The sequence below is a fragment of the Aliiglaciecola lipolytica E3 genome (assembly GCF_000314975.1).
Lineage (GTDB): Bacteria > Pseudomonadota > Gammaproteobacteria > Enterobacterales > Alteromonadaceae > Aliiglaciecola > Aliiglaciecola lipolytica.
This window is the reverse complement of the sequence record NZ_BAEN01000061.1, coordinates 1-57,671: the sequence shown is the minus strand read 5'-3', so window position 1 is coordinate 57,671 and position 57,671 is coordinate 1. Positions and strand designations below refer to the sequence as shown.

Here is a 57,671-nt window from a genome sequence, read left to right as displayed (position 1 = left end):
CAGCGTTAAACTGCTGTCAGGCTTAGGCGTAAAAGCGCAGCGTCATGATAACCAAGAGTTAGAACTTGACCCTAGCAACATTGACAATATGACGGCTTCTTATGAGCTGGTTAAAACCATGCGTGCGTCAATATTGGTACTAGGCCCATTATTAGCTAAGTACGGCAAAGCAAATGTTTCTTTGCCCGGCGGCTGTGCTATTGGTGCGCGTCCGGTTAACTTGCACTTGGATGGTCTTAAACAGATGGGCGCGATAATCAGTGTTGATGCAGGTTATGTGCGTGCAGAAGTTGAAGGTCGCCTCAAAGGTGCACATATCTTCATGGATATGGTAAGTGTTGGCGCAACTGAAAATCTAATGATGGCGGCGACGCTTGCAGATGGTCAAACGGTATTGGAAAACGCTGCTAGAGAGCCGGAAATTGTCGATTTAGCAAATTGTCTAAATCGTATGGGAGCAAAAATATCAGGCGCTGGTACCGACAGTATCAAAATTGTTGGTGTTAAACGTCTGAAAGGGTGTCATTACCGAGTCTTGCCTGACCGTATAGAAACCGGTACTTTTTTAGTGGCAGCAGCAGTCACTGGTGGGCATATACGCTGCTTAAATGCCGCTCCACATACCCTCGATGCCGTGCTGAGTAAACTCACTCAAGCGGGTGCAGAAATCGAAACAGGTGAAGATTGGATTTCACTTAATATGCACGGTAAGCGGCCTAATAGTGTCAACATTAAGACATCCCCCCACCCAGGCTTTCCAACTGATATGCAAGCCCAATTTATGGCGTTGAATTGTGTAGCAAAAGGCACGGGAGTAGTCACTGAGACTATTTTTGAAAATCGCTTTATGCACGTTCCTGAATTACAACGTATGGGGGCTAAAATAGCGTTAGAAACCAATAATGCGGTGTGTGAAGGGGTTGAGCAACTAACTGGCGCGCAAGTTATGGCGACTGATTTACGCGCTTCTGCAAGTTTAATCATCGCAGGGTTAGTGGCGAAAGGAGAAACTATCGTTGATCGCATTTATCATTTAGATCGGGGTTATGAGCATATCGAGAAAAAGTTAACTAACTTAGGCGCGCATATTAAACGTTTTAGCTAACCTTTGATGGAGCGCACATTATTGTGCGCTTAGCGACTTGCTTCCCCTACGGTCACTTGGATATTAATGATCTTGCCATTTCTCGATACAGCCAAATCTAGTTTTTCACCAGGTCGGCTTTTAGCAATCATATCAAAGGTTTGATCGAGCGTTTCTAGCTCAACTTGATTCACCGATAAGATAATATCGTATTGCTGTAAACCGGCTAATTCGGCGGGCCCACCGGGCTCTACATTTGTGACAACTACACCAGCAAGGTTTGGATCGATACCACCTGCGAAACCTAATTGACCGTGGGTCGCTTTACCGTTTTCAATTATCTCATCCATAACCCGTCTAGCTAAGGTATAAGGAACAGCGAAAAAGATTCCATTTACATCAACTACTCTACGTTGGCTATCCAAGGTTTTGAAATTTGCGTTATTAATACCAATTAATATGCCGTTGCTGTCTACTAGCGCTCCACCAGAATTGCCCTCATGCATAACCGCATCCGTTTGGATGAATTCCCTAAAGTTTTGAGTAATGGTGTGACCGGAACGACTAATAATGCCTTGAGTAATCGTTTGACCAATATTTAATGGGTTACCAATGGCTAAAACAACATCTCCTACACGTATCTGAGGATCGTCAATTTGCGGAATAACCTGTAAATTATCGGCGGTTATCTTTAATACGGCTAAATCTGTTAGCTCATCAAAGCCGGCTAACTCAGCTGCGACTCTGCGACCATCTGGCAATCCAACAATGGTGCTTTCTGCATTTTGAATAACATGCCAACAGGTTAGAATGTAGCCGCTTTGTGTCATTATTACACCTGAACCTAAGCTGGTGCGATTGACTTGTCGACGCCTAACAATATCAATACTACTGCTGTAGATATTGACAACTGCGGGGGCTGAACGACTAATAGCGTCATAGTAGCTTTGTTTCTCAGGCTCGCCTTGATCGCGATTAAATACATCGAAGCTTAGACCACTCCCACGCCTTAGTTCTGGCACTAATGCTAATATAAGCGCCGAGATGATTAATCCCAAAGCGATGGATTTTGATAGAAATTGGAGCCAGACTGGTATTTTCACGTAGTAGATCAAGTTAAACGACTGATTATTAAGAGTAACACTGAATAATCAAGGATGGTAGGTACAAGCAGGGGATAAAAGCATAACAGCCTAGGATTTATTGGCTGTTATGCTTAAATTGATTAAAAAACTAACGAATAACTAAATATAAGGAGGTTTTACCGCGTTGCACATTTAAGGCTATGACACCTTGTACTTCTTCCATTTGTCTACTCAAATCAGCCACTGTGGTTACGCGTGAACGATTTACGCCCACAATCACATCACCTTCTTGTAAACCAATGCTCGCAGCCGCTGAACGACTTTCCAACTCGGAAATCATCACGCCATCGTTACCACGTTCGGTTTTGCCATTAGTCAAAGTGGCACCTTCTAGTGCTGGGTGTATTTCCCGAGCAGCCACAACTGTGCCGGTTGCATCACCTAAAGTAACGTCAATCTTACGAGACTTACCTTTACGCATGACAGTCAATTCAACCTCTGCACCTGCTCCCATGGTGCCGATTTTAGCGCGCAGTTCTTGGAAACTACTGACTTCAAGGCCATTGATATGGGTAATGATATCGCCCGATTCTATCCCGCCTTTCTCTGCAGCCGAATCTGGACTTACTTCACTAACAAAGGCTCCTTTGTTAACGTCTAAATTCATTGCTTCAGCTAAGCCCGCATCGACGTCTTGTCCTAAAATACCCAATAAACCACGGCGTACTTCACCAAACTCAACAATCTGATCAACCAAGCTTTTCATCATGTTACTTGGAATCGCAAAGCCAATTCCGACATTTCCGCCATTAGGGCCGAAAATTGCGGTATTTATGCCTACCAACTCACCGCGTAAATTCACCAATGCACCACCAGAGTTACCGCGATTAATAGCGGCATCCGTTTGAATGAAGTCTTCGTAACCACCAATATTGAGACCAGAACGACCCATCGCACTAACTATGCCTGAAGTAACTGTTTGACTTAGGCCGAATGGGTTGCCGATTGCCACCACGAAATCGCCGACACGCAATTTATCTGAATTAGCCAAAGGCACGGCTTTTATATTTTTTGCTTCTATCTTTAACAGCGCTATGTCGCTCTGCTCATCAGCGCCGAGTTTCTTCGCTTTGAATTCACGACCATCTGTTAACTTAACGATGATTTCATCGGCGTTATCAACCACGTGGTTATTGGTAACCACATAGCCTTCTTTCGCATCAATAATTACGCCAGAACCAAGACCTTTGAAGGGCCTTTCTTGTACCTGCTCATTTTGACCACCAAAGAAATGACGAAACATTTCAGGTACTCGTTGACGTGATACTTGAGTTCCTTCAACCGCGATACTTACGATCGCTGGAGTGGTTTCTTCTAACATGGGTGCCAATGACGGAACTTCATTTTTATCTGAAGAAAAGAAAGGTAATGCTGCATTTGCAGACATACCAATAGACGCCGTTCCAATCATTATGGCAGTCGTAAAAATTAAACGATTAACAGCTTTTTTCATCGTAGTTTTGTCTCCAAAGTATTGCTACTCACAATCAATTTATTAAGTCAGTTAAGTGACCTTACAATAGTGTGCAAAGTTCAGATTTAATTACTTTTCGTCGACGACTTGCTTATTTTTTGCGTCAGTGAACAGTCCTGTTCTTTCGCCCGAAAAATCTCTAGGTTGAAATTCTGGGGTTTCACTTTTACGTTTTTGTTTAGCTTGTTGATGACGAATATAAACCGTTGCTTGTTCACCAAAATAGGTTAATTTTTCGGTATCGTCTGTTTGGCTGGCAATCAGAACATTCTCATATGCGTCTAGCTGCGCCACCAAATCATCGCAACGACTTTGTAAATTCGTTACGATATCGCGAGTTTGACTGATATGATCAGTTGCATTTTGCGCCATTATTTCTTTCACCGTATTTTCGTTTTGCTTAGAGGCTTGCTCCGCGAATTTTCGTTCTACGAAGAACTTTGATATAAAAAAACCAATAATCATGCCCACAACCAATAGCAATAACCCTACTATCCAGTCCATAATGTCTCCAAATTATACAAATGCTTTACTTAATCATACTCGCTTAGCAAACTATGCGGTCAATTATTTTTTGATCAAGATGATTTTTTTAACAATTTTTAATATTAGCGGATGTTTATGATAACGCCTTGGCAAAAATATCAACAGGATCTTAAGGATCCTGAATTTCATTACGATGCCGCCCAAGAAAATGCGGTAAAAGAGCTTCAACGTTTATTTGATGAGCTTACCCAACCTAAAAAAAAGCTTACTTGGCGGGTTAAGCTTGCCAGCACGTTTGGAAAAGGAATGAATAAACCAAGCATACAAGGGGTTTATTTCTGGGGGGGAGTGGGTCGCGGTAAAACCTATTTAGTGGATACTTTTTACGAATGTTTACCGTTTAAAAATAAAATGCGAATCCACTTTCATCGATTTATGCATCGTGTGCACGAAGAGCTTAAGTCACTCGGCGGTGAGAGCGACCCACTAAAAATCGTGGCAAGTATTTTAGCAAAAGAAACCAAAGTGATTTGTTTTGATGAATTTTTTGTTTCTGATATTACTGATGCGATGATTTTAGGTACCTTAATGCAAGAACTGTTTGCTCGCGGTATTTGTTTAGTCGCTACCTCAAATATTATCCCCGATGAATTGTACAAGAACGGCTTACAACGCTCGCGGTTTTTGCCTGCCATTGAACTTATCAACCAAAATTGCCGCATAGTTAACGTTGATTCTGGGGTAGATTATCGTTTACGTACCCTAGAACAGGCAGAAATATTCCACTACCCGTTAGATAAAGAAGCCAATCAAAATTTAGATAAGTATTTTTCTCAGTTGGCTCCTGAAATTGGTGGCAGCAAAAGAGATATTGAAATTGAAGGACGTAAAATCCCGTCAATGAAAGATGCCGACGGTGTGGTGATGTTTGAGTTTAGAGCCTTGTGTGACGGGCCAAGAAGCCAAAATGATTACATGGAATTAAGCCAGTGCTACCACACTGTATTATTAGCAAATGTTGAACAAATGGGACAAGCAATAGACGATGTGGCAAGACGATTTATTGCCATGGTAGATGAGTTTTATGAGCGAAACGTGAAATTGATCATCTCTGCGGCAGTGCCATTAGAAGAATTGTATACCCAAGGTCAGTTAAATTTTGAATTTAAGCGTTGCCTAAGTCGCCTGAAAGAAATGCAGTCTCATGATTATTTAGCGACACAACATTTGCCCTAGACCCCAGACTCTAGGTAGAATCCACCTAGGATAGTTAAAAACTCAAAATGATAAGAGCACAATTAAGATGGGAAGAAAGTTTGAAGTTCGCAAAGTTGCGATGGCGAAAACTGCCGGTCAGAAAACCAAAGTATATTCTAAATACGGAAAAGAAATTTATGTAGTCGCGAAAAATGGTGGCACTGATCCACAAGCGAATCTTTCTTTACGGCGTTTAATCGATAAAGCTAAAAAAGATCAAGTTCCTAGTCACGTTATCGACAAGGCCATTGAAAAGGCCGAGGGCGGTGCGGGCGAAGACTTTACGGTCGCACGTTACGAAGGTTTTGGTCCGGGTAACTGTATGGTTATAGTCGACTGCTTAACCGATAATAATAACCGCACCATTACAGATGTTCGTAATTGCTTTACTAAAACCAACTCAAAGATCGGTAGTCCTGGCACTGTATCGCATATGTTTGATCATCAAGCTGTATTAGCGTTTAAAGGCGACGACGAAGACGCGGTACTAGAAGTGTTAATGGAAGCAGACGTAGACGTAGCTGATATTGAATGCGAAGACGGTGTTGTTACCGTATTTGCCCCAAATACTGAATATTTTAAAGTGAAAACAGCGCTTAACGACGCCTATGGTGAAATGGAGTTTGATGTAGATGAAATTACCTTCATCCCGCAAACTCATGTTGATGTTGCTGGTGACGACGTTGAAGTGTTTGATAAGTTCATGGATATGCTAAACGATTGTGATGATGTCCAAGATGTGTATCACAATGCTGAAGTACAGCGTTGATTATTTTTAATAAATAACGTTTTTGAAGCGATAACAAAAGCCCACATCACAGGTGGGCTTTTTTAATAGTAAATTTTTTTATCAAAAATCTTTATACAAATTAATCCCTGAAGTGGAGCTCTTGTAACAATGAATCACTCATTAAACGGCGTATTTTCGCACGATCACCACTTTCTTCTTCCAGTTTACTCAGGCTTTCTTTTGACCATTCCATCCATTCAGTAAAACGACTTTCTTCCTCCTCAAGAGAGGCCCATTTATCGAAAATGGTAATTAGATATAAATCTGCTTCACCGTCTCTAGCATGAACGTTGTAGACGACCTTATATTCTTTAATCCATTTTTTTGACTTTGCAAACTCCATTGAAGAGCGCCACTCGTCGGCTAGATGTTTAGCGTATGTTAGCCATTGCCCATCTTCGATCTCTACTGAGGTCACTTCCCAATAATCACCATTTTTGAACACTCTTTCGTCCGCCATTAAGGAGGAAGAAGAGAAGGTTAGTAAGCAGATAATAACGCCGTAAATCAGGTTTGTTACTTTTTTCATTATAGATTCCTTTTCCATGCAGTGAGATTCTTTGCGCAAATAAAGCGGGTAGGAGCGTAAAGTTTTTTAGCTAATTAATAGTAGCGTCTGATTAAAATTTAACCAGTTTAATTTTGTCTTTTAGTGAGTGAGAGTGTGTTGTTTGGGAAAGGTGTTTTTCGAGCTTGTAATTTATTAACGCTAAAAGGGGGGAAGTTGAGCCAACAAAAAGAGTAACTAATAATCCCTTTATTCAGAAGTTTGCCAATAATAGACTGGCAGTGACTGTCACAAAAATGTCAAAAAAACGAATGCAATATCTTTGGTTTTTTTATTTACCTACATTTTTTAAGTTCAATTACGTATTTTTGATTCTATTTTTTAATTTAATTAAAACAATCGGTTAGATGTCAATGCAAAGGCCATTTCTACCCCAACGGTGGATCTAAAAATTCTGTCTGGTTCTGTAATAATACTGTCACACAATACCCCTATCATTGCCCGAAGATTTTATTGTTGGTTGTTCGCCAACTTGATTCCACTCTAGGGTTTGATTGTATGAAATTTACAAAAACATTGTCTGCAGTGCTACTTGTTAGTCTGCTGGCAGGTCAAGCTGCATTCGCGCAGCAAGACAAAGAATTGCAACCTGTGGTAGATGCTGCAGCTAAAATCAACGAATCAGCAGCTGATTCCCAATCTAAAATAAACAATATTACTGATCAAATTGGCAGTAAATTGCAGCAGTTTAAAACCATTAATAAAGAAATTGATGGTTTGATGGTTTACAACAAGCAATTAGAAAAACAAATTGCTAATCAGCAGCAGGAAATGTTGGACCTGAATAACGCTATCGATGAAGTGAGTGTTATTGAGCGACAAATTACGCCATTAATGATTCGCATGATTGATGGTTTGGCTCAATTCGTCGAATTAGACGTGCCTTTTCTAGAAGAGGAACGTGCTAATCGTATTATTGACTTGCGTAATATGATGGATCGCGCTGACGTAGCTCCTTCTGAAAAATTCAGACGAGTGATGGAAGCTTACCAGGTAGAAATGGATTATGGCCGCACCCTCGAAGCCTATCCGGGCTTGCACACTATCGATGGTCAAGAAAGAAACGTCGATTTCTTACGTATAGGTAGAACTGCACTGATTTATCAAACTCGCGATGCTGGCATGCAAGGCATCTGGAATAAACAGACTCGTCAGTGGGAACCACTTTCTTCTGATTACCGCACACAAATCACCAAAGGTCTAAGAATGGCCAAGAAACAAATGGCACCAGATTTGTTGATGTTGCCAGTTGCGATCACGGATTAAGAGAGTAGACACCATGAGAAAATTAATTAGAAACACTGCAGTTCTTTTGGTTGCTACTTTTGCTGGAGCAGCCTTTGCCCAGGATAGCAAACCACTTGATTTAGATGCGTTGCTGAAGCAATTAGAGCAAGGGCAATACCAACAAAATCAACAAAATGCACAACGTGAAAAAGAGTTCGTACAAAAACGCGCAGAGCAAGATCAAATGCTTCGCGACGCCACTTCGCAGCGTAATAGTGCTTTAAATACTTCTGAAAAGTTAGAAACTAGCTTCGAAGAAAATGAATTTAAATTAGCAGACCTAAATGAAGCGCTAGATAAACGTTTAGGTTCATTAAAAGAACTTTTTGGTGTTTTACAGCAAGTGGCTGGGGATACTAAAAATAAATTTTATAACTCGACTATTTCTGCGCAAATTCCTGGCCGTTCTGAATTTCTAGATGAAATGGCCCAATCAATGGGTACTAGTTCTAAACTTGCATCGATTGAAGAAATAGAGCGTGTTTGGTTCGAAATTCAACGTGAGATGACTGAGTCTGGCAAAGTAACTAAATTTAATGCTGACGTGGTCGAAGCTGGCGGCGCTAAAGTGAATAAAGAAGTGGTGCGCGTAGGACCTTTCGCTTTAGTTTCTGAAGGTAAGTATCTTCAATATGAAGGTGATACCGATACGGTGGCAGAATTGATTCGTCAACCGGCTGATCGTTACAGCAACAGTGCTGCAGATTTGCAAAACTCTGACGGTGAATTGGTTTCATTTGGTTTAGATCCAACTGGCGGTACTATCCTTGGACTATTGGTGCAAGCTCCTAGTTTAGAAGAGCGCATCCATCAAGGTGACTTGGTTGGTTACATCATCATCGCTGTTGGTGCTGTGGGTATCCTAGTCGCATTCTGGCGCTTCATCGTGTTAACCACAGTTGGCGCGAAAGTGAATGCTCAGCTTAAGTCAAACACTATCTCTGAAGGTAACCCACTAGGCCGTGTACTTAAAGTAAAAGACGAACACCCGAACGCAGATACTGAGTCGTTAGAGTTACATCTAACCGAAGCAATTCTTGCAGAAGTACCGAAACTTGGACGTTTTCTAACTTTGGTGAAAATGATTTCAGTCGTTGCGCCGCTTGGAGGACTACTAGGAACTGTTACCGGTATGATTGTGACCTTCCAACAAATTACTTTGTTTGGTACAGGTGACCCTAAAATTATGGCGGGTGGTATTTCTTCAGCATTGATTACCACGGTATTAGGTCTGGTTGTGGCTATCCCAACTACCTTGTTATACGCACTGTTAAGCACCCAAAGCAAAAATATTGTAGCGATTCTACAAGAACAAGCTGCTGGTGTAATTGCAGAGCGCGCTGAGAGTCAGTCTGGCACTAAGGCATAAGACGATGTTTTTAGAAATCTTTGAATCAATCCGAGACTTCACCGAAACCGGTGGGGTCATCCTACTGATAATCGGTGGCCTGATTTTCGTAATGTGGATTTTGATACTTGAACGGATTTTCTATGTGACTTATGGCCATAAACAATTTAAAAAACAAACCATTTCCACATGGCAGTCACGTTCTGACCGTAGTTCATGGAATGCGCATCAAATCAGACAGGCGATGATTTCTAGAGTGAGCTTGAAATTACGTTTTAGCTTGCCAGTCATCCAAGCGTTAGTCGCGCTTTGTCCTTTGTTGGGCTTGATGGGAACCGTGACCGGAATGATTGTGGTATTTGACGTCATGGCAATGTCTGGCGGTGGAAATGCGCGTTCAATGGCTGCAGGTGTATCACAAGCAACTATACCCACAATGGCTGGGATGGTTGGTGCTTTATCTGGGGTGTTTGCGTCTACATGGCTAACTCGTACGGCAAAAACAGAACGTTTACATCTAGAAGATGCATTGGAGATTCAACGTTAGTGCCTAGCTAGGCACGCGTGAAGAAAGAGTATTTATGAGAAAAATTCAGAATTTAGTTGAAGAAGAAGAAGCAACAATTGACATGACACCTATGTTGGATGTGGTATTTATCATGTTGATATTCTTTATCGTAACCGCTTCTTTTGTTAAAGAATCCGGCATCGACGTTAACCGACCTGAAGCTGCTACCGCGGTGAAAAAGGATCGTGCAAACATCTTAGTTGCGATAAGTGACAAAGGTGAAATTTGGATAAACAAACGCAGAGTTGATGTTCGAGCTGTTCAAGCGAACATTGAACGTTTAAAAGCGGAGAATCCCCAGGGAACTGTTGTTATCCAAGCTGATCGTAAAGCGACCACTGAAACGCTTATTAAAGTCATGGATGCTTCGCGTGCAGCAGGTGTTTATGACGTGTCAATTGCAGCACAAGAGTAAAGTATAATGGCAAGACTCCTTCTAGCAGTTGTATTGGCGTTTTTCATCACGGTGAGCTTGTTCTTTTTGATGCAAGCACTTATCGCCAGTGGTGACCAGACGTTAGAAGATCCTAAGCCCGGTGCAGTGCTTGATTTCGTGCGCTTGAAGCAAGAGGAAACGGTACAACAAAAAGACCGTAAACCTCGCAAGCCACCACCGCCTAAAGAGCCACCGCCGCAGATGGATCAACCACAAATGGATTCACCAACTCCTGACGCAGATGGTGGTGGTATCGCCTTCGAAGCAGATGTAGGTGGTGATGTAGCACTGGGCAGTGGCCTTGCATTAGAGTCAGGTGATGGCGAATATTTACCTATCGTAAAAGTTGCCCCGGTATATCCTCGTCGAGCCTTATCTCGCGGTATCGAAGGTTTTGTCATCGTTGAATTTACTGTGTCGAAGTTAGGTGCGGTTAAAGATATTCGTGTGGTTGAGGCTACGCCACCTGATATTTTCAATCAGGCAGCTATGGAAGCCGCACTTAAATTCAAATACAAACCTAGAGTGGTAAATGGTGAACCAGCAGAAGTTTCTGGGGTGCAAAACCGAATTACATTCCAGATTGATGGTTAATTGAGAGGCGAACATGAAAATAACCAAATTCATTTTAGCCATCTGTTTGGCAAATACATTCAATGTGGTTTCAAGCGTTGTTACTGCTCCGCAAGTCTTTGCGCAAGAAGAGCAAAAGGCGAGCGAAAAGCAAACCCGTAGAACACCTGCGTTAAGAACCCGTGTTTACGATCAATTGGCTAGAGCACAAAAGGTTGCTGACGAAGGCAATACTGCAGAAGCATTAGAAATTTTAGACATTGTTAAATCCAAAGATAGTTCTATGAATAGCTATGAACTGGCTATGATGTACAACTTCTATGGTTTCATTTATTACAATGTGGAAGACTATGATAAGGCTATTGAAGCCTTTGAAACGGTGGTTGAACAACAGCCGATACCTGAGTCATTTGAACAAAGTACCTTGTTTAGCTTGGCACAACTACAAATGATGCGTGGTAACTACGACAAAACTATTCAGTATTTGGAGCGATGGGAGTCTTTGCAAGCAGGTAAGCTGCCAGTAAAAAACTTGGTGTTAAAAGCGCAAGCTATGTACCAAAAGAAAGACTATCAAGCAGCATCTGGTTACATCAACGAAGCTATTTTGCAACAAGAAAACAGCGAAGAAGGTTATAAAGTTGATGAAAACTGGTACGTCCTACAACGTGCAATTTATTATGAATTAAAGCAACCTGTGCAAGTTACGAAAGTGCTGGAAAAGATGGTTAAGTTGTTCGATCGTCCGGAATATTGGGTGCAACTTGCTGGAATGTATGGTGAGCTAGGTGAAGAAAAGAAGCAGTTGGCTATTCTTGAAGCTGCCTATCAAAGTGACTATGTCACTAAAGCATCGGATATCTTTAATCTTGCCCAACTGTATTATTATCACCAAGCACCATATAAAGGCGCTAGGTTGATGGAGCAGGCGATGCAAGATGGCGTGCTGGAAAAGAACCTACGCAATCTGAAGTTTTTAGCGCAAACTTGGACCTTAGCCAAAGAAAACGAAAAAGCCGTTCCGGTCATGCGTTCTGCAGCAGCGTTGTCTGAAGACGGTGAACTAGATGCACAACTTGCACAAATTTTGTTGAATATGGATCGATTTGAAGATGCAATCGAAAGTGCAACGAAAGCGTTAGAAAAAGGTGGTCTAAGAAACGTCGGTACGACCCACTTGGTTTTGGGTATGTCATATTTCAATCAGAAACGATATGTTGATGCACTTAATCAGTTAGCTGAAGCTGAAAAGCACGCCACAAGCCGCGGAATGGCGCAACAGTGGCGCAAGTTTGTACAAAATGAAAAATCCACTTCTGAACAACTAGAGGCCGAGCTTAGCGCTTCTTAATTTCTTTTTACATTTTCAATAAGCAATCCGTAAAGCATGACAAATCGCTTGCGGATTGTGTTCATTTCAAAAATTCCACTAAACTTATACTAACTTACGCTGTCAAAAGCAGTGATCGTTTTTTGCTTTACCGACGTAAAAGTTATCAGTGTGAACCGCATACACCACCGTTTTGTACGAAAGGAATTAGCATGTTGTCGAAAGTTACTAACGCGCATTTAAACGCTACTCGAATATTTATATTGGTCACGGGGCTACTCGTGATAAGCGCCTGTAGTTCTAACAATATTGTGATGGATACAGATCAAAATACTAATTTCACGAAAATCAAAAGCTACTCGGTAATGTCACGCAATACTGACGATACATTAAGCGCTGAAAGACTCATTTCACAAGTATCTCAATTTCTGCAAAGTAACAATAAACTAGTTGGAGACAGTGGATTTACAGATGCGGTCATCGAGTTAGACCACTATATTAATTATCGCGACAATGACAGTAGCTTTTCAATTGGTTTGGGAACTGGTTCGTTTGGCCGTTCAGGCGGCGTCAGTGTCGGTGGCGGGGTCAGTGTGCCAATTGGATCAGACCAAATCCCAATTGCTGTTGTTAGTATGAAAGTTTTGGTCGAAGGCAGATTAGTATGGTCAGCTACCAATAGTCACGACTTTAAAACAGATAACGCCAGCAGTATGGCCAAAGCGCAGCAAGAAGCGACATCCGAACTGTTGCAACGGTTGCCGTTGGAACGAGATAGCAGTTAAATAAATTTTTGAATTTAGTTGGTAAAATTTTACTCGCAACGTATTATCTACGATTAAATTTGTAGAAATAGGGAAATTTTGCCAATGCGCCTCACAATTAAATTATTGCTCCCCCTTATATTCTTATCTGCTTGTTCTGAAGTAACAGATGACGTAAAAGAAGATCAAATGCCTACATACCCTCGACTTAAACAGCTATCAATGGATGCTCCCAAAGCTGCTAAACAAGATTACTCCGCTGTGTATCACCAAAAAGAGTTAAACGATCCGTATAATTGGTTAAAAGATAAAGAGTATCCTGAAGTTAATGATAAACCGGTACTCGATTATCTAAATGCTGAAAATGCGTACTTTGATCAATTCTTAGCGCCCAATAAAGCCTTAGTCGACACGATTTTTGAGGAATTTAAAGGGCGGACTAATGAGCAGGAAGAATCTGTACCTTGGCTTGATAATGGTTTTGAATACCGTTGGTATTATCGTAACGGTGAAGAGTATAAGGTGCATAGTCGCAAAGATCTCGCAACCGGCCAAGAAGTTGTATTTCTTGATGAGACAAAATTAGCGAAAGACTACGAGTATTTTAGTTTGGGTGGATGGGATATCAGCCCTGACAACAGATTATTGGTTTACTCCTACAATACAGATGGCGCTGAACGTTATATTGCGCGGGTTGTTGATTTGCAAAGCGGCGAATACTTGGATGATGAAATTGTCGAAACAAGTGGTGAAGTTGCATTCGGCGCAGACAGTCAAACCCTGGTCTACGCCAAATTAGAGAAAGATAAGTGGCGTACCGCGAGTGTAAATATCCATAAAATTGGTACTAAAGCATCAGAGGACAAGATATTAATTAGTGAGGACGACGATGCTTTTTTCATCGATTTTGATTTCACAAGTGACGACAAATACCTTGTTATATCCAGTGGACAAAGGGAAGTTATCGAATATCACATAGTGCCAAATGAAGACTTAATGGCTAAACCTATCCAGTTAGTGTCAAGATCGTTAGGCTTTTCCAGCATGTTGGATCATGCCAATGGCAAATTTTACATACTAGCCAATGACACCCATAAAAACTTTCGGTTTGCGAGCGTTGATGACGCAAATCCTAGCTATGAAAATTGGCAAACATTGATTGAAGGTTCAGACGATCTTTATTTGCTTGGAGTTCAGACGTTTAACGATTTTGTTGCACTTCAAGCGCGTGAAAAAGGCATTGATAAAATTCGAATTCTTGATTATCAAGGACAATCTCATGATGTGAAATTTCCAGAAAATGTGTATTCGGCTTCGCTTGGTAACAGCTCGGAGTTTTCACAGGATTTCGTGAGAATTGACTATGAATCAATGATCACACCAGAAACCGTATTCGATTATAAAATTTCTGAAAAACAACTAGTGACGAGAAAAGTAGCCCAGCTCCCTTCTGGATACGATAAATCTGAATACATTACAGAGCGTCTAATGGCGCCTTCGCGAGATGGCGTTAGCATACCGATTTCCATTGTGTACAAAAAAGGCTTTAAAAAAGATGGTACACAACCAATGCATTTATACGGCTATGGTGCTTATGGCATAACTATACCGCCGGTTTTCTCTAGCATGCATATCAGCTTGTTAGATCGCGGATTTTCTTTCGCAATCGCCCATGTTCGTGGCAGTGATATGCTCGGCTATCAATGGTACTTAGACGGTAAACTAGAAAAGCGAACCAATGCATTTAACGATTTTGTGGATTCGGCTAAATATTTAATCAACGAAAATTACGTATCTAAAGGCAATATTTCTATTGCAGGTCGCAGTGCTGGTGGAGAGCTCATGGGAGCTGTGGTCAACCAAGCCCCAGAATTATGGCGGTCAGTAACCTTAGGTGTGCCTTTTGTCGATGTGCTTAATACAATGCTAGATGCATCTTTACCATTAACTCCGCCAGAGTGGGCAGAGTGGGGTAATCCAATCGAAGACGCGGCTGCATATGATTTAATTGCCAGCTATTCACCTTATGACAACATTGAGGCAAAAGAATACCCTCCTATGTTAGTAAGTGGCGGAATTAATGACCCTCGTGTTACCTACTGGGAACCGGCGAAATGGACGGCTAAAATGCGTGAATTGAAAACTGACGATAATCTGTTGATCATGCGCATCAACATGGGGGCTGGGCATTTTGCAAACAGTGGTCGATATGGCAGGTTGCGCGACTATGCAGAAGAATTTACGTTTATGCTAAAGAGCCACGGTATAGATAAATAGAAAGTTAAGTTTATGTTCAAAGCCCGAATGAGTTCGGGCTTTTTTATATGAGCAAGAACTTAGTCTGCTAATGATGCCTTACTGAACAAGGGAAAGTGTTCGGAAGTGAGTGTTTATTTACTCCATAGAGCAATAGATGCGCAACTTATGCTTGTCGTTACGATTAATTCAGGCGATACTGGTTGATTAATGGGGGGCAGAAGTAAAATATACAAACACTGCACTATAAATAAGAACCCCGCAAAGGACAATCATCAAATGTCCTGTAATACCTAAAATAAATATTAAAATAATAACAAAAACAATAATAACAAAAACAATAATAATAAAAACAATAGAATAATGCCTTCAATTAAGCATTTAATGCACAACACGCCACTTTTACTGCTGAGTATTCAGGTCAGTAGTTTTGTCATTCCTTGGATGATTGTCCTGTGGCTTAGTCATATGCAAAGCGCAGAACAGGTCGGCCGATTTAGTTTTATCTTGGCTATTTTAGCGCCGTTAACATTATTATTAGCTAGCCCTTCACGAAACTTCCTTTTAACACAATCAAATCGGCTATTCGAAAATGCCGCGACGTTGAGAGTCTACCTTGCTGTTGCCGGATTAGTACTTGCCTTGGGGGTTGGGTTTTGGTTACAGCAGTGGCAATTTGTTATCGTAATTTACCTATTTAAAGTAACAGAGCAACTTTTTGATTTGCCTATCGCCAATGCTATAGAAAACAAGAGAGTTGACAGGTTATTTTCCCTGAGTTGGCTTAAATGGGCTTGTATTTTAGTCTGCGTTGGTTTGGCGTTTATGAGTCAAAATATAAATCTGACGTTGGTTTTGCTGTCCGTTTTGTTTGTTATAAGTAGTTTGAGCAAACATGTTAGCTTAAATTTTAAAACGCCTATTCGGCGGTTAATTTCTCTGCTTCAAAAAAGTCTGCCGTTAAGCTTGAGTGCTTTGGCATTATCGGTTTATTTCAACGTGCCACGTTACATTCTTGGTCAACAATTAGAAAATGTGATGCTGAGTGTTTTCACCATCGCTAGTTTTTTGGTCATGGCAGCTCTGGTGATTTTAAACAGTTTTATGCAATCTCGATTACCGCAATTAAAACAAGCTTTGTTTACTAGCAAGACTCAATTTAAAGCTCAATTGACATATTGCATTGGGTTATTGTTGATTATTTTTCTGCTCTTGCAATTAACTCATATTGAGTTTTTCTCTAATTATTTTTGGTTGGCTCACAATAATATTCAATTGTCTTTGAGTCATGATAACTACGTATATCGACTGGTTATTTTATTTAGTTGGGCACCGTTACTAGTCTCAGTTTCAAACTATTTATACATCGTAAGTGGCAAACATAAGTTGCTGCTATCGGTAACTTGCATAAATATCTTCCTAAGTTATGTTTTTGGCCTTTGGTTATTTGAACAGTGGTCGTTTAATGGACTTATGTGGATGATTTCCGTTAGTTCTTTAGTGCAGTTTTTAGGAGGCCTCGTCAGCCTGAAAAACCCTAAGGAGTTAGGCTAAATGGAACATCTGTTTATGTATTTGTCGATTGGTTTGGTGGTAGTCAAATTGCTTTGGGAAGTGACTTATCATCAAGGCAAATTGAGTCCGCTAGCGATATATCTGTTTTGTTATTTTTACTTCTGTTTCGGTCCATACATTGCGCATATGCTAGGTCTGCCAATCTATAGTGGTATTAAACAGGATTATTTATATCAATCTTCGTTTGCGTTCTTTCTGGCGATTGCAACGTTGAGCCTATTTCCTGCCAATCTAATCGGAAGATTAACCATAAATTATGCCTTGGTCATCAAAGAGCCTGTATTGCTGCGACAAATAGCCATGTTTTTTATGTTAGTCCCAGTTGTACTGGTATTTATACTTGCGTTTTCTCGCATTGGCTTTTCTGGCTTAGACAAAGTTCAGCGAATTCAATCAGTGGGCATTGGTCACTACGTAATACTAACGCTGTGGCCGTTGTTTTTATTCTGCTACATGACGGTTATGCCAAAGTCCGTTATGTCTCGTAAAGTTTTCTGGCAATTCACTAGCGTAGTCCTGCTGTATTTTAGTTACTGCTTTTATATGGGAGAACGAGATTTTGCGCTCATCGTTGTTCCTCTTTATTTTTGGTTTTATAAAGACACAGGCATTGCTTTGTGGAAGTTGTTGCTGGGCGGAACGGCCGGTGGTTTAGGGTTTACCCTGATGTCAGCAGGACGAAGCTCTGAGTTTTCTGGCGGTGGTTTAGGTTCGTTCTTAAATCAGGGCAGCAATTTAATGGTAACGTCAAATATTGCAGCATGGCTGGATCAAGGCGAGTTGGTTTGGTGGGGAGAGTCATACTTCTCCGGTTTCGTAAATATGCTTACCTTAGGTGCAATTCGTTTAACTACACCATTATCTATTTGGTTTAGTCGCCGTTATTCAACCGCAGCCAATGATGGTGCTTATGGTTTCTCAATTGAGGGAGAAGCTTTACTCAACTTTGGCTATGTAGGTATTCCTTTTTTGTTTGGGTTCATAGCACTATTTTTAGCTTGGACTTATCGCGGTTATTTGCAGAATAAACCGTTTGGTATTCTGCTTACTTATTTTAATTTGTTTTATTTTATCTATGCGATTCGTGGGGAGTCTTTAATTTTATTTAAGGCTTTTATTTATTGCGTCATCATTTTTTTCCTACTGCTGTTTATTTCCCAGCGTGGCCGAATGTATTATCGAGTGTAGTATGCAAGTAGATGTTGTAATAGAACAGCGGTTTTATCAATGTGAGCAGGGCAAGTATTGGACTGATAACGCGTTTCCCAATGCGTTTTGGCAACGTTATCTTGGGGTATTTAATTCAGTAAATGTGATTGCTCGTGTACAGCCAGTAGAACAACCTAAACCACAGTGGCAGCGAGTAGATGGTGAGCGAATTACCTTCACAAATCTCCCAATTTATATCGGTCCAGTAGGATTTCTTAAATGCATTCCAAAACTAATTCAAATCCTAAAGACGCGTAAACAAATAAATCGCCGCGTGATTTATAGAGTTCCGGGAATACTGTCATTGTTCTATCATTGGTTCGCCATGCCAAAAGGGAAGACTTACGGGGCGGAAGTGGTCGGAGATCCCATGGATGTGTTTGCCAAAGATGCCAGTAAGAGTCCGTTACGGCCTGTTTTCAAATGGTTGTTTGTTAATATGTTACGGAAACAATGCAGAGATGCTGTGGCAATATCCTATGTCACTGAATTCAGTTTACAGCAACGCTACCCTCCTGGCACTGAAGCCTTTCATACGCATTATTCCTCAATTCAACTGACTGATTCTGATTATCTAGAACGCACAGAATATGTCGTTTCTCAGCCGTTTAAAATCGTCTGTATTGGCAACTTATCACAACCTTATAAAGGCTGTGATTTTATGCTGCATACGCTAGCTAAGCTCAGCGCTTCTGGGCATGAGTTGCAACTGTGCTGGATTGGTGGTGGTGCCCTATTAACAGATATGCAAAAAATGGCTGAAAAACTGGGTATCAGCGAGCAGGTCAGTTTTGCCGGTAATCTAGCTCAACGAGAGCAGATAAATCAAATACTCGATACCTCTGATTTATTTGTATTGTCTTCGCGCCAAGAAGGATTACCAAGAGTACTAATTGAGTCAATGGCACGCTCATTAAATTGTGTCGCTACAGATGTGGGCGGGGTAAAAGAATTGCTTCCCCAAGAGTACATTGTCGAACGCGATAATGTTGCTCAGTTGCAAGAAACCATCGAGAGAATGCTAAGTTTGACTGAATCCAAACGCTTGGAAATAGCACAGATAAATTATCAAAAAGCACAACAATATCATAATGATGTATTGGCTAACCGACGCGAGAACATGTATCGCGCACTATTGGAAAGTGAAGTTTAATGGTTGTTTTACATTTACTCAAAACGGCGGTGGGAGCGAGCTGGGCACTGCGACAAACTACTGAGCTTGTAAAGCTAGGTGTGACGGTTCATTTGGCTTTGCCTGCTGGTCCTATGGTTGAAAAGTACCAAAAAGCTGGCGTGGTAGTGCACTTATTCGATCCGTCGATAAGTATTAAGAAACCATGGCAAAATTTGGCAAAAGCCAAGCACTTAAAAGCACTGGTTGCGCAAATTAAGCCTGATATTGTGCATAGTCACTTTGTTGCTACCACGTTATTGATGCGCTTTGCACTTAGAAAACACAATGTTAAAAAGATATTTCATGTGCCAGGTCCATTACATCTCGAACATTGGTTATTTAGAACGGTGGATTTAAAAAGTGCTAATCGGAACGATTTCTGGTTAGCCTCATGTATGTGGACGAAACAAACTTACCTGCGCCACAATATCGAGAAAAACAGAGTTGGACTTGCATATTACGGGGTGAATGAGAGTGACTTTTGTTTTGAACGTGAACAGAAAATTAGTTTAAAACAGCAACTTGGAATTTCTGAAGATACATTTTTGTTGGGAATGGTGGCTTTTTTCTATGCACCAAAATCGTATTTAGGTCAAAAACGGGGTCTTAAAGGCCATGAGGATCTCATTGATGCATTAGCATTGGTAAAACAAACTCACCCTAAGATAGCGTGTGTATTTGTTGGCGGCCCTTGGGGCAATACGCAACATTATTTTGATCAAGTTAAACGCTATGCAGAAGACAATGCACCTGAGTTATGTTTTTTCCTGGGTACTCGTAACGATGTACCGCAACTATATCCGCAATTTGATTTGGCAGTTCATCCGTCGCATTCAGAAAATGTCGGTGGTGCGGTTGAATCTATGTATGCAGGAGTCTCCACCCTTACTTCTAACGTGGGGGGATTTCCTGATTTAGTTGAAGATGGAATCACTGGCTATATGGCAAATGCAAAGGATCCTGTTTCGTTGGCAAATAAAATTATCGAAGCGATGGGGTCAGAACAAGAGCGTCAAAAACGGATTGAAAAAGCCAGAGTCCGCGTAGCACAAGTTATGAATGTTCAACACAATGCCAAGCAAGTTTACGACTTTTACCAGCATATACTCGCTTTTCCAAACCAAGAGAATAGTTAATGTTAAAGAGATTAATTGATTTGTTGATTGCAGTTACCGCCTTTTTAATCGGATGGCCAATATTGCTGAACCTTGCCCTGATAGTGAGATTGCAGTTGGGAAGTCCAATTTTGTTCTCGCAACTTAGGCCGGGCAAAGATGGCAGAATTTTTCGAATGTATAAATTTCGCAGCATGACCAGCGCTGTAGATTCCGGCGGTAACTTATTACCGGATGAGCAACGTCTTACCCGATTTGGACATTTTTTGAGAAGTACTAGTTTAGATGAATTGCCTGGCTTATTTAATGTGCTCAAAGGAGACATGAGCATTGTTGGTCCTCGTCCGCTGTTACCAGAATATTTACCTTTGTATAACGTGCGACAAGCTCGCCGGCATGAAGTTAGACCGGGTATTACTGGCTGGGCTCAGGTTAACGGCCGGAATACCTTAAGTTGGGAAGACAAATTTGAATTGGACGTTTGGTATGTGGAGCATCAGTCATTCTGGCTCGACGTTAAGATTATATTTATGACGGCGTTTAAAGTGATAAAGCGCAAAGATATTAATCAACAGGGGGAGGCGACTATGAGTAAGTTTGCCGGTTCAGATTGTTTAGGAAATAAAGACTGATGCAATTGTTAATTATTGGTGCAGGAGGACACGGAAAGGTCGCAGCTGAGATAGCGGAGCTTTCTGGTAAATATCAAAAAATTCAATTTATTGATGATATTTATCCTGCTATCCAGCAGGTTGGACCTTGGCATGTTGTCGGCACAATTGAATCATTAAGCCAGTTTTTAGCAGATGATGTCGAAGTATTCGTCGCAATTGGTGGTAATGCAACGCGCCGTAAAGTAAGTCACCAAGTAACTACTGAATATGCAGCTCGAATTGCGACTTTGATTCATCCAACGGCAGTCATAAGCGAGCACGCTAGCGTTGGCGAAGGATGTTTGGTTGCGGCTGGGGCGATCATTAATGTGATGTCACAGATAGGTAATGGTTGCATTGTAAATACCGCAGCAAGTATCGATCACGACTGCGAGATTGGCGAGTTCGCGCATATCTCTGTGGGAGCGCGACTTGCTGGTACCGTGCAGGTTGGCGAGCTCAGCTTTATTTGTATTAACGCCACTATTTCCAACAACCTCAAAATTGGAGTCAATACGACCGTTGGGGCTGGCGCGGTTGTAATTAGAAACGTAGAAGATAATAAAATGGTAGTGGGAATTCCCGCTCAACCAAAATAATAAAAAGAGGAAGTACCAATGTTAAATGGACCGTTTTCACCTTGGCCAAGTTATGATGATGCAGAGCAACAAGCTGTTCTTAGCGTTCTGAAATCCAATAAAGTGAATTATTGGACTGGACAAGAAGGTCGTCAATTTGAAACCGAATTTGCACAGTATTGTGATTGTGAATATGCCGTAGCGGTCGCTAATGGCACAGTTGCACTTGATTTGGCTTGGGTGGCGTTGGATTTGCCCAAAGGTTCTGAAGTAATAGTTACATCTCGTACGTTTTTAGCGTCCGTTTCAAGTATTGTATTGGCGGGTTTAGTGCCTGTATTTGCAGACATCGATCTCGACTCCCAAAACATCACAGCAGAGACCATTGCCTCTCTTATCACTGAGAAAACCAGCGCTATTTTATGTGTCCATTTGGCGGGCTGGCCTTGCGACATGGATACGATTAATGCATTAGCGAAAACCCATAATATTCAGGTAGTTGAAGATTGTGCACAAGCCCATGGAGCTAAATACAAAGGTGTTTCAGTCGGTGGGCTCGGCGCTATTGGTGCATGGTCATTTTGTCAGGATAAGATTATGACGACCGCTGGCGAAGGTGGCATGGTAACCACCAATAGTAAGCACCTTTACGAAAAAATCTGGTCCTATAAAGATCACGGCAAATCATGGGATGCGGTATATAACCAAGCCCACCCGCCAGGATTTCGTTGGTTACATGAATCATTTGGAACCAACTGGCGCTTAACCGAAATACAGTCAACTGTAGGGCGTTTGCAACTGGCCAAAATGCCACAGTGGCATGCGCTTCGGAAAAAATATTCTGAGCAAATATTTGCGACATGTAGGCAATTTGCGGCGTTGCGGGTACCAAACATTCCAGATGAAATAGAGCATGCATACTACAAGTGTTATATATTTGTTCGACCAGAAAAACTATCTCCCAGTTGGGATAGAGATAGAATTATGGCCGCTATTAATGAGTTGGAAGTGCCGTGTTTTTCAGGCTCCTGCTCTGAAGTATATAACGAGAAAGCTTTTGATGATTCGGGGTTTAGACCTGCATCACCACTGCAAAATGCAGTCGAGTTAGGTGAAAGTTCATTGATGTTTTTGGTGCACCCCACTTTATCGCAGGCTGAATTGGATAAAACCTGTGGGGCAATAGTTGAAGTTATGACAGAAGCGAGCCTGTAATGGGAGTGGAGAAGTTATTTGATTTAAATTCCAGAACGAAATTGGCTCTCGAACTTAGCTGGGATACGCTTTCTATTGTCATCGGTTTACTGTTTGCTTATTGGTTACGAATAGGCATCAGTAGCTGGAGTTTTAGCACGCTAGAATGGGCCGTATTTGCTGCTAATGTCGTTTTCACGATATGCGGTTTTTTTGGTGTAGGTCACTACAATCAGATTATTCGCTATATAGATTTTCGTGCCATTTATTTAACTATTTTTGTGTTGTTAGCATCCACCTGTTATTTGTTTGCTGCCAAATTTAGTCTCGATATATTCATGCCAACCACCGTACCCTTGATTTATTTGATGGTGTCTATGGGCTTGATTATATCGCCTCGATTACTCATTCAGGCGTCAGTGCAAGCACAACAATATAAATTGCGTGAAAAATGTATCATTTTCGGTGCAGCTGAAGCAGGGCGTTCGTTAGCATTAACCTTACGCGCTGGAAACGATTTGCAACCTATCGCATTTGTGGATGATAAAAAGCTTTATCAAGGCAAACAATTATTAGGTTTACCTGTGGGTTCTCGCAAAGATATTCCAGAGTTGGTAGAAAAGTATGGCGTAAGCAAGATGCTTTTGGCTGTGAATAACTCATCTAAAAATAGACGGAAGGAGTTAATCGAAGAGTTAGAGCCGTTTGCCATTGAATTACTCAGTATTCCAAATATTCAAGATATTGTGTCTGGAAAACGCCAAATTGATGAGCTTCATGAAATTAAAATTGAAGATTTGCTTGGTCGAGATCCAGTTCCTCCTATTTCCAAATTGTTGGAAATAAATATTAAACAAAAAGTAGTGTTAGTTACTGGCGCGGGTGGCTCAATAGGCAGTGAACTTTGCAGGCAGATCGCGCTCTCTGGACCTACCAAAATGGTGTTGTTCGAACTATCAGAATATAACCTTTACCAAATTGAAAATGAGCTAAAACGTCAATTCAAAGACATTATTTTTGTTCCCGTGTTGGCTAGCATTCAAGATAACGTTGCGCTTAGAAACGTGTTTAAGGTTCATAAAATCCAGACAATTTATCATGCTGCGGCATACAAACATGTTCCTATGGTTGAGAGTAATCCGCTTGCCGGCATTCGCAACAACGTCTTTGGTACGGCAAATGTAGCGCTGGTAGGAATTGAATATGATGTTGAAAAATTCGTATTGGTTTCTACTGATAAGGCTGTTCGGCCTACCAATATTATGGGCGCAACTAAGCGATTTGCGGAGTTATTTGTACAGGGCATGGCGGAACTGCATTCTGATACCCAGTTTGCGATAGTACGATTTGGCAACGTGTTGGGTTCTTCTGGTTCTGTGGTTCCCTTATTTTCACAACAAATACGTAACGGCGGTCCGATTACGGTCACACATCCAGACATTATTCGCTTTTTTATGACCATTCCAGAAGCTGCCCAATTAGTGATTCAAGCAGGCGCAATGGGCGAGCGTGGAGAAGTGTTTGTTTTAGACATGGGGGAGCCTGTTAAAATCGTCGATCTTGCAACCAAAATGGCGCATTTAATGGGGCAGAGTATCCGCTCAGAAAAAGAACCTGATGGCACCATTGAAATTAATTTTTCTGGTCTTAGACCAGGTGAAAAATTATATGAAGAGTTATTGATTGATGATGCAGACACGGAAACACAACATTCTCGTATTATGGGGGCAGATGAACGAAAACTGCCATTCGAAGATATTGTAATGTTATTGGATAGGCTTAATTTTGCGTTGTTAAATCAAGATGATAGAGAAGCAATTGATATTTTGATTGAGGCGCCACTGGCTTATACACCTGCGTCGCATATGTAAGTTGAGATTCGCGTGTTCAATATCAAGTTAACCTGCAAATTGTCGATAATAAACCATGCTTGAAATAAGGTACCTATATTTATGTCTGTAATCAGGATGACCTTGGTCATAATGATCTACTATCTGGTCTCCGCAATATCTTATGTGACTGCAACCGAAACCTTTGATCTTGGCGAAACAGCATTCGATCCAAGTCAAATAATGTTCGACAAATCGGTATCACCACTACAAATAAATTTAGCTGCGGGCTATAGCGATAATTATAATGCTTTGCTAGAAAGTGATATTCAGGCAAGTTCTATTGTTGCCGCTGTGAATGGCAGTATCGTCAGCAAACAACAAAACTATTGGTTTGAAGCAAATTACCTTGCTGCTACAAACATGTTTCAGTTGTCTGATACTGAGATCCCCCAAGATGACCAATACAATGCATTTGATCTGAACGTCAATAATCGCTTTTTTCTTAGCTCACATTGGTCAATTGATCTCAACGCTCGGGTGAAACAAGCGGACGAGAGAATAGGGACTGGAATTTCTAAGTTCAGAGCGAATATTGCACAAAAAGATTCGGTCAATATCACCCAAGGCGCAATGAAACTCACTTTTGGAGCGGAACCAAGATACCGGTCAATTCAGTTGAACTTAGTCAAATCTAAGCGCAACTACGACGATGTGCACAGTTATTCCAATTTGTTTGATCAGAATACCGACCTTGCGAGCTTGTACTCAAATTTTACTATCAGCGACCAAACCCAGTTAATCGGCCTATTGGAATATAGAAAAACGGACAATCCTCAGTTACCTTCAGCGGATAGTACGAATTATCGAGCCCTGGCTGGAGCCGCTTGGAAGTTTTCAGGGAAAACAAAGGTTATGGCGCTGGTAGGTGCTTACCAACGAAAAGGTAAGTCGAACGCAGATACATCAGGTCTCAATTGGGAACTAAAAGCGGAGTTTTATCCTCGACAAGATGTGTTATTCAATTTGAGTTCGCAGCGTAACGCGACTGTGGCAGATAATAATGAACAGTCAATCGACACTTTGGTAAGCCAACATGAATTAGAATTGCTGTATTTTTACAGTGAGCAGTGGCGATTTGGTGCCAAGTCGCAATTACGTACTTTGGATTACGAACAAGAAACTTTGAGCAGTGGAAGTGACGAGTTAAATACGCAATTACTTTGTCAATTGATTCTCAGTGAGCAGAATCAAATCCATTTTACGATTGGCTTTCAATCTCTAGAAGACCAAAGCCGCAACGTTGATTACACCCAAAATACTGTAAAAGTCGCATGGCAATACGAATATTAATTTTAAGTTTGCTAATGCTAATGCTAATGCTAATTGCAGATAGCAAGGCTAGTTTTGCGCAATCCTCAGTCCCAATAGAATATGCTATCGGTACAGGGGATGTCATCGTGATTGACGTTTACAATGAAAAAGACTTATTTGTGCGAACCATGGTGAATGCGAAAGGTATCGTAAAGATCCCCATGATTGGAGGAATTCAAGTTTTAGGTAGAACCCCGACTGAATTAGAGCAAACAATTGAAGCGGCGCTGTTTGACGGCTATTTAGTCAACCCAGATGTGAGTGTCATGGTAGAAAAGTATCGTCCTTTTTACATCAAAGGTGCGGTAAATTCCCCCGGTGCTTATGAATTTAGATTAAACCTAACGCTAGAACAAGCTATAGCGATAGGAGGGGGATTGCGCGATCGCGCCTCAAAATCGGATTGGATTATATTGCGCGGTACAACACAAACAAAAATGAATGCCAGCAAAGACACATTAGTCTATCCAGGTGATGTTATTCAAATTGATGAAAGTATTTTTTAATTCATGAGTAATCTAAACGAGTTCGATAAACAGCAAGAAGTCAGCTTCGATTTAGCCGATTTGTTTTCGTTCTTGTGGCAGAAAAAACTTCAGATCCTACTGACGTCAGCGATTATTATTACACTCGGTTTTTACTATCTACAAAAAATACCGAAGACTTATATCGCTACTAGTACTTTACTACTTGATGATCAAAGTGGTGGTGGGATAGGGGTTCCCGGGCTTGAAGCTTTTACGGGCCGAAATCAAAGTAAACTAGATACGCATATTGAGTTTATTCGTTCGAAGCAATTTATTCGGTCTGTGGTCACCAGCTTAGATTTACATTTGGAATCGGAGTTTTACCCCATTACTGGACAATCCGCTGGCAAGCCCAATTTAGAACATGCGGTTGAGGTTGTACTTGAAGATTTGAGCTTAAATCATATCAATGAAACCGATATGATTAAGGTTAGTTTAGTTTCCAAAACCCCCGAATTGGCGACTAAATTTGTGAATCAAGTTGGCCCGATGTTTTTTGAATTCCAAGCTGAAAAAAGTCGACTAAGAGCAGAAGAAGCGTCAAGGTGGCTGAATACCCAATTGCAACAAATCCAAGGCACATTGACCGAGTCTGAAAGCGAATTGCAACAGTTTTTAGAGAAACATCAATTGGTTGATTTAGTCAGTCAAATTAGCTTGGTGCAAAGTGAAATTTCGACCTTGATGCGCGAACAATTGGTAAACGATAAAATTGTTTACGAACTGCAATCAGTGGTCGTTCAGGCAAATAGAGTAATCGAACAACCAACCAGCTTATTGGGCATCCCGCAAATCGCAAATAACAATGTAATCGTAGAGTTAAGAAGACGAATTTTACAGCAAGAACAGCTTTTGTCTGAGGTGTCCAAACGTTACAAATACAAACATTATCGACATATAACCGTAAGTAGCCAACTCAAAGAGTTAAAAGCAGAATTAGCGCAAACTTTGCAGCAGTCAGTAGAGAGTTTGAAACGAGAATATCAATTAGTATTGGGCAGGCAAGCTAAATTAACTGCAAGTTTAGCTGAAGCGCAAGATAGGCACAGTCAGTTGGGCCGCCTCGAAATTGAACTGACCAAGCTAACCCGAAAAATGGAATCTAATCAAAAACTGTATGAAGCGTTTTTAGGGCGGTTACAAGAAACAGAGTTACTAAAAGATGTCTCGCAACAAAGTAACTATGCAGTGATTGATTATGCGACTGTACCTAAACGCCCGTTCAAACCTAACGTACCGCTTTCGCTCATCGTGATTACACTGCTGTCTGGTATGCTAAGCACAGGTTTTTGGCTAATAGCGCATTTATTAAGTGACAAGCGTAGTCGATTCAAACAACTACTTAACACGATTCAAGTGCCTGTCCTAGCCGAGCTTCCTCGACCTACTAAACGTTTTCTCAAAAATAAATCAACCAACTTATTTGATGAGCGTAACCAGCATTTTGCGTTTTCAGAAGCCATTCGCAGTTTACGTACGTTTTTATTGGTGAATAAAATTGACGATTCAGAAAATCGTATTATCGCGGTGACACGGATTACAAAATCGCAAAAGAAATCACCCTTAGTCTTACAGCTAGCAGATTCTTTTAGCCGTTTGGAAAAAACCTTATTAATAGATTGTGATCTCCGTCAGCCTTCGCTTGCTCAATTATTTGATTTACCACCAAATAAACCGGGCTTGACCAGTCTACTCACGCGTAAGGCAAAACTAAGCGAATGTATTTACCGACCCGCCAATACACCATTATTAGTGATGACTGGTGGCCCAGAACCGCAAGACCCACTTGTTTATTTGTCTAAAGCCAGATTCGCAGATTTTATCGAAAAACTATCAATTATTAATGAACGTCTCATTGTTGATCTACCCGCAATCAATGATTTTAGTGACGCTTTGGTGGTTGCAAAACTGGCTGACGCTGTTGTTATTGAGGTTGATATTGATAATATTTCAAGTGAAGACCTAGTTTTAAGTATTCAACGGCTTCGAGAGTCTGGCTGCCCCTTGAAAGGCGTGGTGTTAACTAATGTGAAAAGTAAACGAAAGTATAAATAACTTACCGTTTTTAATGCATCTATCGTCAATTAAGATATCAAACTGCGATGATCTTATACTTTAGGCTAATATACGCCGAATTTTAATAAGTTATACTTCTAACTACCTAATAAATATCGAAAGAAATTATGAAGTTGTTAAGAATAATAATTATATTTGGCCTATTCCAATCCTCTGCATTTGCGTCTTTAATACAGTGGGATGCATTTCATTCTGGGGATCAACTTGCGGTAAAAGATCAGGATACAGGCACTATCTGGTTAGATTTGTCTGTGACAGCAGGTTTTAGTTATTCTCAAGCTGGCGATCTATTTACTGACTGGGGATATGCCTCCAATCAACAAGTTGAAGAACTATTATCCAAGGCGTTTCCTAACTTCACTAGCAATACTATCTCAAGTTACCAATTAAATTGTTTAAGCGGAAATGGCTGCTTTAATCAAGCAAATCAATGGTTAGAGTTATTCGGAGCAACTGAGCATCTTCAAAATGCGAATGTTAAATACGGTTTTGGTTTATATGCCGATGAAGACGATGTTGTTCGAATGGGTGGAAGCCGCATCAATGGCATACTTGGCAGTGCCAATATTTACGGTGATGAGTTTAGTGTCGATTACTCCAGCTATCTAGATTCTCCTGCCTATTTCTACAGTACGTTTTTGACTTTCCAACCGCAATTATTGTCGAAATCCAACGTCGCTTTATCTGAAACAGGGACATTAGGCTTATTTGCATTGGCAATCGGACTTTTCGGAATAAAACGTAAAAAGCGTTAATACCCTCTCTATGTACGCGTGCTTTGCGTCTAAGTAAAGCACGTACAAATATTTCTGCTACGACGCAACACTTGTTTCATCTGCTATGTTTTCGTTAAACTGTGCAAAAATATCTTGGAAGCAACATTGCATTCACTCAAATCTCTACATACGTTTGGTTTAGCCGCACAATCCAAACACCTCATATCTCTTGAAGACGACTATAGTCAAATAAAAAATATTGATGGCCCTTTATGGATATTGGGTGAAGGAAGCAATTGCATTTTCTTAGAAGACTTTGAAGGCACAGTGCTGAAATTGCAATCCAAAGGAAAAACGCTAAAGGAACATAGTCGTCATTTTGAGTTAACCGTTAATGCTGGTGAAAACTGGCATGAGTTAGTCTGCTATTGTTTGCAAAATAATATCGATGGATTAGAAAATCTCGCCCTGATACCAGGTTCAGTCGGCGCTGCGCCGATTCAAAATATTGGAGCTTATGGAGTTGAGCTAAATCAGTTTGTGAATCGAGTGTATTTTATCGAAATTGCTACGGGTAAACTGAGTTCGCTGAGTAATCAAGAATGTCAATTTGGTTATCGCGATAGCGTTTTTAAACGCCAATTAGCCGGCAAAGTGATTATTACTCAAGTCGTGCTCCATATTCCTAAACAGTGGCAAGCGTGTAATCACTATGGTGAACTTTCGGTATTAAAAGAGCCTGATGCAAAGCAAATTTTTGATAAAGTTGTCGCAATTCGCAAATCAAAATTACCCGACCCTGACGAAATAGGCAATGCGGGAAGTTTTTTCAAAAATCCGCTGGTCACCAATAAACATTTTGCCAGTTTGCAATGCGATTGGCCCGATATGCCTTGTTATTCTGTAGATCACAATAGTGTGAAAGTTCCCGCCGCATGGCTTATTGATCATCTTGGTTTTAAAGGTAAACAAGTTGGCGGCATACAATGTCATCCGAATCAGCCATTGGTACTCACTAACAATGGTCAAGGTACCGGTATAGAACTACTTGATCTTGCGCGTGAAATTCAAACCAATGTAGAAGATACTTTTTCTATTCATTTAGAAAATGAAGTGCGTTTAGTTGGCAAAAAGGGCTTGGTAGCATTGTGACATTTAATTTATCCCGTACTCTTATTTTACAACGTTTAGCGGATGGACAATTTCATTCTGGTGAGGTCTTGGGTCAAGAGTTAGGCTTAAGTCGTGCTGCGATTTCAAAACATATCAAAGGATTATGTGAATTGGGATTGGATATTTTTAGCGTGACGGGCAAAGGTTATCGCCTCGCTAAGCCTTTGACATTGCTAGAGCATAGTAAAATTTCGCAAATGTTACCGCAGATGCCGCAGACACAGATCAATGTGCAGAATGTGATCGACTCAACGAATCAATTCATCAAAGATATGAAGCTTGCTCCTTCAAACGGCTATGTTTGTTTGGCTGAAGCGCAAACTGCTGGTAGGGGGCGTAGAGGAAGAACCTGGGTATCTCCCTACGGTGCAAGCATTTATATGTCTATGTATTGGTCCTTCCCTGGTGGCTATCAAGCGATTAATGGCTTAAGTTTGGTCATTGGTATTGCTGTCGTTAATGCCTTGCAAAAATTGTCGGTAAAAGGGGCCATGTTGAAGTGGCCAAACGATGTTTATATACAGGGCAAAAAGTTAGCAGGTATTTTGGTTGAAGCTGAGGGGCAAATGGGGGCTGCATGCAATTGTATTTTGGGAGTAGGGTTAAATATTGATCTGCCAGATAATGGGATTACTATTGATCAGCCTTGGACAGATTTGAAGCAAGCTACTGGATTACAGATAAATCGTAATTTACTCGCCGCAACGCTAATTGATGAATTGATCAAAACATTGAATACCTTTGAAGTTGAGGGTCTTAAGCCATTTGTTAATCAATGGACAGAATTAGACTACTTTTATGATAAACCAGTAGAATTACTGATTGGTAAAAATGTATTACTTGGGAAAGTTAAAGGTATCAACCATGATGGCGCGTTGTTGCTAGAAAGAGAGGGTATTATTGAATCTTTTCATGGGGGAGAAATTAGTGTTCGGCCCGCATGACGTTTTATTGCTCGACATTGGAAACACGCGCATAAAATATGCTCAAGTCTCTGTGGGAGACGTAAACATCAGGACGCAAATTTGCGCGACGATCGATGGGTTGCAGCCACTTATTAGGAATGCTAAATGTGTGGTAGCTGCTAGTGTACAAAACGATGAAGCTATTCAATTAATTAAGCAGCAATGCGAAGTAAATGGTATTCAATTTAAGCATGTAGTGACACAAAGTGAAGCATTTGGCATTCATTGCGCTTACTCACAATTTAAAAATTTAGGCGTGGACCGCTGGTTAGCCGTTTTAGGTGCGAGAATGTGGACACAGTCGCCTGTTGCTATCCTTGATTTAGGGACCGCAGCGACCTGCGATATAATCGTGGACAATCAGCATTTAGGCGGTTGGATAGCGCCAGGCTTTCAATTAATGCGCTCTGCAGTGATAAGTAACACATCTAAAGTATTTGCCAATCAAATGACACCTTTAAACATTGGGTTGGGAAAAGATACCCCCGAATGTGTAAATTTGGGGGGACTGGCAATGCTACAGGGATTTTTTTACAGCGCTAAAAACTTAATCTCCAGTTACGCGAGCGAATACGAAATTTTTCTGTGTGGTGGTGATTCTGTAATGTTAAGCGAGTTGCTTGCAGATAATGTGACAATGAAACCTGATTTGGTTTTAGAAGGTTTAAGTCGATTTATTCCTCATTAATATAAAACGCGTAAAAATCATAACGAAAACTGGGAGAAATCACCGCTTCAGTTGGTTTTTTAAGCAACTAAACAGCTAAATCAAATAAATCCGCATTTTTTCGGTGTTTTTTGGATTTATACTCTTGCACCCTTGGGATCATTACTCTAGAATGCGCACCCACTTGATGCAGTGCCGGCTTAGCTCAGTTGGTAGAGCAACTGACTTGTAATCAGTAGGTCGCCAGTTCGACTCCGGCAGTCGGCACCATCAATCTGGAGGGGTACCCAAGCGGTCAACGGGAGCAGACTGTAAATCTGCCGGCTCAGCCTTCGCAGGTTCGAATCCTGCCCCCTCCACCATTTTTACTGTGCGTCTGCAGGTTTATCAGACGTATGGTGTGACGTTGTTGTCATGCCACCACTTTCAACGAGGTGGATAGAGAATAGGTTCGCGAGCATCGTATAATGGCTATTACCTCAGCCTTCCAAGCTGATGATGTGGGTTCGATTCCCACTGCTCGCTCCAATTTAGTGCTGATATGGCTCAGTTGGTAGAGCGCACCCTTGGTAAGGGTGAGGTCGGCAGTTCGAATCTGCCTATCAGCACCAGTTCTCCCTCAACTCATTGAAAAGGTTTTTTTTAATTACTTTGCTAGGAAAAATTTAAGATGGCAAAAGAAAAGTTTGAACGTACGAAACCCCACGTAAACGTCGGTACAATTGGCCACGTTGACCATGGTAAAACGACGCTAACAGCGGCAATCACTACAGTTCTAGCAAAGACCTATGGTGGTGCAGCATCGGCGTTTGATCAAATTGATAACGCTCCAGAAGAGCGTGAGCGTGGTATCACTATCTCAACTTCACACGTTGAGTATGACACGCCTAAGCGTCACTACGCACACGTAGATTGCCCAGGACACGCGGATTATGTTAAAAACATGATCACCGGTGCTGCGCAAATGGACGGTGGTATCCTAGTTGTTGCGGCAACAGACGGTCCTATGCCTCAAACACGTGAGCACATCTTGTTGGGTCGCCAAGTTGGTATTCCTTACATGATCGTATTCATGAACAAATGTGACATGGTTGACGACGAAGAGTTGTTGGAATTGGTAGAAATGGAAGTACGTGAACTTCTAACTGAATACGAATTCCCAGGTGACGACTTGCCAGTAATTCAAGGTTCAGCGCTAAAAGCGTTGGAAGGTGATGAAGCATGGGAAGCCAAAATCATTGAGCTTGCAGAAGCACTTGATAGCTACATCCCAGAGCCAGAGCGTGCAATTGATAAGCCGTTCATTTTGCCAATTGAAGATGTATTCTCAATCTCAGGTCGTGGAACAGTAGTAACCGGTCGTGTAGAGCAAGGTATCATCAAAGTAGGTGAAGAAGTTGAGATCGTAGGTATCAAAGATACAACGAAAACAACTTGTACTGGTGTAGAGATGTTCCGTAAGTTGCTTGACGAAGGTCGTGCAGGTGAGAACGTTGGTGTACTACTACGTGGTACTAAGCGTGATGACGTAGAGCGTGGTCAAGTATTGGCTAAGCCTGGTTCAATCACTCCTCACACTCAGTTTGAAGCAGAAGTGTATGTATTGTCTAAAGATGAAGGTGGCCGTCATACTCCATTCTTCAAAGGCTATCGTCCACAGTTTTACTTCCGTACAACCGACATCACTGGTGCAGTAGAATTACCAGAAGGTGTAGAAATGGTAATGCCAGGCGACAACTTGAAATTCAAAGTTGAGCTAATCAACCCAATCGCGATGGACGAAGGTTTACGCTTCGCAATCCGTGAAGGTGGCCGTACTGTTGGTGCAGGTGTTGTAGCGAAAATCATCGCTTAATTGCGAAGTCAGTTACACAAGATTAAGAAAGCCGCTCATTGAGCGGCTTTTTTGTTTTCCGACGTCTGTAGCACGGGATTTATCTCGTGGAAAAAGCCAATACAGCTTTACAGGGACTAAAGTCCCTGCTACAGGGTTTAGGTATTAATTCCGTGGGGTTAAATCACAGGTATGTAGCACGGGATTTATCCCGTGGAAAAGTCAATACAGCTTACAGGGACTAAAGTCCCTGCTACAAGGAAGTAAGCATTAATTCCGTGGGGTTAAATTACAGGTATGTAGCATGGGATTTATCTCGTGGAAAAGGTCAATACAGCTTACAGGGACTGAAGTCCCTGCTACAAGGAAGTAAGCATTAATTCTGTGTGGTTAAAATACAGGTATGTAGCACGGGATTTACCCCGTAGGTCAATACAGCTTACAGGGACTGAAGTCCCTGCTACAGCGGAGTAGGCATTAATTCCGAGGGGTTAAATTACAGGTATGTAGCACGGGATTTATCCCGTGGAAAAGGTCAATACAGCTTACAGGGACTGAAGTCCCTGCTACAGGGGAGTAGGTATTAATACCGTGTGGCAAGTTAAACAAATCAGTTGGAAGCTCTTAACAGTATTTTTTTTGCCACACTTCATTCGCCATCACATCGTCTGCAGATTCAATGTGGTCGAGCCATGTTTTACCGATTAAGTGGTCGAATTCGTGTTGAAAAATTCGCGCGACAAAACCATCAAATAAACGTTTAATTATATCGCCGTTCTCTGCCATATACTCAATTTCGATCCATTCGAAGCGTTTTACCCTGCCTCGTAAACCAGGAACAGACAGGCATCCTTCCCAATCCTTCACCTGTGTATCGCTGCTAGCAATTACTTTAGGATTTATCAATACCAAAGGCTCCATCAAAGGTGCGTCTGGATATCGCGCATTTGGGCGAGATGCGATAATCATAATTGCTCGGGGATCAAATACTTGCGGAGCAGCAATTCCAATCCCACTGGCGTCTAACATAGTTTGTTTTAATGCCTTTAAAAAGTGTGCTAATTCTTCTGTCAGCAAGTCAGTAGGGGAAACACTAATCGCCGGCGTTTTTAAAATTGATTCACCAACCTGAGCTATTTTCACTTCGGCTTTACCTTTCCCCAAACAGAATTTGTTTCTTCATTTGCAGGCGCTGGTTGTGGTTTTTTTACTGGCTTTTGCGCAGGTTTGCGCGGTTTAGGGGCTTTAGTAACAGGCATGATAGTCGTTTTTGCACTATCTGGGCGATATTTGACCACCATACCTTTTAAAAGGTTTCGAACAACTTGGTCACCGCATTCTTTATAATTTCTATGTTCAGGCTTACGGAAGAAAGCGTTAAGCTCGCCCTTGCTTAAACGAAAATTAGCTAGCTTTAGAATAGCTAACATATCGTCGTCACGATAACTCATTGCTATACGAATCTTACGCAATATATCGTTGTTAGTTAGGCGCTCGCTACCTTTTAAAACCACAGGCTCAGCACCTTCCTGCTTACCGCGCTTTTGAATAATAAGCGCGTCTAAAAACAAGCTTAGTATTTTATCACGACACAACATAAAGCCAGGCTCATCTTCTTTTTTCATGAGCATTGATAGGTAATCTTTTTCCATGTCGTAATCGACTAAGCCGAAAATAGCAATAGTCGCAGTATCATCTAACCTAAGTGCATAGCGAAGACGTCGTAAAATGTCGTTGTGATTCATATGTAAGGCCAAAAAGTAAATATTTAGCGTATTCTACCTGAAACCGAAAAATAAACATCCTATCCCACCTGTTCCTTCTCGTTTGTATAATGCTTACTTTGAAATACAGTAACCACCAAGCCAATGTTGAGCTTGGTAGCGACGCTGCCATTTTTGTTTACCCAGTAGAACGAGTTTTCCCATCTCTGTTAGTGATAATTTGTCGTCTAGATTGTCTATGAGTGCGGGTTGATCATTACTCATTTGTTGCAAATACCAGTAAAACCCTGAGTCACCATGAAACGGCGCTTTTTCGCACTTACAATATTGTTGAAATAGCAATGTTTTTTCATTGATGCCAGATGCAACCAACGTCAAAATTAATGTTTCGGTTTGTGTGCAGCCCGAGGTCGAAGCGGGTAATTCGTGTAAACTACGTATTATCGCCTCACGTAAATGGGGTAACGCGCTGGTATCTTGGTTCGTCATCTGCTGCCAGCTATCGAGATTAGGCAATCTATATGCTTGCCAAGCTTTTTGAGCTAATTGCAGCTGCATAGTTTCAACGGGTTTTCGAGAGTCATACAAGCTTGTGATTTCAGATACACAATGGTGAGTAATATGCTTGTTAGGATTAATCAAAAAGGACTTACTTGCTACTTTGGGGTTATCTGCTAACCAGTCGAATAACTGTAAAATTTGTAACTGATCATACAAATCGTGCTCGAACCAGAAAACGATTTGCGCATATTCTCTCGCCTGATTCAATTTATAATCTCTTTCTACAAAATCCGCTTTAATCTGTTCTAATTCTCCCCATCCCAACGAACTAATAAAAGCTGCTCTAATGTCGGATAAAGCCGAAAGCGAATAGTTAGCAGGCACCGGCCCCATATGCAGAATATCGCGCCAAGGGAGAAAGTCTCCTTGTATTCCAGCTTCCCGAAGTAGGCTAATTGCACAATCACCATTGGTAATATGGAGGGTTGTCATTTTATCTTCCTTTAATCGCACTTTATCTAAAAATAATGACGATATGCCGTATCAATGTGTGGAGAGGCGATGAAAATTAAATTGATTAATTTTTGATATATCCAGTATAGTTATTTAACTATTTGAAATACAAGGCTTTGATAATGATTAAAAATAGCCAGACTGAGTTTCGCTTTTTAGCAGAGCCGACAGACGTTAATTTTGGTGGCAAGGTCCATGGAGGCATGGTGATGAAGTGGATAGACCAAGCATCTTATGCCTGCGCAGCTCAGTGGAGTAAACACTATTGTGTTACTGTATCGGCAAATGCTATTCGCTTTATTCGTCCGATACTTGTTGGCCAAATGGTGACGATAAATGCGCGGATCGTGCATACGGGTAGAACTAGTATGCACATTTACGTTGTGGTCCGAGCTTCCGATCCGAAAGAAGATGAAATAGTGGATACCAACCGTTGTTTTATCACCTTTATGGCAATAGATGAATCTGGAACGCCTGTTGAAGTGCCAAAATACGAGCCGCAAAACACCGAAGATGAATTATTAGAAAAAGTAGCTATCAGCGGTAAAGATTTCGCTAAAAAGCTTGATAAGCATTATGAGCAAATGTTGGGATGGAAATAAAGCCTCAACTAAAAAGGCCCAATTCATTTTAAATGTAATTGGGCCATTCAATTTCTAAAAATACGATTTCGCGGTTTAAGTCGTTAACTAATCGCCATAGTTTGCGCGGTTAATTTTTTATTTTTACGACGTACACTCCAAATTAACGCAATAAGTGCAGTAGCAAAAACAGGCGGTGCAGACACTTTGATTAAGTTATCAAACGTTAGCCCACTAAAAATTGCTGTCTGACTTTCAGTATATACACCAACTCTACCACCTAGAAACGTGCTATCCAGCAAATTGTAGCTAATATCGACGGCTGTCATTCCTGCATTTTGAGTTTGGAATACGCTATCACTTGGCAACGCTCCAGACTGGTTTTGTGCAGTGTCTAGACCCATACCATTCAAGCTGAAGGATATTTCGTCTCCTAATCTACCAACACTGAAGTTATAGGTTTGTTCGTCTTGCCAGAATACGTTACTCCAATGCGCCAATGTGCTGCTGCTTCCGTTAACTTCACGAATTAAAAATAGGCCATTTCTACCAGTTATATCCGATACAGCTTGCGCAGTTGAATTGTCACCTTGGGAAAATCCAAGACGATAATGGTTCGATGAATCTTGCCAACCAAAAACAATTCCTAAAATGTCGTTATCGTTGCATGTGTTTTCAGCTTCGCAACTAAGGTTGTTGGCGAAAGTAGGCGTCATTGAGCCACTAAACACGAAGTCGCCAATACTAACAAAATCGCTAATCAACGAACCTGAAGAATTACCGTTTTTTCGGGGAGCGTTTGACTCTAGTCCAACCCACACATCATTTTTGCTTAAACGTGATGTTGAAGGTGACTCATCAGCTTGCCACTGAGATGTATCAACTAGCGTTGGCGTAGCACTAACTCCAAATGATACAAATAGACTAGCTATTATTGTTTGACGAATCTGCACAATCATATCTCCTCGATTTTTAAGAACGCTATAATAGATTGTTTTTCAAGCTAAAACAAAGAAATCCACCCAGTTAGAGTATAATAATTCTCTTATTGGTATGGGGTTTTATACGTGATTCGCATAATAATATTTACTAATTGTATTAATATCGACCAAAACTAATGACATTTTAGTCATTTTATATAATTATCACTGCTAACCCTCTAAATTAGACACTTTTCACTTTATGACACTTAAATATCTGAATTTATTATTCTATTTTTCTTATTTTGTGCTTTTGGCTTCTTTTCCATTAGGTATAAATGCGCAAGAGAAAACTGATGTTGAACTTTGGGAAATGGTTCAAAAACTCTATTCTAAAACGGAGAATGAGCTCGAAGCCCCTGTTACACTGTTTTCTGTAAACGAAATATTGGGGAAAAGGTGTCCAGCTTCGATCAATTCAGATTCACAATATGAGGAACTGATGGAAGAAGCTGAATATTGGGACAACAATTATGGATTGGAATTGAGAGGAGGGCTTACATCAGGGGATATTGAATCCAGTGATTTTGATCAAGAGGGAACAACCTACCTTGAATTGTCTTGGGATGTTTTGCGAAATGGATACAAAGAGTTTGAATTCAAAGCTAAAGATTTGCGACGTAAGGCTGCACTTAAGGAGATAGCTGCAGATTTAGATCGAAAACAACGAGATTACCAGTGCCGTAGTTACCATATTGATAATATGTTTGTTGGTCTTGAAAGTTATTTAGGTAACAACAAACTAGAGCTCTTAGAGGCCGTTTATCCGATTGAACGAAAGGCTTACTTAACTGGTGCTAGTTATTTTGATGACCTATTAATTTCAGAAGAAGAGCTAGTTAACATAAGACAAAAACTTGAATATCTTTATACCTTACATGGTAGTTCAGAGTATGCTTTTACGATTAAGAACCCACCCATCATAGACGTTCATATAGCTAAAATTCTTAGTAATATTGAAAAGGATAGTCAATACAACGAATTACTTAATCTTGAAAAAGAAGCCCTATCAGATACTAATCCATACGAGTACGGATCTAGGCTACGTGTTTTTCTTAGAAAAGAGTTTGATATTTTATCGTCTAACCGTGACGATCTAGTTGCTGGAGTGCGCTTTTCCATACCATTAGTTGCTGCTGATGAGCCTAGTAATTTTCACCGTTTGCAACGGTTGGAACAAGAAGGTTCATTCAGGGCATGGGAGAGAATTACAAGGGTTCGAGGTGCTTATGAAAGCTTTAGAGAACAAAAAGAGCGTACGTTAACTCAACAATATCGATATCTTCGCAGTAAAGAAAGAATGCGTCGAGTATTCGCTCGAAAAATGTCTGGTGACGAACTGAATATTTCCGCCGTTATCGCAAGATTAAATACCTATTTAAATGCAGCTATTGAGCTAGTAGAAGCTAAAAAATCCTTGTATCAACGGGTTAATCAAGTGTTTTTGATATCTGGAGAGGCCTACAGTCCTGAATTAGTCAAAGTGTCCGATATTTCAAAACCAAATTATCGGTCGAGAGAATTTCAACGAAGCCTTTACGTTTGGTCATCCAGTATAAATGAACTTTCTCCTGAACAACTATTTTTGATTGCCAAAACAAAAGGAATTAATAATTTAATTTTATCGATTGGAAAACAAGGGGATTTGGTTAAGCAAAAAGAAATTATTGATTTAAGTCAAACGAATAATATTAGCATTGACTTTATTGTCGGTGATAACTCATGGGTGAATGAAGATAAATGGCAAGACGCAGCCCAGCGTGTAGCAATTGCATCTGGTATATCAAATCGAATTCATCTTGATATCGAGCCTCAAGCTTTAGATGACTATCACAACAAAAAAAAACAATATCAAAACGACTATATACAAATGTTGAAAGCTATTCGCAAGGCTTCGCCTGATCAATTCATAAGTGTCGCCGTCCCATTTCATTGGGAGCCTGAAACCTATCAGCAATTAGTGCCATTGGTGCAACTCGTTTACGTAATGAATTATGGCTCAACTAAAATCGATACCTTGGCGAGACGTACAAATAAGATTGTCTCGATTATTCCTCACGAAAAAGTCTCGGTAGTATTGAGCATGAAAGATTTCAGTAACGAATTTGAGGTTGAACAGGCATTTGAGCAACTCCATCAGCTTACTGGCGTGAATCGTTTCGGAATTCATAAACTAGGAGACTTGTTAACTTTGGGGGCGAATAAATGAAAATTCACAACAGACAGAGTTATCTGACCTCACAGTCAGAAGGTAAGCCCCGAAATAGAAAAGCGCCTAAGTTGACTCAACTGATTTACTTTCTGGTTTTAGCGATACTGTTTTTCTATATCGTTTACTTTTTTGTATCCCGTACTTTATATATTACTGAGGTTGGGTTCGTAGAAATTCAGAAAACGAATATTAGTTCTGAACGTGGCGGTAAAATCATTTCGATTCCATTAAAAGAAGGTGAAAAATTTAAAAAGGGCGCGTTATTAGCAACAATATCTGCAGCTAAGACGTGTCATACAATCGTCGACAAACGCGTTGACAACGTTGCTTTTGACATTGATGAACAAAAGATTGTGCTAGATGGGTTGCTCGGAGAATTAGCGTTACTTAAACAAATACAGTCTGAGAATGAAAAGCGTGAAAATAACGCGGTAAGACGAGCCTTAGAGATTAATGCTAGCCTGAATTCTAGTCGATTTGATAATTTACAAGATCAACTAGAACTAAAAAATAAGATTGCGCTGCAAAGAGCCAAATTAGCTAATTTGGAGAGTAGAATGACAACTTTAGGCAATCAGGTCGACACTACTATGTTAGATCCGGGTTGTTCTCAAGAGTCAATTTTAGCACCAGCAGATGGGCATGTTTTTGCATTGAGAAGACAATCTAATGAAGTAGTGACAAGAGCAGAAGAGATACTGCTGATGGTCGCGGATGATGCCGATGTCTTCATAGAAGTTTATTTAGAAGCCGAGCTTTATAAAAATATCGCTGATCAAAACACAATGGAAGTAACGTTTCCTGATGGCCAAGAGTCCATTGCTCAAATCTTAGAAGTGAATTCTTCTGCTTATACAACGCCTGATCGCGAATGGAATGACTATCAACCCGTCGTTCCGAACCTACAGGTCAAACTCGCCCCAAAAGATGAGTCAGATATAGCGCTTTGGAAGAAATTTGATAGATACCAAGTTGAAGTAAGAGGTGAAAAGTGAGAACGCCATTCTATTTTAGTCGCAACAATGCTGCTTCTCCTTTAGCTGCCGTTGGAACATTTAATCTCGCAGAAATCAGTACATATGACTTGGCCAGCATCAGCTGCTTTTTAGTTGATGGCAAATCTGCATCTGAAGCGATAGATAATATCGGGGCCATTCGCCAACACGATAATCCTTTAATTTACCTAAAACCAATAGTATTAATTGGCAACATGAACACTCTGATTAAAACAGTTGAAGAGAATGTCGATCATAGTGCATCAGTTGAACAATTTAGCCCCGAATATTTAGATAACTTATCGGCAAGTTTCGAAACCATTAATCAATGGATAGATGCTATTCCTGATGTCGCAACCGTATCAGATAGTAGTTCTCGATTTAAAACGTTACGATTGATGGCGAGCCGAGATTTAAAGATTACCCCGTATTATACAGTGGAGCATCACAACGGTTTTAATTATCCAAAGCTTAAACCGCTGTTTGCTAAAAAAGATAATAGCATTGAAAGGACGTTAGAATTTTTAGAACAGCAGCAATTAATTACGGCTAAATTAAAAAGAAGGGCGCATTTTTGTCCCCATTGTGACTGTGCGTTTTTAAATTTTAAAGAGACCTGCCCAGATTGCCAGTCGGACAATATTGAGACGGATGAGTTGATTCATCACTTTAAGTGTGGGCATACAGATTCAGCAGCAAAGTTTAAACACTTTAATAAAATGCAGTGTCCAAAGTGTGACAATGATCTGAAACATATTGGGGTTGATTACGACAAACCATCTACTTTCCATGAATGTAACGAGTGTAGTCATACCTTTCAGGATCCGCGAGTATTAGCAGATTGCTATAATTGTCATAGAACAATGGAGCCAGACAATCTTGACTTACGAGATATCAATGAGTACGAAGTTAGTGCGTTAGGTAAAAATGCAGCAATTTTTGGGTTAGATGCTTTGTTTACTAGTATATTAAGCACTGATTTGAATTTATACGCTCAAGATGAATTTAAAAACTTTTTGGCCGTTGAGCGCTCAAGAATCAAACGCTATAAGCTGTCCCAAAGCTCAATAGCATTGATACACCTAGGAAACTTAGAATCTTTATTTGAAACCTTAGGTAAAAAAGCCGAACAGGTATTTAAAGAACTAAGTGTGGTGTTTAAATCTGTATTTCGAGAGTCAGATGTTATTAGTGCACGTAATGAAAGTGTGTTTTGTGTATTAATGACTGAAACATCAGAAACGAATGCAAATTTAGCTATTTCACGTTTAAGTGCATCGGTAGATGATTTATTTAAGACAAACTCAAATATTGATTTGCTGATAAGTTCTGCAATTTACAACGTGGTCGAATTTGACAGTTTGGAAGATCAACTAGATCTTTTTCTAGCGGAAAAAAGTAGCCTCTAATGGAAGGTTTATTAGAGTTTGTCAGCAATTTAACACCAGCTCAAATGTTGGCGTATTTCTGGCCGTTCTTTTTGTTGGATATGATTCGCTACGTTTTCCTGGAGATAATTTTAATATCGTCTTATTTTTTTAAAAAATACTTAAATAAAGCAAAAATTAGAAAAGCGCGACACACACTATTTCGTTCCAAACCTTTAGTGTCGGTCATCGTACCTGGGAAAAATGAAGGTAAGCATCTGGCTAAGTTGGTGTCAGCATTAGAAAATCAAACTTACCAAAATTTTGAATTAATTGTTGTGGATGACGGTTCGGATGACAACACACCGTATATTTGTCGGCAATTACAAGCAAAAGGTAAAATTGATGTTTTCATTCGCAACGAAATTCGAGGTGGAAAAGCGTCTGCTGCAAATACGGCGTTAAAGTTCTCAAAAGGTAAGTATATTGTACATGTAGATGCAGACTCTCACCTTGCTTCTGATTCTATCGAAACCATCTTATTGCCATTCTTCATTAATTCCGAAATAGGTGCCGTTGGGGGAGATGTCCGCGTCGCCAACGCTGAAGATTCTTTTGCCTCTAGGTTGCAAAGTATTGAGTATTTAAAAACCATCACCAGTGGTAGAACCGCGGCAACAGAAATGCATATTTTACGCATTATTTCTGGAGCTCATGGTGCGTTTAGATGTGACGTATTGCAACAAATTGAAGGTTGGGATGTAGGACCTGGGCTCGACGGGGATATCACACTAAAAATAAGAAAGTTAAACTATCGCGTCGTACATGAACCCAAAGCCATCTGCTATACCAATGTTCCTGTTTCTTTTAAAAAACTTGCTAAACAGCGGTACCGTTGGGATAAATCCATGGTCCGGTTTCGAATGCGTAAGCATATAGATATTCTAAAGCCCAATGCAAATTTTCGACTGTCGACTTTTTTTTCGGTGGCGGAAAATATTCTGTTTAACTTGTTCTTCGATATAAAGTGGATTGTTTATTTTATCTTTATGTTGTTAACGAGTACTGAAAACCTTGGTTACATCCTAATTATTAACTATTTTCTTTATTTTCTCGCCAATTGCATTCAATACTTCGTGGCAATGGCAATTGTTGGCGAAGAACAACAAAGGCGAGATGGTTTGCTGGCGTTATTTCTACCGTTGATGCCATTTTATACAGGTGTTTATTTGCGGATTATTCGAACCTATTCGTACCTAATGGAATTACTACATAAAACGTCTTTTGATGATGCATGGAATCCGTGGAAAGTATCAAAAATTGCAAAACGTGAGAATTTGTAATGACTGGATTAACGTACTTTTTCTGGCATCTGAATTTCTAACCTTTAAATCAAGAAAACGTCTTTTCGCAACAGCAAAAAGACGCTCCTTATTTTATCTGTTTTGCTAAAAAGCGTATGTAGCAGAAAACTGCAAGCGGCTCATATCACCATCAGCCCCACTTTCTAACTCGCGCTTAGCATAGGCGTATTCTGCGCCAAACGTGAGTTCTTTGCTGGGAGAATATAAAATATTCGTTCGTGCGCTATAAGTTTGTTTCGTCGCAGATAATCCGGTTAATGCGGTATCATTGTCCGCACTGAATATTGAGTATGTAAAGTTGCTTCTCCATTGTGGGTTCCAAAAGTGTCTGTATGCGATGCTAAAACCACTGGAGTTTATTGTTTCGAGCGTATTGTCTGCGGTTAATACTGCTGCATCTGCGGTGTTAAGAGCGATATAGCGGCCTAAACCTCGTCCAATGTTAGCCATGATTCTTAAATCGTCCTGCCCTAGGTTAATTTTGGCTGTTAGGCTTAATCCAGCGCTGGTTGCTGAGGTGTCGATATCAGCTCCATTTTGTTTGTTTACATAGCTTAATTTGCGTACTAACCCTGCAACTGCAAAGTGCCCCCAATCTCCCTTAAATGTGTATCTAGCGGCTAAATCAGGAATGTAGTTATCGTCTGTGACTATGCGGCTGCCACCTCCAAAAGGTGTTACTGTGGTTTCTGGATTCTCAACTGAGATTTCAAAGTTGCCAGTTGTGTATTTGAGCATTGTTTGCCTAACGAATATGCTGCCATCTGTGGCGCCGATAAAATCGAGGGTTTCGGGCAATGACTTAACATCTAAAAACGTGGTCCATGTTTGCCCAATCAACCAGTTATTATATTTAATAAATGCATGTCTAATTCTGGGTTCATACGAGTTACTAACACGCTCGTTACCGTTAGGTGTGGTTTGGAAGTCAAATTCTAATACACCACTGATTTTACCGCCATTTTCAAGATCAGTGTTGGTGGTAAAGCGAAATCGAGATTGTTTTATATGCGCGTCAAACTGGGCTGATTCTTTTTCACCACCAACAGGCGTTAGGCTGGGTAAATAGAAATCTCTACCGATACTGCCAGAGGCTAATGTACCATCACTGTAACTACTAAGCATGGCATCGGCTTTTACATATCCGCTAAACTGGAGGTTAGTCTTATCAACAAGATTGGCATTTGCTAGAGAGCCATTTAAAGCACCTAGGGCTAAGATAATGGCTGCTGTCTTTTTCGTTTTCATGGTTTTTCCTAAGGCAGTTTTTACACTTCCAACTGTGCACTAAGAAAAACGTTTTACATATTAGCGGATGGTCTGTCAGACTTAAGTCGTATAAGAAAAGCGCCTTTATTTACAGATTAGACGCGTTAAAAAACATCTAATGCGACCAAAGTTTGTCATGGTAAGACCAAAGTCGCATACCACAGATTAAATTTCACGTTACAGTATGGGCAATAGCCAAATATTGCGTTGGAGAGCACGATGACAGACACACTTTACCCAGTACCTGATTCAGCAAAGGTAGATTCTCACTTAAATCCTAAGTTGCATGATCAAATGTATCAGCAATCGCTTGAATCAGCCGAACAGTTTTGGCAGGAGCAAGCGAAAACACTCGACTGGTTTACATTTCCGAGCAAAATCAAAAATACCTCTTTTGCCAAAGATAATGTTTCTATTAAATGGTATGAAGATGGCGAACTTAACGTTAGTTACAACTGCATCGACCGCCACTTACCTGAAAAAGCAAATGATGTCGCCATTGTTTGGGAAGGTGACTCGCCTGAAATAGACAGTAAAGTCACCTATCAAGAATTGCATGATCAAGTTTGTCGTCTTGCTAATGGGATGAAAAAGTTAGGCATTCAAAAAGGCGACCGAGTCGCGATATATATGCCCATGGTACCTGAAGCGGCGGTTGCCATGTTGGCCTGTACGCGGATTGGCGCAATTCATTCTATTATTTTCGGTGGCTTTTCTCCCAACGCTATTGCCGACCGCATCAATGATTCTGATGCAAAATTAGTCATAACCGCAGATGAAGGCAGACGTGGTGGAAATTGCGTTCCATTGAAAGTGAATGTAGACGACGCATTAAAAGATAATCGTTGCCCAACCATTGAAAACGTTATTGTACTTAAGAATACCGGTAATCCAGTAAAGTTTGGTGATAAAGACGTATGGTGGGATGAATTAGCTTCACAATGTGAACCTCATTGCGAGCCAACGGTGATGAATGCCGAAGATCCGTTATTTATTTTGTATACATCCGGTTCCACCGGCACGCCAAAAGGTGTTGTGCATACCACTGGTGGCTATTTAGTCTATGCCGCCATGACTCACAAATATGTGTTTGACTATCAAGATGGTGAAATTTATTGGTGTGCAGCCGATGTAGGTTGGATCACTGGACATACATATATCGTTTATGGGCCACTTGCTAATGGTGCGACTACACTCATGTTTGAGGGGGTTCCAACGTACCCTGATGTGCGTCGAATCTGCCAAATCGTCGATAAACACAAGGTCAATATTCTTTATACCGCGCCCACTGCTATCCGAGCACTTATGGCGCAAGGGCAATTTGCGGCCGAAGGCACACACGGAGATTCGTTGCGAATTCTAGGCTCAGTTGGCGAACCTATCAATCCGGAGGCATGGCATTGGTATTATGAAACTATTGGTCGTAGCAAATGCCAGATTGTTGATACATGGTGGCAAACCGAAACGGGTGGTGTAATGATGACACCGCTTCCTAGTATTACCGCGTTAAAACCTGGAGCTGCTTCTATTCCGTTTTTTGGTATTCAACCAACACTTGTCGATGGAGAAGGTAGCGAATTAAGTGGTGCCGCCGAAGGCAACTTAATTATCAAAGACAGCTGGCCTGCTCAGGCCCGAACCGTATATGGCGATCACGAACGTTTTGTACAAACCTATTTTAGTACCTACGATAACGCTTATTTCACCGGAGACGGCTGTCGTCGCGATGAAGATGGATATTATTGGATTACAGGCAGAGTAGATGATGTGCTAAATGTTTCAGGGCATCGTTTGGGGACTGCTGAAATTGAAAGTGCATTAGTGTCTCATCCTGCGATTGCTGAAGCGGCTGTAGTGGGCTACCCACACGATATCAAGGGACAAGGAATTTACGTTTATGTCACGCCTGTTAAGGGCACTGAAGTTACTGATGAATTAACTGCAGAAGTAAGAAAATGGGTACGCACTGAATTAAGCCCAATTGCGGTGCCAGATTTAATGCAATGGACTAACGGGTTGCCCAAAACTCGTTCAGGCAAAATTATGCGCCGTATTCTTCGCAAAATTGCGGCAAATGAGCATGAACAATTAGGTGACACTTCAACCCTCGCGGATCCTAGTGTTGTTGAAAGTTTAATTGAACTCAGATTAAATCGTTAAGTTGATATTAAAATAAAGGGCAATTTTGCCCTTTATTTGATTTAGCACAATGTAATTTGTTGATTTATAGGTATTGTGCTGATTCAATTAAAACAACTTTGAGACACACTGATAACGTTATGTTTACTTTATTGATAGCTGATGATCACCCACTTTATCGCGATGCTTTGCGTTTTGCATTGAACCTCTCTGACCATCAATTAACTATTTTAGAAGCCAGTGATCTAAATCAAACCTTAGATTTAGTACAAAACAACGATATCGATTTATTACTATTAGATTTACATATGCCAGGCAGTAACGATTTATTTGGCTTGATCCACATACGTAAACTCTATCCAGATCTGCCTGTTGCTGTGATCTCTGGTTTAGAAGATAAAAATATTGTATCTAAAGTGATAAACACAGGTGCAATGGGTTTTATACCCAAAACAACAGGTTCAGAAAGTATAGCCAAAGCAGTAGAAACCATTCTCGACGGTGACACTTGGGTGCCAGAATCCCTCGCCAATGATATTGACGAAGCAGATAATGAATTTGCAGCACTGGCTGAAAAGGTGTCCAGTTTGACTACTGCTCAATATAAAGTGTTGTGTTTTATGCGTGACGGGCTATTGAATAAACAAATTGGTTTTGAATTAGATATTGCTGAAGCGACAGTGAAGGCACACGTTACTGCGGTATTCAAAAAACTTGGGATCAACAACCGAACCCAAGCCGTATTGATCGCATCACAACTGCAATTAACCCCGCCAGCGCCAGAATTATGTCATAAATAAGCGTGATATATTTCAGCGCGATAAGTGCGTACGATTAGACAAATAGTAATAGTCGCGAAATTTAAATTAATTCCTACTACAATGGCTTGTCTTTACGATTCTGAGTGCTTCAATGTCTGCAAAACCAACAAATAAACGCGTTTACACCGTTGATTTAATGCGCTTTTCAGCGATTGTTTTAATGGTTATTTTTCATTTCATTTATGATCTTAAGTTTTTTGGTTGGGTACCGTCGGAGATCCCGGATGGGGCAGGGTGGCGCGAATTTCGGTATGTGATCTTAACCTTGTTCTTTTTGTGTGTTGGGTTTTCACTCGCCGCTGTACATGGTGGCAAATTCAAGAAAAAGCACTTTGTGAAACGCTTGATACAATTGATCCTCGCTTCTGCGGCTGTAACACTTTCGTCATTAATAATGGCCCCACAGAACTGGATATTTTTTGGGGTGTTACATTTTATCGCTGTGGCGAGTTTGTTATGCGTAGGGTTTTCGGGATTTCCTAAAACCGCTTTAATTGTCGGGATAGCCATCATCGTCGTATACAATTTAGGGTGGGTTTCAGGAGTTTGGCCGTTTCAGCCAATCCGCCATCTATTACCCGGTTATACCAATGATTATGTGGGCCTGTTCCCGTGGACTGGTGTTGTGCTGATAGGTATCTGGTTAGCTTATCAAGCGTGGTTTTTAAATGATCCAGCAAAATCTTTTCCACGCAGTAAAATCGTGTTGTTTGCCAGTAAACACAGTTTAATTATTTATCTGATTCATCAGCCCATTTTGTTTGCTATTTTTGGGGCAATTAGCTGGTCTTTGAGTGTCTAAAACTATTCAGCAGTGCTCGTAATTTTGCTGGCTTGACAGGTTTGCCTAAGTAGCCAATACCTTGCTTTTTGCACAAATCAACGATTTCATCCTGCTGATTGGCTGTCACCAACACCGCTGGAATATGACTTCCATACTTGGCACGCAATTGTGCTATTACTTCAATGCCATTCGCTTTGTTAGTCAAATGATAGTCTACCAATAATACATCAGGAATTAATTCACCTAGGTTATTTTGGGCTTGTTCAAGATCCAATGCGGTAATTGTGTTTACCTGCCATTTAGTTAAAACAGTCTTCATAGCGTCTAGGTTTTCATATTTATCATCGATGCAAAGTACCTGCATACCTTGCAATCCCGTGATATTGGATTGTGTGCTATCCACGAGCGTGATGTGCGAATTGCCTTGTGGTATTTCAAAACTAAAACAACTGCCTTTATTTGTTTTGGAACGCACGTCAACGTTAATCCCTAGTTTTGCTGACATGCGATTTACCACACCTAAGCCTAAACCTACGCCATGTTGCGGGCTACCATCAACGCGATAGAAATCATTAAATATTTTATTTTTTTCAAGCTCTGATATGCCTATTCCTGTATCCCATACTTGAATCAAAATACGGTCTTTACGCTTTCTGGCAGCTAACAATATTTTACCTTCTTTTGTGTATTTCACTGCATTTGATAGCAAGTTTTGCACAATTCGATACAAATGTGTTTTGTCAGTATTAACCCAATAAGCTGGGATTCTACTGTGCAATTGCAAGCCTTTTTGTTGCGCTTTCATAGCAAATTCATCAACCAATGAACTTAAAAGGTTAGGCAAGAGTACATCTTCAATGGTGAGTTTCATCTCACCCTGGTCGAGTCTGGCAATATCCAATAGTGTGGCAATCAGTGTCTCACTTGAATTCACGCTATCGCTCAACTTATTTAAGATTTCCGTGGCTTCGTTGTTCATCTCAATTTCATTTAACGCCGACAAATACAGTTTTGCTGCATTTAACGGTTGTAAGACGTCATGACTGGCTAACGCGAGAAAGCGAGTTTTACTGGCATTCGCTTCTTCCGCTGCTTTGCGTGCTTGCACTAAATCTTTTTCTAACTGTGCTCTGCGTTCAATTTCGCCGCGCAACTCCGCATTGATTGCTTGTACTTCTTCTCCTCTTTTTTCTATGCGTCGTTCCAAGTTTATTTTCGATTCTTGTAATGCCTTTTGAATTTCAATATGCGTGGTAATGTCATTGAAGCTAGTAACAAAACCGCCCCCTGGTAGTGGGTTGCCGACCATTTCGATCATCTTGCCATCGCTACGTTGACGAATAAATTTGTGTGGATTTCCTGCTTTTAAATGGTCAACTCGCTTTTGTACTAACGCTTCAATTTCGCCCACACCGCACTCTCCACGCTGAGCGTTATAGCGCACTAATTCTTCAATGGGCGTCCCCACACTTACAAGTCCTGCCGGGTAATTAAACAGTTCAAGGTAGCGTTTATTCCATGCGACTAGATTTAGATTTTTATCTATCACGCTAATACCTTGGTCTAAACTCTCGATGGAGGTAAATAGGGCGGTCGTGTTAAATTGAATTGCTTGAGTGGTATCGTCAAAAAAGTTAACTACCTCTTCAAAACCGAGCTTTTTACCACCCAAAGCACTGTCTACTAAAGCTTTAGCACTGGATGCGCCTAATGCTCCACCTAATGCTCGTTCACAGTATTGCAAAAATTCGTTGTCAGGTGACTGATGATCTTGAAGTTTCACGTTCGCGCGGTTTTCAAAATCCTGCATCAACACGTCGACTCGAGATTGACCTAAAAATGTGGACAATAACGTGGAAAGATCACCAATCGTAGCTTTGCGTTGTTTTTTGGAATCTTGTAAATGTTCTTCACGCGGCGACACAAATGCCTGTGATTGAATTCGGTCAACTAAACGATCTTGAGCGAAATAAGAAAACAATACATAGCAGCTGGTATTTGCAGCTAAACTAATCATTGCGGCGATGCTGATTACTTCAGATTGCAATTGGGCTGGATTGACTTCATTTAACATCGGGAACATAAGCCACATTACCCAGCTTAAAAAGCCTGCTAGCAATCCCGCATAAACCCCATGTGCGTGTCCTTTTTTCCAATACAATCCGCCTACAATGGCCGGTAACAGCTGAATAACTAACGAAAATGCCACCAAGCCAATAGAAAGTAACGATCGGCTGCCAGTCATCTGTTGATGATAAAAATAGGCTAGCGCAAGCAGTATTGCGATGACACTTCGTCGCACGATCAATATGGTTTTTGCGTAATCAACAGATTCAGCTTTAGGTGATTGCCGAGACAGCAATTTTGGCATAATGACATCATTGGTCACCATCGTGCTTAAGGTCAAAGTTGCAATAATAATCATCGCCATCGCAGCAGATAAACCACCTACAAAAACCAAGATTTTCACCGCTAAAGAATCTGACAAAATGGCTAAGCTCAATACATAGGTGTCTGGTTCTTGCGCACCAATGAGTGTTTGTCCCGCAGCAGCGATTAAGGGTATTACTGCTGCAGTTAAGACTAAATAAAGTGGGAATAGCACTCTAGCTGTTTTTAAATGACTCAATTTTAAGTTATCGACAACGGCAACATGGAATTGTCGTGGTAAGCAAATGATGGCTGCGGCTGCCATTAATGTTTGTGCAAAAAAAGGCAAAGTCTGGAATTGTGATGAAGAGTTGAATTTGGATAAAGCAACACTAAATTCTTGCGGGTTTTCAACCACTGCCCAAACGTACCCAAGCGCCGCAATCACAATTAATGCAATGAGTTTGATGCTGGATTCAAACGCAATAGCAAGCATCAACCCGCGTCGATACTCAGTTACATCTGAATGTTGCGTGCCAAAATAGATAGCAAAAAACGCAATAAAAACTGAAGCAATTAATACGATAACTTCGCTATGTTGTTGCTCCGTTACCAATTGGAAAGCTGAGCCAATTGCTTTTAATTGCAGTGCCATGTAGGGAATGGTGGCTAATAAGGCAATAAAGGTAACTAATAAAGCAACGGTTTGGCGTTTGCCGTAGCGAGATGAGATAAAGTCGGCAATGGTGGTAATATTTTGTCGTTTGCTAACCAACACTAATTTATAAATGAAGCGATAACCAAAGATATAAACCAGAATTGGACCAAGTAAAATCGCTAGATATTGCCATTGGTTACGAGATGCTTCGCCCACCATGCCAAAAAATGTCCAAGCTGAACAATAGATAGCCAACGCGAGCGAGTATATGATTGGGTGCGAAGTAATTGCGCGTGCGACCGGCGTATTTCTGTCACCCCAGCGTGCTATCCAAAACAACCCGGTCAAATAGACCAAGGCCAACAAAACCCAACCCAATGTCATCCGCAGTGTTACCTAAATGCTTTCATCTTATTTAATCAAGTTGGCACAATTTAGCATACTTTTTTAAATTAAAATGAAGGACTACGACCATAGTCTCATTTCACTACTTGCCATACACAGATAGATTAGAAAACGTTCGGAATGACGGTCATTCCATTTTGACTTTGTACAAGCTTTGGTGGGCATCAGTTTTATGCGCATGTGTCATTCCAGAGTGGTTTGCAAGATTATAAGCATAAGGAAACGAGCATGGCGTTTAAAACAGAAGAAGACAAAAAAGCCTATTGGCGAGATAACCTCTCGTTAATGTTAAAACTGCTAATCGTGTGGTTTGTTGTGTCATTTGGATGCGGCATTTTATTTGTAGACGTACTTAACGAGGTACGTTTCTTTGGGTTCAAACTTGGGTTTTGGTTTGCACAGCAAGGAGCGATTTACGTATTTGTGGCGTTGATTTTTGTCTACGTTCGTCAAATGAATATTTTAGATAAACGCTATGGCGTAGACGAAGAGTAGGAGAGTAAAAATGGACGTACAAATTTTAACATTTATCATTGTTGGTGCATCGTTTTTACTTTATATCGGTATTGCCATCTGGGCCAGAGCGGGTTCGACAAACGAGTTTTATGTGGCCGGCGGTGGTGTACACCCCATTGCTAATGGCATGGCCACAGCGGCAGATTGGATGTCGGCTGCATCGTTTATATCGATGGCCGGACTTATCTCATTTATGGGTTATGACGGTGCAGTCTATTTACTCGGTTGGACTGGTGGTTATGTGCTTTTGGCCCTGTGTTTAGCGCCTTATTTACGTAAGTTTGGTAAGTTTACAGTGCCAGATTTTATCGGTGATCGATATTACTCACAGACAGCCAGAACGGTGGCAGTTCTTTGTGCCATTTTTGTCTGCTTTACCTATGTTGCAGGGCAAATGCGCGGAGTCGGTGTGGTATTTAGTCGCTTCCTAGAGGTGGATATTGTCTCTGGTGTGGTAATCGGCATGGCTATCGTTTTTTTCTATACCGTGTTGGGCGGTATGAAAGGCATTACTTATACGCAAGTAGCCCAATATTGCGTACTAATTTTTGCATACTTAGTTCCCACTATATTTATCTCCATCATAGTAACCGGGCATTTCTTACCACAAACTGGTTTTGGAGCTACCTTAGCCGATGGCTCTGGCGTATACATGCTCGATAAGTTAGACGGTCTCTCCTTAGAGTTAGGTTTTAATGAATACACATCGGGTACCAAAAGTATGATTGATGTGTTCTGTATTACCGCTGCGTTAATGGTCGGTACTGCCGGATTACCGCACGTGATTGTACGCTTTTTCACCGTCCCTAAAGTGCGTGATGCTCGTTATAGTGCTGGTTGGGCATTAGCATTCATTGCCATCCTATATACCACGGCACCTTCGTTGGCTTCGTTTGGTCGAGTTAACATGATCGAAACCATTAATGGCACGGATCAAATGGGCACCAATTATAGTGACGCACCAAGCTGGATCACAAATTGGGAAAAAACTGGCTTAATTACTTGGGACGATAAAAACAACGATGGCAAAATGTTTTACTCAGGTGATGAGCGCAACGAAATGAATGTTGACCGAGATATTATGGTCATGGCGAATCCCGAAATCGCCAATTTGCCAGCTTGGGTAATTGCGTTAGTCGCGGCAGGTGGTGTTGCGGCTGCATTGTCAACATCTGCAGGGTTACTGTTAGTTATCTCTACGTCCGTTTCACATGATTTATTGAAACGAAATTTAATGCCAAATATTACCGACAGGAAAGAATTGTTTTACGCAAGACTTGCCGCCGGAGTGGCAATTTGTATAGCGGGGTACTTTGGCATTAACCCTCCCGGATTCGTGGCGCAAGTGGTCGCATTTGCGTTCGGTTTGGCCGCTTCATCCTTTTTCCCTGCCATCATTATGGGAATATTTATGAAGCGAATGAATGACAAAGGCGCGATTGCAGGGATGTTAGCCGGGATTACTTTCACTACCGTGTATATCATTTACTTTAAGTTTGTGAATCCTGCTGCCAATATACCGGAAAACTGGTTATTCGATATCTCCCCAGAGGGTATCGGTACGATTGGCATGCTAGTGAACTTTGCCGTGGCCTTGGTAGTGATGAAATTTACCGGTGAGTCACCTGAAGAGATTCAGCAACTTGTCGAAGATATTCGATATCCAAAAGGAGCTGGCGAAGCGTCTGCTCACTAAGTTAAACGGGTATTCCACAATATTAATTCAGCCCGACGTAAATCGGGCTTTTTTGTTTTAATGGAAATGTTTGTCTTAATCAAAAGATAGGAAAGTGGCGTGACTAACATACCTCAACAATCGCTGGATTTTCTTAAAACTTCTGCGCCGTTTGATCAACTCAGCACAGACAAGCTATTCGCTTTGGCAAAACACATTACGGTTGCATATTTAACCCAAGAAAATGCCAAAGAAATACTCGACGATAGAGTAAATAGCTTGTTTTTGATTAGCAGTGGTCAATTCAGTGTTAAGGATTCCAATGAAGCACAACGCAACTTAAGCGAAGGGGATTTTTTTGGCATTGGTAACTTGCTGAACAAATTGCATCTTCCAATCGACATAAATGTTGATAGTGCCGGATTGGTTTATTGTATTCCGGCAAGCCAATTTGAAGTTTTATGTAATGAATATCCACAGGTCACTAAGTTTTTCGAGAACTACCATGCGGATCAATTGCACAACGACGCAGTGTCAGACTCCAAGTCAATGTGGTTATATAAACCTATCCGTGAAGTTATTTCAGACAAGGTGGTGAGTAGTTTATCGGACACGTCAATCTTACATGCTACACAAAAGATGTCGGATGCGGGTGTTTCGTCATTGCTGATTACTGAAGCTAATAAGCTAGTGGGTATTCTGACCGATAGAGACATCAGAAATAGGGTGGTTTCACAAGAAGTAAGTGTTCACTTGCCTGTGGCTGAAGTTATGACAAAAGAGCCATGCAAAATCACCGAAAACAGAACCTTGTTTGATGCTTTGTGCATGATGACTGAAAACAATATTCACCACTTGCCTGTGGTAGACCGCATCACTCAAACTCCCTTAGGCATGTTGACTTCCAGCGATATGATTCGTCATCAACGAGGAAACGTTTTATTTCTAATTGATGAATTAGCGAAAGCAAAGAGCCTTTATGAATTGACTCGGTTAAGTTGGCAACTTCCTCATTATTTTGCGAAGCATGCCAAACGTCTTGGCGATTTTGATGTGGCTGGAAAAGTATTATCGCAAGCGACCGATATCATGACACGTAAATTGCTGACATTTTATCAACAGCTGCACGGTAATCCGCCTTTTGATTTTTGTTGGCTAGTATATGGCTCGCAAGCTCGCGAAGATCAAAATATGGGTTCGGATCAAGACAATGGTTTGTTATTGGCTCAACGTCCTAACCAACAACAAGATGAATACTTCGCGAGTATGTCCAAATACGTTTGCGAAGGCCTGGGAAAGTGCGGCATAAAACTATGTGATGGTAATATTATGGCATCAAATAAGGATTTACGAGTAAGTCTTGATGATGCGATTAAAGAATCCGAAAAGTGGGTAAGCCAACCTACTTTAGATGCCATACTACATTTCAATATCTTCTTAGATGTGCGTGCTGTGGCGGGTAATAAAACGTTATTTTCTAAACTTCAATCGGCGCGAAAACCATTATTAAAGCAGCCAATATTTTTAGCCGCATTGGCAAGACATGCAGCTGAAAGCACAGTGCCACTATCGGTATTTCAAAAATTTGTATTTAAAAAAGGTCATCAGCCTGAAGACTGTATTGATTTAAAAGTGAATGCGATAGCGATTATTAATAATCTGGTACGTATTTACGCCCTTGAAAAAGGGCTAGAGATGCCATCAACTTTGGGACGGTTGGAAAATTTAAAAGCAGATTCTCAACTCACACCAAGTGATTGTGACGACTTGCGTGATATTTGGTTATTTTTAAATCGTCTGAGATGGCGTCATCAGTTGCAAAATAATGTAACAAACAACAATGTTTCGGTAAGTGATTTATCCTCAATTCAGCGCCACCAATTAAAAGCAGCGTTTAAAACCATAAAACGAAGCCAGCAAGGCGTGTCGGTGAAATTTGCTGGTGGATTGAGTTGAAAGACGTAAAAGGATTATTTGCACATGTGGTTTAGGCTTAAGCAATTACTGTTTCCGAACGCTTTGATTCCTGAGCATTTTAAGCATAAGCATTGGCCGCAGATTCGGTTTTTGGCGATAGATTTAGAGCTTACATCGTTAGATGTAACAGACGCCAATATACTTTCAATAGGTTGGGTAGAAGGACAAGCAAACACCATTGCTCTAGAAAGCTGTTATTACAACGTTATTACCACCAATGCATCTTTAAACCAGAGCCCAATCATTCATGGACTAGTGGATGATCAAGTTGCTCAGGGTGAGCCGGTTCAAAATGCCTTACAGGCGCTGAAGTCTTTTGCTGAAACCCACGTATGGGTGTTTCATAATACCGATTTAGACATGTCAGTTTTAAATAAAGTGTTCACCAAGTTAGATATTTCATTACCAAAGGTTGTTACTTTGGACACTCTTCGTATTGCCCTTTATCAAATTCGTAAATCTGATAACGTACCTGCGCCAAACGCGGCCACGCTGACGTCTTGTCGACAGCGGCACAATCTGCCATTAGCGCCTGCACACAACGCGTTAGATGACGCGGTGGCAACAATGGAGTTAGCGTTTGCACAGTTGAATCAGTTGGATGCCAAGGGACAAGAACCTTTATCCGCGCTAACCTCGACTGGCGCACTTCGCGTATATGAGGCTTCCACAGAATAAATTGTAGTCTGGGCTTTAGCTCAGAAACCATGCTCGGCGTTTGTGCTGGAATAAATTCCAGCCTACAAGGCTAAATGTAGTCTGGGCTTTAGTCCAGAAACCATGCTTGGCGTTTGC

At 40.9% G+C, this 57,671-nt stretch carries 49 protein-coding genes and 4 tRNA genes (1 of these 53 running past the window's edge); 43 read left to right on the top strand and 10 right to left on the bottom strand.

Annotated elements, in window-relative coordinates; genetic code table 11:
- A protein-coding gene (gene murA / locus GLIP_RS15575; RefSeq protein ID WP_008845625.1) for a UDP-N-acetylglucosamine 1-carboxyvinyltransferase crosses the window boundary here: on the top strand, nt 1–1,105 show its 3' portion. 155 nt of this gene lie to the left of the window's left edge; 1,105 of the gene's 1,260 nt are visible here — the last part of the coding sequence; the start codon falls outside the window, past its left edge; it ends in the stop codon at nt 1,103–1,105.
- 29 nt (nt 1,106–1,134) lie between these two features.
- Here murA and GLIP_RS15570 read toward each other — a convergent pair whose 3' ends face one another.
- The 3 genes from GLIP_RS15570 to GLIP_RS15560 form a co-directional block, all read right to left on the bottom strand.
- The gene (locus GLIP_RS15570) at nt 1,135–2,181 is read right to left on the bottom strand and encodes a trypsin-like peptidase domain-containing protein (RefSeq protein WP_040523208.1); all 1,047 of its coding nucleotides are present in this window, start codon (nt 2,179–2,181) and stop codon (nt 1,135–1,137) included.
- A gap of 136 nt (nt 2,182–2,317) precedes the next feature.
- The gene (locus GLIP_RS15565; RefSeq protein ID WP_008845623.1) at nt 2,318–3,682 is read right to left on the bottom strand and encodes a DegQ family serine endoprotease; all 1,365 of its coding nucleotides are present in this window, start codon (nt 3,680–3,682) and stop codon (nt 2,318–2,320) included.
- Nucleotides 3,683–3,772: 90 nt separating this feature from the next.
- Nucleotides 3,773–4,207, bottom strand: coding sequence for a ZapG family protein (locus GLIP_RS15560; RefSeq protein WP_008845622.1), 435 nt, complete (start codon nt 4,205–4,207; stop codon nt 3,773–3,775).
- Nucleotides 4,208–4,318: 111 nt separating this feature from the next.
- On the opposite strand from GLIP_RS15560, the gene zapE reads away from it, so the two are divergent.
- Both zapE and GLIP_RS15550 read left to right on the top strand, forming a co-directional pair.
- Complete coding sequence (gene zapE / locus GLIP_RS15555) at nt 4,319–5,425, top strand: cell division protein ZapE (protein ID WP_040523197.1); 1,107 nt, start codon at nt 4,319–4,321, stop codon at nt 5,423–5,425.
- 67 nt (nt 5,426–5,492) lie between these two features.
- Nucleotides 5,493–6,215: a YebC/PmpR family DNA-binding transcriptional regulator gene (locus tag GLIP_RS15550; protein WP_008845620.1), complete on the top strand. Its 723-nt coding sequence runs from the start codon at nt 5,493–5,495 to the stop codon at nt 6,213–6,215.
- Nucleotides 6,216–6,315: 100 nt separating this feature from the next.
- On the opposite strand, the gene GLIP_RS15545 is transcribed toward GLIP_RS15550, so the two are convergent.
- Nucleotides 6,316–6,765: a hypothetical protein gene (locus tag GLIP_RS15545; protein ID WP_008845619.1), complete on the bottom strand. Its 450-nt coding sequence runs from the start codon at nt 6,763–6,765 to the stop codon at nt 6,316–6,318.
- A 537-nt stretch (nt 6,766–7,302) separates the two neighbouring features.
- Between GLIP_RS15545 and GLIP_RS15540 the strand changes: the two genes are divergently transcribed.
- The 28 genes from GLIP_RS15540 (at nt 7,303) to tuf (ending at nt 34,046) form a co-directional block, all read left to right on the top strand.
- Nucleotides 7,303–8,070, top strand: a complete 768-nt coding sequence (locus tag GLIP_RS15540) for a DUF3450 domain-containing protein (RefSeq protein WP_008845618.1) — start codon at nt 7,303–7,305, stop codon at nt 8,068–8,070.
- Nucleotides 8,071–8,083: 13 nt separating this feature from the next.
- Nucleotides 8,084–9,460 (top strand): MotA/TolQ/ExbB proton channel family protein, encoded by a 1,377-nt coding sequence (locus GLIP_RS15535; RefSeq protein WP_008845617.1) that lies wholly within the window; start codon nt 8,084–8,086, stop codon nt 9,458–9,460.
- A 4-nt stretch (nt 9,461–9,464) separates the two neighbouring features.
- Nucleotides 9,465–9,986, top strand: coding sequence for a MotA/TolQ/ExbB proton channel family protein (locus tag GLIP_RS15530; RefSeq protein ID WP_008845616.1), 522 nt, complete (start codon nt 9,465–9,467; stop codon nt 9,984–9,986).
- A gap of 34 nt (nt 9,987–10,020) precedes the next feature.
- Nucleotides 10,021–10,422 (top strand): ExbD/TolR family protein, encoded by a 402-nt coding sequence (locus tag GLIP_RS15525; protein WP_008845615.1) that lies wholly within the window; start codon nt 10,021–10,023, stop codon nt 10,420–10,422.
- Nucleotides 10,423–10,428: 6 nt separating this feature from the next.
- Nucleotides 10,429–11,037: an energy transducer TonB gene (locus tag GLIP_RS15520; protein WP_008845614.1), complete on the top strand. Its 609-nt coding sequence runs from the start codon at nt 10,429–10,431 to the stop codon at nt 11,035–11,037.
- A 13-nt stretch (nt 11,038–11,050) separates the two neighbouring features.
- On the top strand, nt 11,051–12,367 hold the full coding sequence (locus GLIP_RS15515) for a tetratricopeptide repeat protein (RefSeq protein ID WP_008845613.1): 1,317 nt from the start codon (nt 11,051–11,053) through the stop codon (nt 12,365–12,367).
- A 191-nt stretch (nt 12,368–12,558) separates the two neighbouring features.
- On the top strand, nt 12,559–13,131 hold the full coding sequence (locus GLIP_RS15510) for a DUF4136 domain-containing protein (protein WP_008845612.1): 573 nt from the start codon (nt 12,559–12,561) through the stop codon (nt 13,129–13,131).
- 84 nt (nt 13,132–13,215) lie between these two features.
- On the top strand, nt 13,216–15,387 hold the full coding sequence (locus GLIP_RS15505; RefSeq protein ID WP_008845611.1) for a S9 family peptidase: 2,172 nt from the start codon (nt 13,216–13,218) through the stop codon (nt 15,385–15,387).
- A 342-nt stretch (nt 15,388–15,729) separates the two neighbouring features.
- Nucleotides 15,730–16,920 carry a polysaccharide biosynthesis protein gene (locus GLIP_RS15500; RefSeq protein ID WP_040523193.1) on the top strand — a complete coding sequence of 397 codons (1,191 nt, stop codon included), beginning with the start codon at nt 15,730–15,732 and terminating at the stop codon, nt 16,918–16,920.
- A complete protein-coding gene (locus GLIP_RS15495) occupies nt 16,921–18,129 on the top strand; it encodes an O-antigen polymerase (protein WP_008845609.1) in 1,209 nt (402 codons plus the stop codon).
- A gap of 1 nt (nt 18,130) precedes the next feature.
- Nucleotides 18,131–19,303, top strand: a complete 1,173-nt coding sequence (locus tag GLIP_RS15490) for a glycosyltransferase (RefSeq protein ID WP_008845608.1) — start codon at nt 18,131–18,133, stop codon at nt 19,301–19,303.
- Nucleotides 19,303–20,460 carry a glycosyltransferase family 4 protein gene (locus GLIP_RS15485; RefSeq protein WP_008845607.1) on the top strand — a complete coding sequence of 386 codons (1,158 nt, stop codon included), beginning with the start codon at nt 19,303–19,305 and terminating at the stop codon, nt 20,458–20,460. Before GLIP_RS15490 ends, GLIP_RS15485 begins: the two co-directional genes overlap by 1 nt.
- Entirely contained in the window at nt 20,460–21,071 is a 612-nt protein-coding gene (locus tag GLIP_RS15480; protein ID WP_008845606.1) for a sugar transferase, read from the top strand. Before GLIP_RS15485 ends, GLIP_RS15480 begins: the two co-directional genes overlap by 1 nt.
- On the top strand, nt 21,071–21,691 hold the full coding sequence (locus tag GLIP_RS15475) for an acetyltransferase (RefSeq protein ID WP_008845605.1): 621 nt from the start codon (nt 21,071–21,073) through the stop codon (nt 21,689–21,691). The genes GLIP_RS15480 and GLIP_RS15475 overlap by 1 nt, the downstream gene beginning before the upstream one ends.
- Before the next feature lie 18 nt (nt 21,692–21,709).
- Nucleotides 21,710–22,885 carry a DegT/DnrJ/EryC1/StrS family aminotransferase gene (locus GLIP_RS15470; RefSeq protein ID WP_008845604.1) on the top strand — a complete coding sequence of 392 codons (1,176 nt, stop codon included), beginning with the start codon at nt 21,710–21,712 and terminating at the stop codon, nt 22,883–22,885.
- Entirely contained in the window at nt 22,885–24,735 is a 1,851-nt protein-coding gene (locus GLIP_RS15465) for a polysaccharide biosynthesis protein (protein WP_008845603.1), read from the top strand. Before GLIP_RS15470 ends, GLIP_RS15465 begins: the two co-directional genes overlap by 1 nt.
- A gap of 81 nt (nt 24,736–24,816) precedes the next feature.
- Nucleotides 24,817–26,046 (top strand): hypothetical protein, encoded by a 1,230-nt coding sequence (locus tag GLIP_RS15460; protein ID WP_153886353.1) that lies wholly within the window; start codon nt 24,817–24,819, stop codon nt 26,044–26,046.
- Complete coding sequence (locus GLIP_RS15455) at nt 26,028–26,573, top strand: polysaccharide biosynthesis/export family protein (protein ID WP_040523189.1); 546 nt, start codon at nt 26,028–26,030, stop codon at nt 26,571–26,573. The genes GLIP_RS15460 and GLIP_RS15455 overlap by 19 nt, the downstream gene beginning before the upstream one ends.
- A gap of 3 nt (nt 26,574–26,576) precedes the next feature.
- Entirely contained in the window at nt 26,577–28,649 is a 2,073-nt protein-coding gene (locus tag GLIP_RS15450; RefSeq protein ID WP_008845600.1) for a GumC family protein, read from the top strand.
- Between the two features lie 128 nt (nt 28,650–28,777).
- Nucleotides 28,778–29,425, top strand: a complete 648-nt coding sequence (locus tag GLIP_RS15445; RefSeq protein WP_008845599.1) for a hypothetical protein — start codon at nt 28,778–28,780, stop codon at nt 29,423–29,425.
- Between the two features lie 126 nt (nt 29,426–29,551).
- Nucleotides 29,552–30,538 (top strand): UDP-N-acetylmuramate dehydrogenase, encoded by a 987-nt coding sequence (gene murB, locus GLIP_RS15440; RefSeq protein WP_008845598.1) that lies wholly within the window; start codon nt 29,552–29,554, stop codon nt 30,536–30,538.
- Nucleotides 30,535–31,503, top strand: a complete 969-nt coding sequence (gene birA / locus GLIP_RS15435) for a bifunctional biotin--[acetyl-CoA-carboxylase] ligase/biotin operon repressor BirA (RefSeq protein WP_008845597.1) — start codon at nt 30,535–30,537, stop codon at nt 31,501–31,503. The genes murB and birA overlap by 4 nt, the downstream gene beginning before the upstream one ends.
- Entirely contained in the window at nt 31,487–32,212 is a 726-nt protein-coding gene (locus GLIP_RS15430) for a type III pantothenate kinase (protein ID WP_161602060.1), read from the top strand. Before birA ends, GLIP_RS15430 begins: the two co-directional genes overlap by 17 nt.
- Before the next feature lie 173 nt (nt 32,213–32,385).
- Nucleotides 32,386–32,461 (top strand) — tRNA-Thr (locus tag GLIP_RS15425).
- Nucleotides 32,462–32,468: 7 nt separating this feature from the next.
- Nucleotides 32,469–32,553, top strand: a tRNA-Tyr gene (locus tag GLIP_RS15420).
- A gap of 91 nt (nt 32,554–32,644) precedes the next feature.
- Nucleotides 32,645–32,719: transfer RNA gene (locus tag GLIP_RS15415), tRNA-Gly, on the top strand.
- A 7-nt stretch (nt 32,720–32,726) separates the two neighbouring features.
- Nucleotides 32,727–32,802: transfer RNA gene (locus GLIP_RS15410), tRNA-Thr, on the top strand.
- A gap of 59 nt (nt 32,803–32,861) precedes the next feature.
- Complete coding sequence (gene tuf / locus GLIP_RS15405) at nt 32,862–34,046, top strand: elongation factor Tu (protein ID WP_008845595.1); 1,185 nt, start codon at nt 32,862–32,864, stop codon at nt 34,044–34,046.
- Nucleotides 34,047–34,649: 603 nt separating this feature from the next.
- On the opposite strand, the gene def is transcribed toward tuf, so the two are convergent.
- The 3 genes from def to GLIP_RS15390 all read right to left on the bottom strand — a co-directional run bounded on the left by def (nt 34,650) and on the right by GLIP_RS15390 (nt 36,742).
- Entirely contained in the window at nt 34,650–35,168 is a 519-nt protein-coding gene (gene def, locus GLIP_RS15400) for a peptide deformylase (RefSeq protein ID WP_008845594.1), read from the bottom strand.
- Nucleotides 35,165–35,770 carry a YehS family protein gene (locus GLIP_RS15395; RefSeq protein WP_008845593.1) on the bottom strand — a complete coding sequence of 202 codons (606 nt, stop codon included), beginning with the start codon at nt 35,768–35,770 and terminating at the stop codon, nt 35,165–35,167. The genes def and GLIP_RS15395 overlap by 4 nt, the downstream gene beginning before the upstream one ends.
- A gap of 93 nt (nt 35,771–35,863) precedes the next feature.
- Entirely contained in the window at nt 35,864–36,742 is an 879-nt protein-coding gene (locus GLIP_RS15390; RefSeq protein ID WP_008845592.1) for a DUF1835 domain-containing protein, read from the bottom strand.
- A 143-nt stretch (nt 36,743–36,885) separates the two neighbouring features.
- On the opposite strand from GLIP_RS15390, the gene GLIP_RS15385 reads away from it, so the two are divergent.
- Nucleotides 36,886–37,365, top strand: coding sequence for an acyl-CoA thioesterase (locus GLIP_RS15385; protein ID WP_008845591.1), 480 nt, complete (start codon nt 36,886–36,888; stop codon nt 37,363–37,365).
- An 83-nt stretch (nt 37,366–37,448) separates the two neighbouring features.
- On the opposite strand, the gene GLIP_RS15380 is transcribed toward GLIP_RS15385, so the two are convergent.
- A complete protein-coding gene (locus GLIP_RS15380; protein WP_008845590.1) occupies nt 37,449–38,303 on the bottom strand; it encodes an SH2 domain-containing protein in 855 nt (284 codons plus the stop codon).
- A gap of 223 nt (nt 38,304–38,526) precedes the next feature.
- Here GLIP_RS15380 and GLIP_RS15375 point away from each other — a divergent pair, with 223 nt between their 5' ends.
- Genes GLIP_RS15375 through GLIP_RS15360 form a run of 4 tightly spaced genes read left to right on the top strand, consistent with a single transcriptional unit; the run spans nt 38,527 to nt 44,241 of the window.
- On the top strand, nt 38,527–40,533 hold the full coding sequence (locus GLIP_RS15375) for a hypothetical protein (protein ID WP_040523185.1): 2,007 nt from the start codon (nt 38,527–38,529) through the stop codon (nt 40,531–40,533).
- A complete protein-coding gene (locus GLIP_RS15370) occupies nt 40,530–41,531 on the top strand; it encodes an HlyD family efflux transporter periplasmic adaptor subunit (protein ID WP_008845588.1) in 1,002 nt (333 codons plus the stop codon). The genes GLIP_RS15375 and GLIP_RS15370 overlap by 4 nt, the downstream gene beginning before the upstream one ends.
- Nucleotides 41,528–42,940, top strand: coding sequence for a TackOD1 domain-containing metal-binding protein (locus GLIP_RS15365; protein WP_008845587.1), 1,413 nt, complete (start codon nt 41,528–41,530; stop codon nt 42,938–42,940). Before GLIP_RS15370 ends, GLIP_RS15365 begins: the two co-directional genes overlap by 4 nt.
- A complete protein-coding gene (locus GLIP_RS15360; protein WP_008845586.1) occupies nt 42,940–44,241 on the top strand; it encodes a glycosyltransferase family 2 protein in 1,302 nt (433 codons plus the stop codon). Before GLIP_RS15365 ends, GLIP_RS15360 begins: the two co-directional genes overlap by 1 nt.
- Nucleotides 44,242–44,346: 105 nt before the next feature.
- Here GLIP_RS15360 and GLIP_RS15355 read toward each other — a convergent pair whose 3' ends face one another.
- Entirely contained in the window at nt 44,347–45,510 is a 1,164-nt protein-coding gene (locus GLIP_RS15355) for a DcaP family trimeric outer membrane transporter (protein ID WP_008845585.1), read from the bottom strand.
- 240 nt (nt 45,511–45,750) lie between these two features.
- Here GLIP_RS15355 and acs point away from each other — a divergent pair, with 240 nt between their 5' ends.
- The 3 genes from acs (at nt 45,751) to GLIP_RS15340 (ending at nt 49,293) form a co-directional block, all read left to right on the top strand.
- Nucleotides 45,751–47,691, top strand: a complete 1,941-nt coding sequence (acs, locus tag GLIP_RS15350; RefSeq protein WP_008845584.1) for an acetate--CoA ligase — start codon at nt 45,751–45,753, stop codon at nt 47,689–47,691.
- Nucleotides 47,692–47,810: 119 nt separating this feature from the next.
- Complete coding sequence (locus GLIP_RS15345; RefSeq protein WP_008845583.1) at nt 47,811–48,470, top strand: response regulator transcription factor; 660 nt, start codon at nt 47,811–47,813, stop codon at nt 48,468–48,470.
- Nucleotides 48,471–48,582: 112 nt separating this feature from the next.
- Nucleotides 48,583–49,293 carry a heparan-alpha-glucosaminide N-acetyltransferase gene (locus GLIP_RS15340; protein ID WP_008845582.1) on the top strand — a complete coding sequence of 237 codons (711 nt, stop codon included), beginning with the start codon at nt 48,583–48,585 and terminating at the stop codon, nt 49,291–49,293.
- Here GLIP_RS15340 and GLIP_RS15335 read toward each other — a convergent pair.
- A complete protein-coding gene (locus GLIP_RS15335) occupies nt 49,271–52,687 on the bottom strand; it encodes a hybrid sensor histidine kinase/response regulator (RefSeq protein ID WP_008845581.1) in 3,417 nt (1,138 codons plus the stop codon). The two genes, GLIP_RS15340 and GLIP_RS15335, sit on opposite strands and share 23 nt — an antisense overlap.
- A 249-nt stretch (nt 52,688–52,936) precedes the next feature.
- Here GLIP_RS15335 and GLIP_RS15330 point away from each other — a divergent pair, with 249 nt between their 5' ends.
- The 4 genes from GLIP_RS15330 (at nt 52,937) to GLIP_RS15315 (ending at nt 57,554) form a co-directional block, all read left to right on the top strand.
- Entirely contained in the window at nt 52,937–53,203 is a 267-nt protein-coding gene (locus tag GLIP_RS15330) for a DUF4212 domain-containing protein (protein ID WP_008845580.1), read from the top strand.
- A gap of 10 nt (nt 53,204–53,213) precedes the next feature.
- Nucleotides 53,214–54,920, top strand: coding sequence for a sodium:solute symporter family protein (locus GLIP_RS15325; protein ID WP_008845579.1), 1,707 nt, complete (start codon nt 53,214–53,216; stop codon nt 54,918–54,920).
- A 99-nt stretch (nt 54,921–55,019) separates the two neighbouring features.
- Nucleotides 55,020–56,855, top strand: coding sequence for a putative nucleotidyltransferase substrate binding domain-containing protein (locus GLIP_RS15320; protein ID WP_008845577.1), 1,836 nt, complete (start codon nt 55,020–55,022; stop codon nt 56,853–56,855).
- A 24-nt stretch (nt 56,856–56,879) separates the two neighbouring features.
- The gene (locus tag GLIP_RS15315; RefSeq protein WP_008845576.1) at nt 56,880–57,554 is read left to right on the top strand and encodes a 3'-5' exonuclease; all 675 of its coding nucleotides are present in this window, start codon (nt 56,880–56,882) and stop codon (nt 57,552–57,554) included.
- Nucleotides 57,555–57,671: the final 117 nt, after the last annotated feature.

Excerpts from the sequence above, each read along its gene's own strand:
- GLIP_RS15465 (WP_008845603.1), top strand. The coding sequence starts at position 22,885 with ATGGGAGTGGAGAAGTTATTTGATTTAAATTCCAGAACGAAATTGGCT.
- GLIP_RS15460 (WP_153886353.1), top strand. The coding sequence starts at position 24,817 with ATGTCTGTAATCAGGATGACCTTGGTCATAATGATCTACTATCTGGTC.
- GLIP_RS15500 (WP_040523193.1), top strand. The coding sequence starts at position 15,730 with ATGCCTTCAATTAAGCATTTAATGCACAACACGCCACTTTTACTGCTG.
- GLIP_RS15485 (WP_008845607.1), top strand. The coding sequence starts at position 19,303 with ATGGTTGTTTTACATTTACTCAAAACGGCGGTGGGAGCGAGCTGGGCA.
- GLIP_RS15475 (WP_008845605.1), top strand. The coding sequence starts at position 21,071 with ATGCAATTGTTAATTATTGGTGCAGGAGGACACGGAAAGGTCGCAGCT.
- GLIP_RS15370 (WP_008845588.1), top strand. The coding sequence starts at position 40,530 with ATGAAAATTCACAACAGACAGAGTTATCTGACCTCACAGTCAGAAGGT.
- GLIP_RS15515 (WP_008845613.1), top strand. The coding sequence starts at position 11,051 with ATGAAAATAACCAAATTCATTTTAGCCATCTGTTTGGCAAATACATTC.
- GLIP_RS15550 (WP_008845620.1), top strand. The coding sequence starts at position 5,493 with ATGGGAAGAAAGTTTGAAGTTCGCAAAGTTGCGATGGCGAAAACTGCC.
- GLIP_RS15535 (WP_008845617.1), top strand. The coding sequence starts at position 8,084 with ATGAGAAAATTAATTAGAAACACTGCAGTTCTTTTGGTTGCTACTTTT.
- GLIP_RS15510 (WP_008845612.1), top strand. The coding sequence starts at position 12,559 with ATGTTGTCGAAAGTTACTAACGCGCATTTAAACGCTACTCGAATATTT.
- acs (WP_008845584.1), top strand. The coding sequence starts at position 45,751 with ATGACAGACACACTTTACCCAGTACCTGATTCAGCAAAGGTAGATTCT.
- GLIP_RS15520 (WP_008845614.1), top strand. The coding sequence starts at position 10,429 with ATGGCAAGACTCCTTCTAGCAGTTGTATTGGCGTTTTTCATCACGGTG.
- GLIP_RS15495 (WP_008845609.1), top strand. The coding sequence starts at position 16,921 with ATGGAACATCTGTTTATGTATTTGTCGATTGGTTTGGTGGTAGTCAAA.
- GLIP_RS15345 (WP_008845583.1), top strand. The coding sequence starts at position 47,811 with ATGTTTACTTTATTGATAGCTGATGATCACCCACTTTATCGCGATGCT.
- GLIP_RS15360 (WP_008845586.1), top strand. The coding sequence starts at position 42,940 with ATGGAAGGTTTATTAGAGTTTGTCAGCAATTTAACACCAGCTCAAATG.
- GLIP_RS15395 (WP_008845593.1), bottom strand. The coding sequence starts at position 35,770 with ATGAATCACAACGACATTTTACGACGTCTTCGCTATGCACTTAGGTTA.
- GLIP_RS15380 (WP_008845590.1), bottom strand. The coding sequence starts at position 38,303 with ATGATTGTGCAGATTCGTCAAACAATAATAGCTAGTCTATTTGTATCA.
- GLIP_RS15325 (WP_008845579.1), top strand. The coding sequence starts at position 53,214 with ATGGACGTACAAATTTTAACATTTATCATTGTTGGTGCATCGTTTTTA.
- GLIP_RS15490 (WP_008845608.1), top strand. The coding sequence starts at position 18,131 with ATGCAAGTAGATGTTGTAATAGAACAGCGGTTTTATCAATGTGAGCAG.
- GLIP_RS15540 (WP_008845618.1), top strand. The coding sequence starts at position 7,303 with ATGAAATTTACAAAAACATTGTCTGCAGTGCTACTTGTTAGTCTGCTG.
- GLIP_RS15390 (WP_008845592.1), bottom strand. The coding sequence starts at position 36,742 with ATGACAACCCTCCATATTACCAATGGTGATTGTGCAATTAGCCTACTT.
- GLIP_RS15450 (WP_008845600.1), top strand. The coding sequence starts at position 26,577 with ATGAGTAATCTAAACGAGTTCGATAAACAGCAAGAAGTCAGCTTCGAT.
- GLIP_RS15455 (WP_040523189.1), top strand. The coding sequence starts at position 26,028 with ATGGCAATACGAATATTAATTTTAAGTTTGCTAATGCTAATGCTAATG.
- GLIP_RS15470 (WP_008845604.1), top strand. The coding sequence starts at position 21,710 with ATGTTAAATGGACCGTTTTCACCTTGGCCAAGTTATGATGATGCAGAG.
- GLIP_RS15505 (WP_008845611.1), top strand. The coding sequence starts at position 13,216 with ATGCGCCTCACAATTAAATTATTGCTCCCCCTTATATTCTTATCTGCT.
- GLIP_RS15340 (WP_008845582.1), top strand. The coding sequence starts at position 48,583 with ATGTCTGCAAAACCAACAAATAAACGCGTTTACACCGTTGATTTAATG.
- zapE (WP_040523197.1), top strand. The coding sequence starts at position 4,319 with ATGTTTATGATAACGCCTTGGCAAAAATATCAACAGGATCTTAAGGAT.
- GLIP_RS15480 (WP_008845606.1), top strand. The coding sequence starts at position 20,460 with ATGTTAAAGAGATTAATTGATTTGTTGATTGCAGTTACCGCCTTTTTA.
- GLIP_RS15385 (WP_008845591.1), top strand. The coding sequence starts at position 36,886 with ATGATTAAAAATAGCCAGACTGAGTTTCGCTTTTTAGCAGAGCCGACA.
- GLIP_RS15530 (WP_008845616.1), top strand. The coding sequence starts at position 9,465 with ATGTTTTTAGAAATCTTTGAATCAATCCGAGACTTCACCGAAACCGGT.
- GLIP_RS15375 (WP_040523185.1), top strand. The coding sequence starts at position 38,527 with ATGACACTTAAATATCTGAATTTATTATTCTATTTTTCTTATTTTGTG.
- GLIP_RS15445 (WP_008845599.1), top strand. The coding sequence starts at position 28,778 with ATGAAGTTGTTAAGAATAATAATTATATTTGGCCTATTCCAATCCTCT.
- GLIP_RS15355 (WP_008845585.1), bottom strand. The coding sequence starts at position 45,510 with ATGAAAACGAAAAAGACAGCAGCCATTATCTTAGCCCTAGGTGCTTTA.
- GLIP_RS15560 (WP_008845622.1), bottom strand. The coding sequence starts at position 4,207 with ATGGACTGGATAGTAGGGTTATTGCTATTGGTTGTGGGCATGATTATT.
- GLIP_RS15315 (WP_008845576.1), top strand. The coding sequence starts at position 56,880 with ATGTGGTTTAGGCTTAAGCAATTACTGTTTCCGAACGCTTTGATTCCT.
- GLIP_RS15330 (WP_008845580.1), top strand. The coding sequence starts at position 52,937 with ATGGCGTTTAAAACAGAAGAAGACAAAAAAGCCTATTGGCGAGATAAC.
- GLIP_RS15545 (WP_008845619.1), bottom strand. The coding sequence starts at position 6,765 with ATGAAAAAAGTAACAAACCTGATTTACGGCGTTATTATCTGCTTACTA.
- tuf (WP_008845595.1), top strand. The coding sequence starts at position 32,862 with ATGGCAAAAGAAAAGTTTGAACGTACGAAACCCCACGTAAACGTCGGT.
- GLIP_RS15525 (WP_008845615.1), top strand. The coding sequence starts at position 10,021 with ATGAGAAAAATTCAGAATTTAGTTGAAGAAGAAGAAGCAACAATTGAC.
- GLIP_RS15565 (WP_008845623.1), bottom strand. The coding sequence starts at position 3,682 with ATGAAAAAAGCTGTTAATCGTTTAATTTTTACGACTGCCATAATGATT.
- GLIP_RS15335 (WP_008845581.1), bottom strand. The coding sequence starts at position 52,687 with ATGACATTGGGTTGGGTTTTGTTGGCCTTGGTCTATTTGACCGGGTTG.